The sequence below is a fragment of the Jiangella gansuensis DSM 44835 genome (assembly GCF_000515395.1).
GTDB classification, from domain to species: domain Bacteria; phylum Actinomycetota; class Actinomycetes; order Jiangellales; family Jiangellaceae; genus Jiangella; species Jiangella gansuensis.
Window position 1 is genome coordinate 2,226,277 of record NZ_KI911782.1, and the last position, 56,330, is coordinate 2,282,606.

The following is a 56,330-nucleotide window of genomic DNA, read 5'->3' on the forward strand; positions in this document are numbered from 1 at the left end:
AGATCGTCGGGCGGCGGCTCGCCGGCGGCCGGCCGGTGCTGGGCATCTGTGTGGGCATGCAGGTGCTGTTCGACAAGGGCGTGGAACACGGCGTGACGACGGCCGGAATCGGCGAGTGGCCGGGCACCGTCGAGCGCCTGCACGCCACCCCGCTGCCGCACATGGGGTGGAACACCGTCGACGTGCCGGCCGGTTCGGCGTTGTTCGACGGCATCGAGAACGAGCGCTTCTATTTCGTGCATTCCTACGGCGTACGACGCTGGGAGCTACCCCCACCGGAGCGGATCAAGCCCCCGGTGGTCGTCTGGTCCGAACACGACGGCGACCGTTTCGTCGCCGCCGTCGAGAACGGGCCCCTCGCGGCAACGCAGTTCCACCCGGAGAAGTCCGGTGACGGCGGACTGCGGCTGCTGGAAAACTGGGTGAGAGGGTTGTGACCGTGACCAACTGGGACTCGCAGGCCTACGACCGCGACTTCGCGTTCGTGGCCGCGTACGGTGCTGAGCTGCTGGACTGGCTGGACCCACAGCCCGGCGAGTCCATCCTCGACCTCGGCTGCGGGACCGGTGAGCTGACCGCACGGCTCATCGATGCCGGAGCCCGGGTCATCGGCATCGACGCCGACCCGGCCATGATCGAGGCGGCCCGCGAGCGGCTGGGCGACGCCGCGGAGCTGCGGGTCGCCGACGCGCACGACTTCACCGTCGACGAGCCGGTCGACGGTGTCGTGTCCAACGCCGCGCTGCACTGGATGCCGGCGCAGGTCGAGGTGCTCGGCTGCGTCTCCGACGCGTTGCGCGTCGGCGGCCGGTTCGTCGCCGAGATGGGCGCCACCGGCAACGTCGCCTCGATCACCGCCGCGGTGGACCGGGCCTGCCGTGAGGCCGGCCTGCCGGACCGGGCGTGGCCGTGGTTCTTCTCCTCGCCGGCCGAGTACGCGGCGATGCTGGAGGACGCCGGTCTGGAGATCCGTCAGCTCGACTTCTACGACCGGCCGACGAAGCTGACCGGCCCGGACGGGCTGGCGAAGTGGCTGGGGATGTTCGCCGCCCACGCCGTCGAGGGCCTCCCGCCGGAGGTCGTCCGCCGGGCCGAGGACATCGCCCGGCCCACGCTGTGGCACGACGACGCCTGGTGGGCCGACTACCGCCGCCTCCGGTTCCGGGCCGTCAAGCTCTGACCGCCGCGCGGGAAATGATCACGTTGCGTATGGGTCCTCCCGCTTCCCCATGCGTGCTTGCCTGGGGGAGCGGGAAAAGTCCTGGTGAAGGGGAGTCATGACCACGTTGGAGCTGCTGCCTGCCGTTGACGTCGCCGACGGGCAGGCGGTCCGGCTCGTCCAGGGCGAGGCCGGTACGGAGACCACGTACGGCGAGCCGCTGGCCGCCGCGCTGGCCTGGCAGGAGGCGGGCGCCCCGTGGGTGCACCTGGTCGACCTGGACGCGGCGTTCGGCCGCGGGTCGAACCGGGACCTGCTCGCCGAGGTCGTCGGCCGCCTGGACGTCGACGTCGAGCTGTCAGGTGGCATCCGCGACGACGAGTCGCTGGCCGCCGCGCTGGCGACCGGGTGCCGCCGGGTCAACCTCGGCACCGCCGCGCTGGAAGATCCCGAATGGACGGCGTCGGCGATCGCCCGCCACGGCGACCGCGTCGCCGTCGGGCTGGACGTGCGCGGCACCACGCTGGCGGCTCGCGGCTGGACCCGCGACGGCGGCGACCTGTGGGAGGTGCTGGAGCGGCTGGACCGCGACGGCTGCGCCCGGTACGTGGTCACCGACGTCACGAAGGACGGCACGCTGCGCGGACCCAACCTCGACCTGCTCCGCCAGGTCTGCGAGCGCACCGACAAGCCGGTGGTGGCCAGCGGCGGGGTGTCCGGGCTCGACGACATCGCGGCGCTGCGGTCGCTGGTGCCGCTGGGCGTCGAGGGCGCCATCGTCGGCAAGGCGCTCTACGCGGGCAACTTCACCCTGGAGGAGGCACTGAAGGTGGCCGGGGGCCCGCTGTGAGCGTGGCGGTCCGTGTCATCCCGTGCCTGGACGTCGACGCCGGCCGGGTCGTCAAGGGCGTGCGCTTCGCCGACCTGCGCGACGCCGGCGACCCGGTCGAACTGGCCGCCGCGTACGGGGCCGAGGGCGCCGACGAGCTGGTCTTCCTCGACATCACCGCGTCCAGCGACGACCGCTCCACCACGTACGACATCGTCGCCCGCACCGCCGAGCAGGTGTTCATCCCGCTCACGGTCGGCGGCGGGGTCCGCACCGTCGACGACGTCGACCGGCTGCTGCGGGCGGGCGCGGACAAGGTGGGCGTGAACACCGCGGCCGTGGCGCGGCCGGAGCTGGTCGCCGAGATCGCCGACCGGTTCGGCAACCAGGTCCTGGTGTTGTCGGTCGACGCGCGCCGCGGCGGCGGCACTGAGTCCGGGTTCGAGGTGACGACGCACGGCGGGCGGCGCGGCACCGGCATCGACGCGGTCGCCTGGGCCGCGAAGGCCGCCGAGCTGGGCGCCGGCGAGATCCTGCTGAACTCGATGGACGCCGACGGCACCAAGGACGGCTACGACATCGAGATGCTGGCCGCGGTGCGCGCCGCCGTCGGTGTCCCGGTGATCGCCAGCGGGGGAGCGGGCGAGCTGGCGCACTTCGCACCGGCGGTCGAGGCCGGCGCCGACGCCGTGCTGGCCGCCAGTGTCTTCCACTTCGGTGACCTGAGCATCGCGGACGTGAAGGGCGCCATCACCGCGGCCGGTCACCCCGTCAGGTGACGATCCGGTTCACGACCTTTCCTTGATCATGGCGGGTTTTCTGCTGCCCTAGCCGTACGAACCCCGCCGTGATCATGGACGGACCGGATTGGCGTAGGCGGAATCCGGCGCCGGGAAACCGGGTTCAGGGGTGTCGGTGGCGGTTGGTACCGTACGAAGCCGGGCACCCCACGGTTGGCGACCTGCGTTCAGCATGTCCTGCGACAGCCGTGGCCGCGACGTGACGCAAGAGAGCGAGTGATGTGAGGGACGAGCGGCAGGCGACGCTGCGCGAGGGGGTCCGCATCCTCGTCCGGGCTCTGCGAGACGAGCCGGTCCTACTCGGTGTCGCGGTCGCCGGCAGCGCCGTGTACGGCATCGCCACGGTGGCGGCGGCCGAGGTCATCGGGCGGGTCACCGACCGGGTGGTGGTGCCGGCGTTCCGCGACGGTGAGACCACGACCGGTGCACTGGCCCTGGCCGCGCTCGCGATCATGGTGACGGCCCTGGTCAAGGCCGGCGGCATCGTGGTGCGGCGGTACTTCGCCGGCCTCGGGCAGTACTCGCTGAACGCGCGCTACCGGCGCCGGGTCACCCGCCAGTACCTCCGGCTGCCGTTGTCGTGGCATCACCGGCACTCCACCGGCAAGCTGCTGTCCAACGCGAACGCCGACGTCGAGGCGACGTTCTGGCCCATCGCGCCGCTGCCGTTCGCGCTGGGTGTCGTGGTCATGCTGGTGTTCGCGCTGGTGTCCATGTTCCTGGCCGACCCGCTGCTGGCGCTGGTGGGCGCGCTGGTGTTCCCGGCCATCCTGCTGCTCAACTTCGTCTACCAGCGGCGCCTGTCGCCGCTGGCCACCCGGGCACAGGCGCTGCGGGCGGAGCTGTCCGGGGTGGCGCACGAGTCCTTCGACGGCGCGCTCGTGGTCAAGGCCATGGGCCGCGAGGCCGACGAGACGGCCCGCTTCGCCAAGGTCGCCGGGCAGCTGCGCGACGCCAACGCGTCGGTGGGACGGGTGCGCGGCGCGTTCGACCCGATGCTGGAGGCGCTGCCCAACCTCGGGGTGCTCGCGGTGCTGGTCATCGGGTCGGCGCGGGTGGCGGACGGCACGCTCGAGGCGGGCGCCCTGGTCCAGGTCGCCTACCTGCTGACCATCACGGCGTTCCCGATCCGGGCCATCGGCTTCGTGCTCGGCGAGCTGCCCCGTGCCACCGTCGGCTGGCGCCGCGTCTCCGCGGTGCTCGACGCCACCGGGGCGCTCCCGCACGGCACCGGCCGGCTGCCGGCGCACGGCAACGCGGCCCACCTCGGTGTCCAGGACGTCACGTACTCCTACGTCGAGGGCACGCCGGTGCTCGACGGCATCCACCTCGACGTCGAGCCCGGCCGCACCGTCGCCGTCGTCGGATCCACCGGCTCCGGCAAGTCGACGCTGGCCAGCCTGCTGGTCCGGCTGGTCGACCCGGGAACCGGCGCCATCCTGCTCGACGGCACCGACCTGCGCCAGCTGGAGCCCGGCTCCGTCGCCGGCGCGGTGTCGCTGGTCTTCCAGCAGCCGTTCATCTTCGAGGACACCGTGCGCGACAACGTCACGCTGGGTCTCGACATCGGCGACGACGACGTCTGGGCCGCGCTTCGGCTGGCCCAGGGCGCCACCTTCGTCCGCGAGCTCGAGGGCGGCCTCGACGCCCGCATCGGCGAGCGCGGCGCCACCCTGTCGGGCGGTCAGCGGCAACGCCTCGCGCTGGCCCGGGCGCTGGCGCGCCGGCCGCGGCTGCTCGTCCTCGACGACGCCACCAGTGCCGTCGACCCGGAGGTGGAGCGGCGCATCCTGGCCGGGCTGCGCGACGCGGCGCTACCGTCCACCGTCGTCGTCGTGGCCTACCGGCGGGCCACCATCGCGCTGGCCGACGAGGTCGTCTACGTCGAGGACGGCCGGGTGTCCGCCCGCGGCACGCACACCGACCTGCTCACCACCTCGCCCGGGTACCGCGACCTCATCACCGCCTACGAGCGCGATGCCGCCGAACGAGCCATGGACCGCACGGAGGACGCGTCGTGAGCACAACATCGCGCCTCGGTGACGTCCGCGTCTCCTCCGCGTGGCAGACGCTGCGGCGGGGCATCGCGCTGTCGCCGGAGATCACCCGCGGCCTCACCCTGACGCTGCTGCTGGCCGCCGTCGCCACGGCCGGGCGGGTCCTGGTGCCGATCACCGTCCAGCAGACCGTGGACCGCGGCCTCAACGCTCCCGGCGGGGCCGACCTCGGGTACGTGCGCCTGATGGTCGCGCTGGCCGCCGTCGGCGTGCTGATCACGGTCGTGGCGGCCTACTTCATGAACCGGCGCGTGTTCAAAGCCAGCGAGGCCGGTCTGGCGACGCTGCGCACGAAGGCGTTCCGGCACGTGCACGACCTCTCGGTGCTGACCCAGGACACCGAGCGGCGCGGATCGCTGGTGTCGCGGGTCACCAGCGACGTCGACACCATCTCCCAGTTCGTCCAGTGGGGCGGGCTCATCATGCTGGTCAGCATCGGCCAGCTGATGATCGCCACGGTCCTCATGGCGTTCTACTCCTGGCAGCTGACGCTGCTGGTGTGGGTCTGCTTCCTCCCGCTGTTCCTGGCGTTGCGGACGTTCCAGCGGATGCTGTCCGCGGCGTTCATGACGGTGCGCGAGCGCGTCGGTTCGATGCTGGGCTCCATCTCCGAGTCGGTGGTCGGGGCGCAGGCGGTGCGCGCCTACGCCGTCGAGGCACGCACCCAGCAGCGCATCGACGACGCCGTCGAATCGCACCGGAAGTCGGCCGCCCGGGCGCAGCGCCTGGCGGCGACGGCGTTCTCCACCGGCGAGGTGGTGGCCGGGCTGGCCAACGCCGCCATCGTCGTCGTCGGCGTGCTGCTGGGCGTGGCGGGCGACATCACCCTGGGCCGGCTGCTGGCGTTCCTGTTCCTTGTCACCCTGTTCGTGGCGCCGGTGCAGGTGGGCACCGAGGTGCTCAGTGAGGCACAGAACGCCATCGCCGGGTGGCGGCGGGTGCTGGGCATCCTCGACACCCCGGCCGACGTCGTCGACCCCGGCCCGGACGGCGTGGCCCTACCGCGTGGGCCGGTCGACGTCCGGTTCGAGAACGTCTCCTACGCCTACCCGAACGGCCCGACCGTGCTGCACGACGTCGACGTCGCCATCGCCCGGCACACCAGGGTGGCCGTGGTCGGCGAGACCGGCTCGGGCAAGACGACGTTCGCGAAGCTGCTCACCCGGTTGATGGACCCGGTCGGCGGCCGGGTGCTCGTCGACGGCACCGACCTGCGCGACGTGCGCTTCTCGTCGCTGCGCGAGCGGGTGGTCATGGTGCCGCAGGAGGGCTTCCTGTTCGACGACACGCTGGCGGCCAACCTGCGCTACGGGCGGCCCGGAGCCACCGACGACGACCTGTGGCTCGCCATCACCGAACTGGGGCTGGCCGACTGGGCGCAGACGCTGCCGGCCGGCCTGGACACCCAGGTCGGGCAGCGCGGCGAGTCGTTGTCGGCGGGAGAGCGGCAGCTGGTCGCGCTGGCCCGGGCCTACCTGGCCGACCCCGACCTGCTGGTGCTCGACGAAGCCACCAGCGCCGTCGACCCCGCCACCGAGGTGCGGCTGGCCCGTGCCCTGGAGGGCATCTCGCGCGGCCGGACGTCGGTCACCATCGCGCACCGGCTGTCCACCGCCGAGGCCGCCGACGAGGTGTTCGTCTTCGACAAGGGCCGCCTGGTGGAGGCCGGCCCGCACGCCGAGCTGGTGCAGAAGGGCGGCGTCTACGCCGCCCTGCACACTGCCTGGATCAGTCAGTCCCGGTGAACGACACAGGCGCCGCAACCACCGTAGGGGTTGCGGCGCCTGGGTCGATCACGCGGTGAGGGTCAGCGGTTGGCGCCCTCGAGGGTGCCCGTCACCGGGCCCTCCGGGTCGAGCACCGTGCAGACCAGCTCGCGGTCGCCCTGCGCCCACGAGTCCTCGGTCGGCTCGAGCCACTGGATCTCCAGGACGGACTCGTCGTAGGTGAGACCGACGAAGGTCTCGAACTCGGCCACGCACTCGGTGGCCACCTGCTCCTCGAACGCGTCGGAGCCGGGGAACTCGCCGTCCGGGACCTCGAAGACCGCGAAGACCTCCTGGTCGTGCTCCTCCTCGCACGGAATGACCGTCAGCTCGCTGATCTGCTCTTCGGCGTTGAAGTTGCTGATGCAGTCGCCGAGGCCGACATCGAACACGTCCTGGGTCTCGCCCCCGGCGCCCTCGTCCTCGGTCGGCTCCTCCGAGCCGCCCTCGGTCTCCTCACCGCCGGACGTCTCCGTGGCCGTGGCGTCGTCGCCGCCGGCGTTGTCGTCGGAATCGTCCCCACATGCGCTCAGGCTGAGCGCGGTCACCGCTGCGAGCGCCGCGACGGTGGTGCGAATCGTGAGCTTCACGATCATTGTCTCCCTTGGAAATGAACCCACCGCTGTCCGGCGGTGTGGTGCGTACCGCTGCTGAGCGGCGTCTTACCGACCGCGCATCCGGCACCTGTCGGTACCCGTGGATGGCGGAGCTGGGGGTGGAGCACGGGATCAGCGCCCGGCCCCTTCGAGCGAGCCGGTGACCGGCCCGGCGGGGTCGTATACGAGGCAGACCAGTTCACGGTCGCCCTGCTCCCACGATTCCTCGGTGGGCTGCAGCCAGGTGTAGTCGAGCTCGGACTCCGCGTAGGGCAGGCCGACGAACGTCTCGAACTCGGTGACGCAGACCTCGCCGGCCTCGGCCCGGAAGGCGTCTTCGTCGGGGAAGTCGCCGTCCGGCAGCTCGGTGGCGGCGTAGGCCTGCTGCCCGTGCTCGTCGTCGCAGGGGGTCAGCGACACCTCCGTGACCTGCCCGGAGTCGTCGAAATCACCCAGGCAGTCGCCGACGCGCACCTCGAAGACATCGGCGCCCTCGGCGGCCTCGGTGACGTTGCCGGCCTCGTCGCGCTGGGGCCCGTCGTCGGAACACGCCCCGAGCAGAACCGTCGCGGCCACCGCGAAGGTCGCCGCCGCGACGCGGACGGTGCGAGCCACGAGACCTGCTCCTCACTGACGAATCTGTGCCTGGGGCGCCCTGATGTACCCAACCACGGCACCCTAGTAGGTCACCCGGACGTCCACGATGCGAACCGCCGATCCTGGCCTCCGGCACGGCGGCGGCCCGGCGTCGGCGACAATGGGTGGATGCCCGGTCTGGATCCCACCGTAGCCGCGCGGCTCACCCTCACCGACGACGGCCTGCTACCCGCCGTCGTCCAGCAGTACGACAGCGGCGAGGTTCTCATGCTCGCCTGGATGGATACAGAGGCGCTGCACCGCACCCTCACCACCGGCCGGGCCACGTACTTCAGCCGCAGTCGCCAGCAGTACTGGGTGAAGGGCGAGACGTCCGGAAACCGGCAGTGGGTGCGCGAGGTGCGCCTGGACTGCGACGGCGACACCCTCCTGCTCCGCGTCGACCAGGAGGGCCCGGCCTGCCACACCGGCACCCGGACCTGTTTCGACGACGGCCGGCTCGACGCCGTCGTGGGATCGCCGGCATGACGCCGCAGCTGCCGGAGGGGCAGGCGACACCGGACCTCGACGCGTTCCGGGTGCTGGCCAAGGAGCGCCGGGTCATCCCGGTGGTGCGCCGGCTGCTGGCCGACGGCGAGACCCCGGTCGGCGTCTATCGCAAGCTCGCCGCCGACCGCCCCGGCACGTTCCTGCTGGAGTCGGCCGAGCACGGCGGGGTCTGGTCGCGGTACTCGTTCGTGGGCGCGCAGTCCGCCGCGGTGCTGTCCGAGCGCGACGGCGAGGCGGTCTGGCACGGTACGCCGCCGGTGGGCCTGCCGTCCGGCGGCGACCCCTGGGACGCGCTGCGCGGCACTCTCGCGGTACTGCGCAGCGCACGGCTGCCCGGCCTGCCGCCACTCACCGGCGGGCTGGTCGGGTACGTCGCGTACGACGCCGTCCGCCGGCTGGAGCGGTTGCCCGGGAGCACCGTCGACGACCTTCACGTGCCGGACCTGGCGTTCCTGCTCGCTACCGACCTCGCGGTCCTCGACCACGACGACGGCACCATCCTGCTGGTCGCCAACGCCGTCAACTGGGACGACAGCGACGAACGGGTCGACGAGGCGTGGGCCGACGCGGTCGCCCGGCTGGACCGGATGACCGCCGAGCTGGCCCGGCCGACGCCGTCGTCGGTGGCGTCGTACGACCCCACGGCCCCGCCGCGGCACGAGAGCCGCACCGAGAAGGGCGACTTCCTCGCCGCGGTCGAGAAGGCCAAGGAGGAGATCCGCGCCGGCGAGGCCTTCCAGGTCGTCGTGTCGCAGCGGTTCCAGACCCGCACCCACGCCGACCCGCTGGACGTCTACCGGGTGCTGCGCCGCGACAACCCCAGCCCGTACATGTACCTGGTGCGGCTGCCCGGCCCCGACGGCGACGACGATGGCGCCTTCTCCGTCGTCGGGTCGAGTCCGGAAGCGCTGGTCAAGGTCCACGGCGACCGCGTCATGACGCACCCCATCGCCGGGACCCGCTGGCGCGGTGAGACCCCCGAGGCCGACGCCGCGCTGGCCGACGAACTGCTGGCGGACCCGAAGGAGCGGGCCGAGCACCTGATGCTGGTCGACCTCTCCCGTAACGACCTCGGCCGCGTCTGCACGCCCGGCACCGTCGAGGTGGTCGACTTCATGACGGTGCGCCGCTACAGCCACGTCATGCACATCGAGTCCACCGTCGTCGGCCGGCTGCGGCCGGACCGCGAGGCGCTGGACGTGCTGGCCGCCTGCTTCCCGGCCGGGACGCTGTCCGGCGCGCCGAAGGTCCGGGCGATGGAGATCATCGACGACCTCGAGCCCACCCGGCGCGGTGTCTACGGCGGGGTCGTCGGCTACCTCGACTTCGCCGGAGACCTCGACGTCGCCATCGCCATCCGCACCGCGCTGATCCGCGACGGCATCGCCTACGTGCAGGCCGGCGGCGGCATCGTCGCCGACTCCGACCCCGAGGCGGAATGGACGGAGTCGCGCAACAAGGCGGCCGCCGCACTGCGGGCCATCGCCGTCGCCGAGACCATGCGGCCGGTGGATTCCCGGCCCCGGCCGTGAACGCATCCCGGCGCGAGTACCTGCTGACATTGGCGCTGCTGGCGGCCGGCGGGTTGCTCGGTCTCGCCGCCTCCTCCCGGCCGTGGGGCTCCGCGCGCCAGCCGTCGTCGCTGTCGACCACCGTGACCACCGTGTCGGGCAGCGACCTGCTGCCCTACGCGCCGGCGGTCTCGCTGGTGGCCGTCGCCGCGGTCGTGGCGGTGCCGGCGGTGCGGCGGATCGGGCGGCAAATCGTCGGCGCGGTGCTGGCCGTCCTGGGCGTGACGCTCGTGGTGTCGGCTCTTCTGGCGGTCCTCGACCTGGCCGACCGCATCGAGACCTGGATGGGCGACTCGCCGGGTACTGCCGGGCCGGTCACCGACGTGACGACCTCCCCGGCCTGGGGGATCGCGGTTCTGGTGGCCGGAGTCATGGTGCTGACGGCGGGCGTGCTGACGGCGGTGCGGGGGCCCGGCTGGCCGGGTATGGGCGCGAAATACGAGCGCCCGGCGCGCCGTGACACCGCCGACGGTGAGGGCGGCGCGTCCAGCCGCGACACCTGGGACGCCCTCGACCGCGGCGACGACCCCACCTAGCCACCATCCCGACCCGCGTTGGCGACGGGGCGACGCGCCGGCGGCGGCGATCCGGCAGAATGGGTCCTGGCAGCGAACGGACGTAAGGAGACGACGCGGAATGGCGCACAACGAGCACGGCCACACCCCAGCCGCCTGGACCACGGTCATCCTGATCCTGGCCGGCTTCGTGGTCGGGGCCATCGCGGTCATCCTGTTGAACTGGCCACTGTTCTGGTTCGGCGGCGTCGGGCTCGTGGTCGTCGGCGGCATCGTGGGCAAGGTCATGCAGATGATGGGCCTCGGGCAGCGCGACCCGCAGGCCACCCGGCGGCCCGCCGCGGCCGAGGAGACCAGCGGGTAGGCCATGGCCAGCCACCCCGGCAGAGCACAGACGGACCGGGCCGCCACAGGCCCGCCGTCCGTCGCTGCCGCCGGGGTGACGCTCGACCTCGCGAGCCGCGAGGCGGTTCTGCCCGACGGCCGCCAGGTCGTGCTCACGCCGCTGGAAGCGGCCGTCCTGGCGCACCTGCTGAAGCGGCCGGGCCGGGTATGCAGTCGCGACGAGCTGATGTGTCAGGCGCTGGGCTACCCGGTGCCGATCGGGTCGCGGACGGTGGACGTCCACATCGCGTCGCTGCGCGGCAAGCTCGGCGACGTCGTGCGTCTCCGGTCGGTCCGCGGCGTCGGATACACGCTCGAACCGGTCACGACGACGTGACGGGAGGCGTGTCCGGGTGACAACATCGGGGGCACGTCGAAGCGCGCGAGAGCGCGTGGCTAGTCTGGTGCGGCCGGGTCGACCGATCCGGCGCAGGGCGTCGGCGAGGGGCGGAGATGAGCGTTCTCGAAGAGATCATCGAGGGTGTGCGCGCTGACCTCGCCGAGCGGGAGACTCAAGTTCCCCTCGACGAGCTCAAGGCCATGGCGGCCAAGCAGCCGCCAGCTCGTGATCCGCTGCCCTTGCTCCGTTCTCCCGGCGTATCGGTCATCGCGGAAGTGAAACGGTCGAGCCCGTCCCGGGGTTCCCTGGCCGAGATCTCCGATCCCGCCGCCCTCGCCGGCGACTACGAGTCCGGTGGCGCCGCCGCCATCAGCGTGCTCACCGAGCAGCGCCGATTCGGCGGCACGCTCGACGACCTGCGGGCCGTGCGGGCCGCCGTCGACGCCCCGGTGCTGCGCAAGGACTTCATCGTCACCAGCTACCAGCTGTGGGAGGCGCGTGCCTACGGTGCCGACCTCGCGCTGCTCATCGTCGCCGCGTTGGAGCAGATCGCGCTGGTCAGCCTGGTCGAGCGGGCCGAGTCGATCGGTCTGACGCCGCTGGTCGAGGCGCACACCGCCGACGAGGTGCGCCGTGCCGCCGACGCCGGTGCGAAGCTCATCGGCATCAACGCGCGCGACCTCAAGACCCTCGAGGTCGACACCACGACGTTCGAGCGGCTGGCACCCGTGGTGCCCGACGGGGTCGTGAAGATCGCCGAGTCCGGGGTCAAGGCACCGCGCGACGTCATCGAACTCGCCCGCACCGGCGCCGACGCCGTGCTGGTCGGCGAGTCGCTGGTCACCGGCAGGGACCCGCGGGCCGCCGTCGCCGACCTGGTCGCCGCCGGCGCCCACCCGGCGCTGAACCGCGGTACCCGGCAGAACTGACGCGGCCCGCTGGCCCCTGGTCTGCAATAGCCGCCGGCCCCGCGGGCGGGCCGAACCCAGCCGCGTCAGGCCAGGCCACGCTCGCGCAGGCCCTCGGTCACCCGGGCGTCGGTCGACACCACCGGCGACTCCGTGGCCACCCACGGGTCGCCGCCGAAGTACGTCGCGAAGATCTTCTCCGCGGTCCGGGTCGCCAGCGCCTGCGACGTCAGCGTCGGGTTCGGGCCGCCCAGCGAGTTCGCCAGCGCCGAGTTGTCGGCCACGAACAGCCGCTTGACCCAGCGCGCCTCCGCGTTCGCGTCCAGCACCGAGTCGGCCTCGGACGTGCCCATCCGCATCGACGACTGCACGTGCAGCAGCAGCGGCGGCCAGTCGACCCGGACCACCTTCGTGGCGCCGGCCGCGCGCAGCGTCTCGGCGGCCCGAGCCGTGACCCACTCCCGGTTGCGCAGGGTCCGCGCCGACCGGGATCGCTGGTGGAAGCGGACCTTCGGCACCGGTCCGTGCTCGTCGGCCGGCAGCGCCGACAGCGTGACGCGGTTCTGCGCCTCGACGTCGTCGTCAGTGATCACCAGGATGTTGAGCAGCCGGTCGACGCCGTTCATCAGGGCGTCCTTGAGCTCCGGGCCGATCATCCGGCCGGCCGCGCCGTCCCAGGGGCCGGTGGGGCCGCGGCCGTTGCCGTAGTGGCCACGGATGCCGCTGTCGGAGAAGACGGCGGCGAACTGCTGCAGGCCCGGGGTCAGCCCGACGTTCTCCATGCCGCCGCGGCCGGGGAAGTCCGCCCGGGCCGCGGACGCCGCGCCCCGGCTGGACCCGGTGTCCTCGTCGAACAGGCCGATGACCCAGTCGAAGAAGTGGTCGGTGTAGCCGCGGCCGACCCAGTCGTTGGGGTTGGGCAGCCCGCTGTTCAGCCACAGCCGCGGGCTCTCGGTGCAGCCGGCGGCCAGGACGACGACGCGGGCGTCCTCCCGGTGGGTCTCACCCGTCGCGCCCACGCGCCACGTCACTCCGGAGGCCTCGACGGTGCCGCCGCGGTCGGACGTGTGGATGCGGGTGACGACGGCGTCGGCGATCAGCTCGGCGGCCCGGCCACCCGGAGCCCAGGCGTTCGCGGTGAGGGCCATCGGCACGTAGCTGTTGTCGGTGGAGCGCTTGGCGGCCAAGTTTCGCGGGGCGCCGGCCGGCTTGGAGCAGCCCTGCATGCAGTAGCCGCAGAACGTGCAGCCGGTGGCCTCGGGAAAGCGCAGCCGCGGGTCGTCGCGGCCGGTGACCTTGCCGGCCCACCCGCCGGGCTGCAGGATCGCGTTCTGCTGCGGCCGGAAGGAGTCCTCCGTCGTCGTCTTCGACGTCTGGACCGGCAGCCCGACGCCTTCGCAGCCGCGGAAGAACACCTGCTCCTTGGTGCCCATGGCGGCGGTCTGCACCGGCAGCGTCGCCTCCACCCACTCGAAGTACGGCACCAGCTCCTCGTACGTGAACGGGAACAGGTGCGCGGTGTCGTAGGCGTCGCGGTCCGGTCCGTCGTAGCCGCTGAACACGCCCGGGTAGGCGCGCGGGCAGTTGCCGAAGTAGTGCTGGGTGGTGCCGCCGACGCCGGACAGCTGCCAGATGAACGAGTTCTGCGGAGTCTCCCGGTACCAGGCCGGCGCGCCGCGGTCGGCAGGGCCGAACCGGAGGAACCCGGTCAGCGGGTTGTTGGCGTCGTTCTCGTAGTGGGTCCACTCGCGCTGCGGGTCGGCGTGCCGTGGCCCGGCCTCCAGCACCAGCACGTCCAGGCCGCGGGCGGCCAGCTCCTTGGCGACGACGGGCCCGCCGCCGCCCGCGCCGATCACGATGACGTCGCGCATCAGGCGTCCACCTCGGTCCGGTCCTGGTAGTAGCCGATGAGGTCGGCCCAGCCGTCGACGACGCCGTCGGGCTGGTAGCCGGACAGCTCCCAGCCGACCGGCCGCGCCGTGAGAGTGCGCGACGCCGGGTCGTAGGCGCCCCACTCGTTGTACGAACCGAACGCGGAGAACTCCAGCAGCGCACCGGCCAGGAACCGCAGCAGCCCGGAGATCGAGCTCTTCAGCGGCTCCGGCAGCTGGCCGTCCAACAGTGCCACCAGGTCGGCGTCGGGGCCCTCCAGCAGTTCGAACGCCCGGCACTTCTCCTCGAGGCTGAGCCGGGCGAACGGGGACAGGAACGGCCCGGACACCGCCAGCGGGTTCACCTGGGTCGCCAGCACGTTCAGCAGCAGCGCCACCACCAGCGACAACGGCAGCGTCTCGTCGTTCTCGAGCAGTTCCAGCAGGACCCGGTCCAGCGTCCACACCGGTCCGAACAGCGGCGGCAGCAGTCCCGGCGGCAACGGCAGCCCGACGTCGTCGACGGCGGTGGCCAGCGCCGCCGCCAGCGGGGTCGCGAGCTGGTCGGGGAACGGAACGAACCCGTCCAGGGCCTCGATCATGAAGTCGGTGCCATGCGCCTCGATCGCGCCCGGCTCGTCACGCGGCGTGCCCTGGGCGGCCGAGTACGCGTCCGGGCCGGGGCAGACCATGACCACCAGGCCGTTCAACGTGTCGCGGGACAACTCGGCGAGGACCGGCCGCAGCAACTGGAGCAGCGGAGAGAGGCCGAGGTCGGCGATGCCCGACGCTGAGGCCGGGGTCGTCCGCGGCAGCACCGTGCCGAGGATGCCGCCCGACGCCGCGACCGCGCCGAGCACCCCCATCCGGGCGAGGAAAGCGCGACGTCCGAGGTCGCGGCTGGGGACGGACATAGGCGGCTGCCTCTTTCGAGTCGACGGTGACGAGAGGACTGTTACGCGTGAGTAACATGAGATCCGGGGAAATTAACGACGGCGTTGACCCAGCGTCAAGCGATTCGGCGAATCCGGGCGCGATTCCTGCGCGGGCGGGCGGCTGCGATACCGTCACGGTGACGGCGCATGGGCGCTTCCGTCACGTCAGCCATCCCTGCACGACATCGAGGAGCTTCTCGGGTGGACACCACACCCGGCGGCGGGCATGTCCTGGCCGCTGACCGTCCTGGCCGCTTCGGACCGTACGGGGGGCGGTACGTCCCCGAGGCCCTGGTCGCGGCGCTGGACGAGCTGGACCGTGAGTACACGGCCGCCGCTCAGGATCCGACTTTCACCGCCGAGCTCGACCATCTGCTCACCACGTACAGCGGCCGCCCCACGCCGCTCACCGAGGCGAAGCGGTTCAGTGCGGAGGCCGCGGCCGGCGCGCGCGTCCTGCTCAAGCGCGAGGACCTCAACCACACCGGATCCCACAAGATCAACAACGTGCTGGGGCAGGCGCTGCTGACCAAGCGCATCGGCAAGCAGCGGGTCATCGCCGAGACCGGCGCCGGCCAGCACGGCGTCGCCACCGCCACCGCCGCGGCGCTGATGGGCCTGGAGTGCGTCATCTACATGGGCGAGGAGGACACTCGGCGGCAGGCGCTCAACGTCGCCCGGATGCAACTGCTCGGCGCCACGGTCGTGCCGGTGAGCACCGGCTCGCGCACCCTCAAGGACGCCATCAACGAGGCGCTGCGCGACTGGGTCACCAACGTCGAGACCACCAACTACGTGTTCGGCACAGTCGCCGGCCCGCACCCGTTCCCGACGCTCGTGCGCGACCTGCAGCGCATCATCGGTGTCGAAGCGCGCCAGCAGGTCCTCGACCTCACCGGCCGGCTGCCCGACGCCGTCGCCGCCTGTGTTGGAGGTGGCTCCAACGCCATCGGCATCTTCCACGCGTTCATCGACGACGCCGACGTCGCCCTCTACGGCTTCGAGGCCGGCGGCGACGGCGTCGCGACCGGCCGGCACGCGGCCACCATCACCGCCGGCAGCCCGGGCGTGCTGCACGGGGCGCGCTCGTACCTGCTGCAGGACGACATGGGGCAGACCATCGAGTCGCACTCCATCTCCGCCGGCCTGGACTATCCGGGCGTCGGGCCGGAGCACTCGTGGCTCAAGGACGCCGGCCGCGCCGTCTACGAGCCGGTCGACGACGCCGAAGCGATGGAGGCGTTCCGGCTGCTGTGCCGGACCGAGGGGATCATCCCGGCCATCGAGAGCTCGCACGCGCTGGCCGGTGCCCGCCGGCTGGGGGAGCGGCTGGGGCCGGACGCCGTCATCGTCGTGAATCTCTCCGGCCGCGGCGACAAGGACGTCGACACCGCCGCGAAGTGGTTCGGCATCATGGACGAGGCCGGCGACGTCGCGACGGTGGCCAGCCGCGAGGCGTCAGGAGGGGAACCAGCATGACCACGTCGGTCGCCTTCGAGAAGGCACGCGCCGAAGGCCGGGCCGCGCTGGTCGGTTACCTGCCGGCCGGTTACCCGAGCGTTGAAGGGTCCATCGCGGCGCTCAAGGCGATGATCCAGGCCGGCGTCGACGTCGTCGAGGTCGGACTGCCCTACAGCGACCCGCTCATCGATGGGCCGGTCATCCAGACTGCGGTCGACAGCGCGCTGCGGGCCGGCACCACGACGACAGACGTGCTGCGGGTGGTCGAGGCGGTCGCCGCCACCGGCGCGCCGGCCGTCGTCATGTCGTACTGGAACCCGCTGGACCGCTACGGCGCGGCGGCGTTCGCCCGCGACCTCGCCGCGGCCGGTGGCGCCGGCGTCATCACCCCGGACCTCACCCCGGACGCCGACGACACCTGGATCCCGGCCGCCCGCGAGCACGGCCTCGACACCGTGTTCCTGGTGGCGCCGTCGTCCACCGACGCCCGCATCGCCATGACCACGGCCGCCTGCCGCGGCTTCGTCTACGCCACCTCCGTCATGGGCGTCACCGGCACCCGCGACCAGGTCGGCGATGCCGCCGCCGCGCTGGTGTCACGCACCAAGGCGGCCACCGACCTGCCGGTCGCGGTCGGGCTGGGCGTGTCGAACGCCGGCCAGGCCGCCGAGATCGCCGGGTTCGCCGACGGTGTCGTCGCCGGGTCCGCGTTCGTGCGGCGGCTGCTCGAGGCGCCCGACGACGCCGCCGGTGTCGCGGCGGTGGCGGAGCTGGCCGGCGAACTCGCCGAGGGAGTGCGTCGGCGGTGAACCCCGTGGTGCCCGGCGGTCGTTGATGGCCAGCAAGAAGGAACAGGCGCGGGAGCGCGCCGCGCGACTGCGCGCGGAGGCGGAGGAGCGGGCCCGGCTCGAGCGGCGCCGGGAACGCATCCTGCGCTTCGGCATCTCCGCGGTGGTACTGGTGGCCGTGGTCGGCCTGGTGGTGTTCCTGGTCCGCGACGACGGCCCCGAAGGCACCGGCGCCGTCCCGTCCGGTGCCACCGCCGCCGGCGTCATGGTCGGCGACGAGAACGCGCCCGTCACCGTCGACTACTGGTTCGACTTCCAATGCCCGTTCTGCGGCGAGTTCGAGGCCGAGAACGGACCGGTGCTCGAGGACGTCGTAGCCGACGGCACCGCGCGCGTCGCGTACCACCCGGCAGCGTTCCTCGGCGACGAGTCCGACCGCGCCACCAACGCGTTCGGCTGCGCCGTCGACGCCGGCCGGCCGGTCGGGTACCTGACCGAGCTGTTCGCGAACCAGCCACCGGAGAACTCCGGCGGCTACACCGAGGACGACCTGGTCGCGGCCGGCGAGGCCGTCGGCCTGGACGATCCGGAGTTCGAGTCCTGTGTCCGCGACGGCACCTACGCCGACTGGGGCGAGCAGGTGCTGGAGGAGTTCCGCGATGCCGGACACGAGTCCACCCCGACCGTCCTGATCAGCGGCGATGAGCTGGAGGACCCGGCCGGCCTGAGCGCCGACGAGTTCCGCGCCGCGATCCAGGAGGCTACGCCTACGTCACAGTAGGAATGCGGAACTCCTGCAGGGTTCAAAGAAGTTGTACCGTCGTCCCTTTCCCGTGATCCGATCCGTCTCGAAGGAAGCCCACCGATGAGCAGCAAGAAGGCCGAGGCACGCGAACGCATCAAGGCGATGCGCGAGGAGCAGGCCCGCCAGGAACGCCGTCGTGAGCGGATGATGCGCTACGGCGTGGCCGTGGCCGTCGTGGCCGCCGTCGCGATCATCGCGGTGGCGGTAGCGTTCAGTCGAGGCGGGGACGACGGCCCGGTGGCCGTTCCGGCGGCGGCGGGTGCCGGGAGCGGCCTCGAGGTGGCCGACGACGCGCAGGGCATCCTGGTCGGCCAGCCGGACGCGCCGGTCACCATCGACTACTGGATGGACTTCCTCTGCCCGCACTGCGCGGACTTCGAAGCCGCCAACGGCACGGTCATCGAGGAGATGGTCTCCTCCGGCCAGGCGAACATCGCCTACCACCCGCTGACCTACACCGGCGGCGTGTACTCCAGCCGGGCCAACAACGCGTTCGCCTGCGCCGCCGACGAGGACATGGCCGACGAGTTCATCAGCGCCGCCTTCGCCTCCCAGGGCACCCAGTGGTCCACCGGCTCCCTGGTCGACCTCGGCGAGCAGGTCGGCATCGGCGGCGACTACGAGTCGTGCGTTCGCGACGACACCTACGACGACTGGTCCAGCAACGTCGAGGCCGGTGCCCGCGACTTCGAGGTGACCGGCACCCCGACGGTGTTCGTCAACGGCGAGCTCCTGGACTCCACGTCGTGGACCCCGGAGGGCCTGCAGGCGGCGGTGACGGCTGCCGCCACCGGCGGCACGGCCGAGACCCCGGCGCCGACCGACGGCGCCACCGCACCGGCGGGCGAGACGCCGGCCCCGGGCGAGACCCCGGCGCCCGACGCGACCGAGTAAGGCCCGGCAGACCGCCATGGCCCACCGGTTCGCACCATCCGATACGGTTCGCCTGTGATCACGACGGCCGTGCTGCCCGCGTCCATCCCGAGCCCCGCCGACGGCTCCTGGAACATCGGCGGGTTCGAGCTGCGGGCGTACGCGCTGTGCATCATGGCCGGCATCGTGCTGGCCATCTGGCTGGGCAACCGGCGCTGGCTCGCGCGCGGCGGCGAACCGGGCGTCGTCGCCGACATCGCGGTCTGGGCGGTGCCCTTCGGCATCGTCGGCGCCCGGCTGTACCACGTCATCACCGACAACCACCTGTACTTCCGCGAGGGCCGCGACCCCTGGCAGGCGCTGAAGATCTGGGAAGGCGGGCTGGGTATCTGGGGCGGCGTCGCGCTCGGCGGCCTGGGTGTCTGGATCGCCTGCCGCCGCCGCGGCGTGCCGTTCGCCGCCATGGCCGACGCCCTCGCCCCCGGCATCCTGCTCGCCCAGGCCGTCGGCCGGTGGGGCAACTGGTTCAACCAGGAACTGTTCGGCAAGCCCACCGACCTCCCGTGGGGCCTCGAGATCGACCCGGCCCACCGGCCGGCCGGCTACGCCGACGTCGAGACCTTCCACCCCACGTTCCTGTACGAGTCGCTGTGGGCGGTGGCGGTCGCGCTTCTGCTGATGTGGGCCGACAAGCGGTTCCGGCTGGGTCACGGCCGGGTGTTCGCCCTGTACGTGGCCGGCTACACACTCGGACGCGGGTTCTGGGAGTACCTGCGGATCGACCCGGCCAACGAGATCTTCGGCGTCCGCATCAACCTGTGGGTCACCGTGGTCATCTTCCTGGCCGCTGTCGCGTTCTTCATCTGGTCGTCGCGCCGGCACCCCGGACGTGAGGACCCCGAGGAACTGCGCGGCTTCTACGACCAGTACGACCCGTTCGCCGACGGCGACGATGCGAAGGGCAGGAGCGGGGACGACGACGCCGCCTTCAGCCTCCCCGACGACGATGACGGCGACGGCGTGAAGTCCCGCGACTCGACCTCCGAGGACGCGAAGCCCGAGGACGTGAACGCCGCCGCCGCGAAGCCGGGCGAGGACGCGAAAGCCGAGCCCGTGAACGCCGAGGACGCGAAGCCCGAGGACGCGAAGCCCGAGGACGCGAAGCCCGAGGACACCGCGCGCACGAGCGCGGCGAAGAAGGTCGTGCCGACAGCGTCCACGACGACCACGCCGGCCACCTCCGCCAGTACCGACACGCCCGACCCGGACCCGGCCGAGGCGACGAAGGCCGCCAGCCCGGCAGCCAAGACGACCGCCGCCAAGGCGACGCCGGCCAAGAAGGCGACCACGGCCAAGAAGGCGACCACGGCCAAGAAGGCGACCACGGCCAAGAAGGCGACCACGGCCAAGAAGGCGACCACGGCCAAGAAGTCGGCCACGGCCAAGAAGTCGGCCACGGCCAAGAAGGCGACCACGGCCGATGAGGGCAGCACGGACGGCACACCGTCCCGGGACGACCGGGGCTGACCGACCCGGCGTCGGGGTGGACTCACCCTCCTGGCTCTGGGTAACGTCCTGGGTCTGGGTAACGCCGAAGCGCCGATCCGGGCCGAGAATCGACACCCACGGCCAGGACGTTACGCAGGCTCACGAAGCAAACCCGGCCCACGAAGCCGACCGGGCCTTCGAGGCCGGGATCGTCAGCGTCCGAACGACGCCCGCCCGCCACCCAGACCTCGCAGCACACGAAGCTCGGGACCGGGTGCGGGAATGATCCACACAGATGCGACTCGCAGCGTTGCGAACACGTTACCGGCGTCGCACGATGCGTGGATGTCAACGTATGTGTGACGGTCCGACAGACCGTGCGCCTCACGATCTACGGCCGGTGCGGGCCGATGGCGAAGAAACCGGTGATCAACGGCGTTCATCGATGGGTCAACGAAGCCCCGGCCGGATTTATCATGGAGAGACGCGACAACACGTACTGCTCGAAGTGTTGTAATCTCCACGAAACTCAAAGCACGGGCCATCGTCGTCCCTGCCCCGCCGCCAGTCTCGACGACGGGAGTGCCATGCGCCTCATGCCTGACCCCGAGGGCCTGTACGACCCGCGGTTCGAACACGACGCCTGTGGTGTCGCCTTCGTGGCGACGCTCGACGGCGTTCCCAGCCGCGCGATCGTCGACCACGGGTTGACCGCTCTGAGCAACCTCGATCACCGCGGCGCCTCGGGCGCCGAGCCGGATTCTGGCGATGGCGCCGGCATCCTGCTGCAGGTGCCGGACGCGTTCTTCCGCGCCGTCGCCGGTGTCGAGCTGCCGGAGCCCGGTCACTACGCCACCGGCCTGGCCTTCGTGCCCGACGACGACGTTCTGGCGGCCGAGATCACCGCGGCCACCAACCGCATCGCGGCCGAGGAGGGTCTGTCGGTCCTGGGGTGGCGCGAGGTGCCCACCACGCCGAGCCTGCTGGGTGCCACGGCGCGTTCGACGCTGCCGCGCATCCGCCAGCTGTTCGTGTCCTCCGCCGAGGCCGGCGCGATCAGCGGCATCGACCTGGACCGGAAGGCGTTCGCGCTGCGCAAGCGGCTCGAGCGCACCACCGAGGCGTACTTCCCGAGCCTGTCGTCACGCACCATCGTCTACAAGGGCATGCTCACGACGGGTCAGCTGGAGCCGTTCTTCCCGGACCTGTCGGACGACCGCCTGGCGTCGGCCATCGCCGTCGTGCACTCGCGGTTCTCCACCAACACGTTCCCGAGCTGGCCGCTGGCGCACCCGTACCGGTTCGTCGCACACAACGGCGAGATCAACACCGTGCAGGGCAACCGCAACTGGATGCGGGCCCGTGAGTCGCAGCTGGCCAGTGAGGTCATCGGTGGCGACCTCGCTCGCCTGTACCCGGTGGTCGCGCCCGACGGCAGCGACTCCGCCAGTTTCGACGAGGTGCTGGAGCTGCTGCACCTCGGTGGGCGGAGCCTGCCGCACGCGGTGCGCATGATGATCCCGGAGGCGTGGGAGAACCATCAGGGCATCTCCGCGGCCCGGCGCGACTTCTTCGAGTTCCACAGCACCATCATGGAACCGTGGGACGGCCCGGCGGCGGTCGTCTTCACCGACGGCAGCCTGGTCGGTGCGGTGCTCGACCGCAACGGCCTGCGTCCGGGCCGGTACTGGATCACCGACGACGGCCTGGTGGTGCTCGCGTCCGAGGCCGGGGTCCTCGACATCGAGCCGGAGAAGGTCGTGCGCAAGGGCCGGCTCGAGCCGGGGCGGATGTTCCTGGTCGATGTCGCCGGGCACCGGGTCATGGACGACGACGAGGTCATGGACGACCTCGCCGCCGAGCACCCCTACGGTGAGTGGCTGCACGCCGGTCTCATCCGGCTCGACGACCTGCCCGAGCGCGAGCACGTCGTGCACACGCACGCCAGCGTCACCCGGCGGCAGCAGACCTTCGGCTACACCGAGGAGGAGCTGCGGCTGCTGCTCGCGCCGATGGCGAAGACCGGTGCCGAGCCGATCGGCTCCATGGGCACCGACACCCCCATCGCGGCGCTGTCCACCCGGCCGCGGCTGTTGTTCGACTACTTCTCACAGCTGTTCGCGCAGGTCACGAACCCGCCGCTGGACGCCATCCGCGAGGAGCTGGTGACGTCGCTGGCCGGCACCATCGGCCCGGAGGGCAACCTGCTCGACCCGGGTCCGGCGTCGTGCCGGCAGTTGGTGCTGCCGTTCCCGGTCATCGACAACGACCAGCTCGCCAAGATCATCCACGTCAACCGCGACGGCAACCTGCCCGGGTACGCCACCCACGTGGTGCGCGGCCTGTACGACGTGGCGGGCGGGGGAGCGGCACTGGCGCGGCGGTTGGACGAGATCTGCATCGAGGTGTCGAAGGCCATCGAGTCCGGCGCGCGCATCGTGGTGCTGTCCGACCGCAACTCCGACACCACGCTGGCGCCGATCCCGTCGCTGCTGCTGACGTCGGCGGTGCACCACCACCTCATCCGGGAGAAGAACCGCACCAAGGTCGGCCTGGTCATCGAGGCCGGTGACGTGCGCGAGGTGCACCATGTCGCGCTGCTCATCGGGTACGGCGCGGGTGCGGTCAACCCGTACCTGGCCATGGAGAGCGTCGAGGACCTCGTCCGGCAGGGAACGCTGCTGCCGGGTGTGACGCCGGAGAAGGCCGTCGCCAACCTCATCAAGGCCCTCGGCAAGGGCGTGCTCAAGGTCATGAGCAAGATGGGTGTCTCGACGGTGGCCTCGTACACCGGCGCGCAGATCTTCGAGGCGCTCGGGCTGTCGTCGGACGTCGTCGACCGCTACTTCACCGGCACCACCTCGCGGCTGGGAGGCGTCGGGCTCGACGTCCTGGCCGAGGAGGTCCGCCGCCGGCACGTGCAGGCCTATCCGCGCGGCGGCACGGCCACCCGGCACCGCCGGCTGGAGATCGGCGGCGAGTACCAGTGGCGCCGCGAGGGCGAGCCGCATCTGTTCGACCCCGAGGCCGTGTTCCGCCTGCAGCACTCCACCCGGGCCGGCCGCTACGACGTGTTCAAGCAGTACACGCAGCGCGTCGACGAGCAGTCCCGGCGGCTGATGACGCTGCGCGGCCTGTTCGCCTTCAGGACCGGCGAGCGTCCGCCCGTCCCACTGGACGAGGTCGAGCCGGTGTCGTCCATCGTGCGCAGGTTCTCCACCGGCGCCATGTCGTACGGCTCCATCAGCAAGGAGGCGCACGAGACCCTCGCCATCGCCATGAACCGGCTCGGCGGGAAGTCGAACACCGGCGAAGGCGGCGAGGACGCCGACCGGCTGTACGACCCGGAGCGGCGCAGCGCGATCAAGCAGGTGGCCAGTGGCCGGTTCGGGGTGACGTCGGACTACCTGTCCAACGCCGACGACATCCAGATCAAGATGGCGCAGGGCGCGAAGCCCGGTGAGGGCGGCCAGCTGCCGGGGCACAAGGTGTACCCGTGGGTGGCGCGTACTCGGCACTCCACCCCGGGTGTCGGTCTCATCTCGCCGCCGCCGCACCACGACATCTACTCGATCGAGGACCTCAAGCAGCTCATCCACGACCTCAAGAACGCCAACCCGGCCGCACGCATCCACGTGAAGCTGGTGGCCGAGGTCGGCGTCGGCACGGTCGCGGCGGGTGTCTCGAAGGCGCATGCCGACGTGGTGCTCATCTCCGGCCACGACGGCGGCACCGGCGCGGCGCCGCTGACCAGCCTCAAGCACGCCGGCGGCCCGTGGGAGCTGGGCCTGGCCGAGACCCAGCAGACGCTGCTGCTCAACGGCCTGCGCGACCGTATCGTCGTGCAGACCGACGGCCAGCTCAAGACCGGCCGCGACGTCGTCGTCGCCGCCCTGCTGGGTGCCGAGGAGTACGGGTTCGCGACGGCGCCGCTGGTGGTGTCCGGCTGCATCATGATGCGTGTGTGCCACCTCGACACCTGCCCGGTCGGCGTGGCCACCCAGAACCCGGAGCTGCGCAAGAAGTTCACGGGCCGGCCGGAGTTCGTGGTCAACTTCTTCGAGTACGTCGCCGAGGAGGTGCGCGAGTACCTCGCGCAGCTGGGTTTCCGTAGCCTCGACGAGGCCATCGGGCACGCCGAGATGCTCGACACCACGGCCGCGGTCGACCACTGGAAGGCCGCCGGCCTGGATCTCTCGCCCATCCTGCACGTGCCGCAGCTGCCCGCCGACGCCGCCCGCCGGCAGGTGGTCAGCCAGGACCACGGCCTGGAGAAGGCGCTGGACAACCAGCTCATCGCGCTGGCCACGGACGCCCTCGACCACGGCGAGCCGGTCCGCATCCAGCTGGAGGTACGCAACGTCAACCGCACCGTCGGCACCATGCTCGGCCACGAGGTCACCAAGCGCACCGGCGGTGCCGGCCTGCCCGACGACACCATCGACGTGACGCTGACCGGCTCGGCCGGGCAGTCGTTCGGCGCGTTCCTGCCGCCCGGCGTGACGCTGCGGCTGGAGGGCGACGTCAACGACTACCTGGCCAAGGGGCTCTCGGGCGGGCGGGTCGTGGTGCGTCCGGACCGCTCGGCCCGGTTCGTCGCGGAGGAGAACATCATCGCCGGCAACGTCGCCGCCTACGGCGCCACCGGTGGTGAGCTGTTCGTCCGCGGCGTCGTCGGCGAGCGGTTCTGTGTCCGCAACTCCGGTGTCACCGCGGTCGTCGAGGGCGTCGGCGACCACGCCTGCGAGTACATGACCGGTGGCGTCGCGGTGATCCTCGGCCGTACCGGCCGCAACATCGCCGCCGGCATGTCCGGCGGCACGGCCTACGTGCTCGACCTCGACACCAGCCTGGTGAACCCGGAGATGGTGGACGTCGACGTGCCCGATGCCGAGCAGCTCCAGCAGCTGCGGGGGATCATCGAGAAGTACCGCAACGAGACCGGCTCGGCCGTGGCCGAGGCGCTGCTGGCCGAATGGGCCGTCAACCAGGCCCGCTTCACCCTGATCATGCCCAAGGACTACAAGCGAGTGCTCGCCGCCAAGGCCGCCGCCGAGCGCGATGGACGCGACGTCGACGTCGCGATCATGGAGGCGGCGAATGGCTGACCCACGAGGCTTCCTGAAGACCCCGCGCCAGGGCGCGCAGGCGCGGCCGGTCGACGTGCGGCTCAAGGACTGGAAAGAGGTCTACCCGGAACCGGGTATCGGCCGGGCCTTGTTGCCCATCATCACCGAGCAGGCCGGCCGCTGCATGGACTGCGGCATCCCGTTCTGCCACCAGGGCTGCCCGCTGGGCAACCTCATCCCGGAGTGGAACGACCTGGTCTGGCGTGACGACTGGAAGGTGGCAGCGGAGCGGCTGCACGCCACGAACAACTTCCCGGAGTTCACCGGCCGGCTCTGCCCGGCGCCGTGCGAGGCCGCGTGTGTCGTGGCCATTGCCGACGACGCCGTCACCATCAAGAACGTCGAGGTCGCCATCATCGACAAGGCCTTCGACGAGGGCTGGGTGGTGCCGGCACCGCCGGAGCGGCTGACCGACCGCACGGTCGCGGTCGTCGGGTCCGGGCCGGCCGGCCTGGCCGTGGCCCAGCAGCTGACCCGGGCCGGTCACACGGTGGCCGTCTACGAGCGGGCCGACCGAGCCGGGGGCCTGCTGCGTTACGGCATCCCCGAGTTCAAGATGGAGAAGCGGCACCTGGATCGCCGGCTGGACCAGATGCGGGCCGAGGGCACCATCTTCCGCACCGGGGTGGACGTCGGCGGTGCCATCACCGGCCAGGAGCTGCGCTCCCGCTACGACGCCGTCGTGCTGGCCACCGGCGCGACGGCGTGGCGCGACCTGCCCGTCCCGGGGCGCGAGCTCGACGGTGTCCATCAGGCCATGGAGTACCTGCCGCAGGCCAACCGCAGCTCGCTCGGCGAGACGGTGCCCGGCCAGATCACCGCGACCGGCAAGCACGTCGTCATCATCGGCGGCGGCGACACCGGCGCAGACTGCCTTGGCACCGCGCACCGGCAGGGCGCCGCGTCGGTCACCCAGCTGGAGATCATGCCGGAGCCGCCCGGTACCCGGCACGCGTCGACGCCGTGGCCGACCTGGCCGCTGATGCTGCGTACGTCCAGCGCCCACGAAGAGGGCGGCGAGCGGGTCTACGCGGTCTCCACCCAGGAGTTCGTCGGTGTCGACGGCCGGGTGCGCGCCCTGCGGCTGGTCGAGGTGCGGCGCGCCGAGTCCGGCGGGTTCGAGCCGGTCCCCGGTTCCGAGCGCGAGCTGCCGGCCGACCTGGTGCTGCTGGCCATGGGCTTCGTCGGCCCGGAGCGTTCGGCCCTCATCGAGCAGCTGGGCGTCGACCTTGACGGGCGTGGCAACATCGTGCGTGACGATTCCTACGAGACCACCGTGCCCGGCGTGTTCGTGGCCGGGGACGCCGGTCGCGGTCAGTCGCTGATCGTGTGGGCCATCGCGGAGGGCCGCGCCGCTGCCGCCGCGGTCGACCGCAAGCTCACCGGCGTCGACCGACTGCCGGCTCCGGTCTCGCCCACCGACCGTCCGCTCGCGGTGTGACGGTCCAGAGAGATAGTGTTGGCGGACGTGCGTAGAGCGAAGATAGTTTGCACCCTTGGTCCAGCGACCGACTCCCCGGAGCGGCTGCGGGAACTGATCGACGTCGGCATGGACGTCGCCCGGTTCAACCTCAGCCACGGCAGCCATGCCGAACACGAGGAGCGATATCTGCGAGTGCGCAAGGCGGCCACCGAGGCCGAGCGCAACGTGGGTGTCCTGGTCGACCTGCAGGGTCCCAAGATCCGCCTGGGCACGTTCGCCGAGGGGTCCGTCGAGATCGAGGTCGGCCAGACGTTCGTCATCACCGTCGACGACGTCGACGGCACGTCCGAGCGGGCCTCCACCACCTACAAGGGCCTGCCGGGCGACGTGACCCCCGGTGACACCGTGCTGGTCGACGACGGCCGGCTCATGCTGGAGGTCACCGACGTCACCGAAACCGACGTCGTCACGAAGGTGGTCATCGGCGGCCGGGTCTCCAACCACAAGGGCCTCAACCTGCCCGGCACGGCTGTCAGCGTCCCGGCGATGTCGGAGAAGGACATCGAGGACCTGCGCTGGGGTCTGCGCATCGGCGCGGACATGATCGCGTTGTCGTTCGTGCGCTCGGCCTCCGACGTCGAGGACGTCCACCGCATCATGGCCGAGGAGGGCGTGCGGCTCCCGGTCATCGCGAAGGTGGAGAAGCCGCAGGCGGTCGAGAACCTCGCCGAGATCGTCGACGCGTTCGACGGCGTCATGGTCGCCCGCGGCGACCTCGGCGTCGAGCTGCCGCTGTGGGACGTCCCGCTGGTACAGAAGCGCGCCGTCGAGCTGTGCCGGCGCCGCGCCAAGCCGGTCATCGTGGCCACCCAGATGCTCGACTCGATGATCACCAACCCGCGGCCGACGCGTGCGGAGACCTCCGACGTCGCCAACGCGGTACTCGACGGCGCCGACGCGGTCATGCTCTCGGGCGAGACCAGTGTCGGTGCGTATCCGATCGAGACGGTCACCACCATGGCCCGCATCGTCGAGGCCGTCGAGGACCACGGCCTGGAGCGGATCCCGCCGCTGGGCACCCAGCCGCGCACCAAGGGCGGCGCCATCACCAAGGCCGCGGTCGAGACCGGCAGCCTGCTGGGCGCCAAGTACCTGGTGGCGTTCACCCAGAGCGGCGACTCCGCGCGCCGGATGGCCCGGCTGCGTCCCGGCATCCCGCTGCTGGCGTTCAGCCCGCTGACCGCTACTCGGCACCAGCTGGCGCTGTCGTGGGGCATCGAGGCGTTCACCGCCGACCACGTCGACCACACCGACGAAATGGTCAAGCAGGTCGACCGGATGCTGCTGGAGCAGGAGCGCTGCCGCCGCGGCGACCTGGTGGTCATCGTGGCCGGCTCGCCGCCCGGGATCCCCGGTTCCACCAACGCGATGCGCGTGCACCGCATCGGCGACGCGGTCGGCAAGGTGGCTCCGGCCTACCACTGACCCCGCCCCAAATGATCACGTGGCGTTGGGGTGCTCCTGCTTCACCAGGAATGCTTGCCTGGTGAAGCAGGAGAACGCCTGCTGACGGCCCCGCCGGGGCGTCGCTCAGGCGTTGGCCGGCTGCAGCACCTCGTCGAGCATGCCGTCCTTGGCCGACTCCACGATCACTCGCAGCTGCGCGAGGCTGATCTGGATGCGCTGGCCGAAGTCGTCGGTGATGACGACGCGGCGCTCGGGCGGCGCGTTGAGGTTGAGGAAGAGCTCCGGGCAGCCGCAGTCGCAGTTGCCGCAGAACGTGACGATGTGCTGGAGAGATGTCGTGCGCTCCATGGGCGGCCTCGATTCTCCCGGTCGACAGGTGCAGTGCCCCCCGGCCTTCGGCAATCTAACCCGAACCGGCCGGTCACCGACAGTCTTGTCCGGTGCGCCTGCCGGGAGTAGAATCCGCAGGTCAGGGCGCGAAAGGTGCCGTGTTTCGGGCGGGCTTGCGGCGCTCGGTGCCGCCGCCGTCGGGAGCCGGTGTGCCGCTGTCGGTGGGCGCGGCTACGGTAGGTGCGGTGAGGGTCGCCACGTGGAACGTCAACTCGGTCAAGCAACGCCTGCCCCGCCTGCTGCCGTGGCTGGACCAGCGCCGTCCCGATGTCGTGTGCCTGCAGGAGACCAAGCTCGCCGACGACCTCTTCGCCGGCCTGCTCGGCGCTGAGCTCGAGGAGCGCGGCTATCAGGTCGCCGCCCACGGCGAGGCACGCTGGAACGGGGTGGCCATCCTGTCGCGGGTGGGGCTCGACGACGTCGTCTCCGGCCTGCCGGGTGGTCCCGGCTTCCCGCACCCGGAGGCGCGCGCGGTCTCGGCCACCTGCGGTGGCGTGCGGGTGCACTCGGTGTACGTGCCCAACGGCCGCGAGCCGGGCTCCGAGCACTACCACTACAAGCTGACCTGGCTGGCGGCGCTGCGGGCCGAGGTCGAGGCCGGCCCGGACGCGGTCATGGTGTGCGGCGACATGAACATCGCACCCACGGACGCCGACGTCTTCGACCCCGACGCCTACATCGGCCAGACCCACGTCACGCCACCGGAGCGCGAGGCGCTGGCCGAACTGCAGTCGGCCGGCCTGCACGACGTCGTGCGCGACCGTTGGCCCGCCGAGCGGGTGTTCACCTACTGGGACTACCGGGCCGGCATGTTCCACAAGGACCTCGGCATGCGCATCGACCTCGTGCTGGCCGGCACTCCGGTGGCCGAGCGGGTCGCGGCGGCCTGGGTCGACCGCCACGCCCGCAAGGGCACCGGGCCCAGCGACCACGCACCCGTCATCGTCGACCTCGACGAGGCACCAGACGGCGATATCGGCCCGGTCGTGCCGCCGCCGTCCGCGGCCGCGCCGCGCCGTGGGTCGGTGAGGCTACCGCAGGCCCGCTGACGGCGCCTACGCGGCACCAGGCGTTCTCCCGCTCCACCAGGCCTACCTGCCTGTAGGAGCGAGCAAAAGCCTGGCGCGGCCCGCGATCCAGTCGGTGAGGCCGCGCCGCTAGGCTGGTCGCGATGACGACGCAGCGTGATCCACTGGCCGTGCGGGGCGTCGGGCTGGGGTTGGCCGCCGTCGGCCGGCCGGGGTATCTGACCGTCGGGCACGGCCGCGACTTCGCGGACGGCGCGAGTGTCGACGACCTTCGCCGGCGCACGCACGACCTGCTCGACGCCGCCTGGGCGGCGGGGGTGCGCTACGTCGACGCGGCCCGGTCGTACGGGCTGGCCGAGCGGTTCCTGGGGGAGTGGCTGACCGCGCATCCGGGGCGGCGCGCGGAGCTGACCATCGGCTCCAAATGGGGCTACACGTACACCGCGGACTGGCGCGTCGATGCCGACGTGCACGAGGTCAAGGACCATTCCATCGCCACCTTCGAGCGGCAGTGGCAGGAGACGCTGGACGCGCTCGGCGGCCCGCCGGACGTCTACCTGGTGCACAGCCTGACCGCCGACAGCCCTGCCCTCGATGACTCCGAGCTGCTGCGGCGGCTGGCCGTGCTGGCCGCCGACGGCGTGCGGGTGGGGTTCTCCGCCAGCGGGCCGGAGCAGGCGGCCGTGCTGGACCGAGCGCTCGCCCTGACGGCGGCCGGCGCCGCGCCGTTCCGCGCGGTCCAGGCCACCTGGAACGTGCTCGAACCGTCGGCCGGTGCGGCGCTGGCCCGCGTCCACGAGGCCGGGTGGTTCGTCGTCGTCAAGGAGACCGTCGCCAACGGCCGGCTCACCGACCGCGGCGACGTCACCCGGCTCCAGGACGCCGCCCGCACCGCCGGGCTCGCGACCGACGCGCTGGCGCTGGCCGCCGTCCTGCACCAGCCGTTCGTCGACGTCGCGCTCAGCGGTGCCGCCACCGTCGACCAGCTGCACAGCAACCTCGGCGCCCGGGACGTCGCCACCGCGGTGGAGCTGCCGGCCGGTCTGGCCGAGGAGCCGCGGAGCTACTGGGCGTCCCGGTCCGGGCTCACCTGGACCTGATCTCGTCAGCTCTCATACGACGGGGCGGTCAGGTCGGCGATGAGTGCCTCGACGCGGCCGCGGATGTCGTCGCGGATGGCGCGGACCGCGTCGATGCCCTGGCCGGCGGGGTCGTCGAGTTTCCAGTCCTCGTAGCGCTTGCCGGGGTAGAAGGGGCAGGCGTCGCCGCAGCCCATGGTGATGACGACGTCGGAGTCCTGGACGGCTTGGTCGGTGAGGATCTTCGGCCGTTCGGCAGTGATGTCGATGCCGACTTCGGCCATCGCTTCGACGGCAACCGGGTTGACCTGGTCGGCGGGTTCGGATCCGGCCGAGCGGACCTCGACGCTGCCGCCGGACAGGTGGTTGAGGAACGCGGCGGCCATCTGCGAGCGGCCGGCGTTGTGGACACAGACGAACAGGACGCTGGGCTGGTCGGTCACGGACTACTCCTCGCGGGGTGTGGTCGGACGTGCGCCGCCACGGCCGATGCTGGGGGGAAGGAACCGTCGGACTGTCCACAACGATACGCAGGTCAAGGCGGCTGCGGCGCCGCGGCCGGCAACGGCGACGGGCTGGGGCTCGGCCCGCGGACCACCGAGGCCTAGGTGCCGGGGTCGTCCCCCGCCCGGGGTCTGCTCAGGTCAGATCGCTGAAGCGTTCGGTGTTCTCGATGAGCCCGGAGGCGATGAGAGTGTCGCCGGGATCCACGACGGTGTCGGCGGTCGCGTAAGTGAAGCCCTGGCCCGGCTTCTTCACCGCGACGACCGTCACGCCGTACTTGCTGCGGATCGCGGAGTCGCCGAGGCGCTTACCGACTGCTTCGCGGGGCGGGGAGGTCTTGACCATGGCGAAGCCGTCGTCGAACTCGATGTAGTCGAGCATCCGGCCGTGTACGAGGTGCGCCACCCGTACACCCATGTCGTGCTCGGGCCGGACGACATGGTGAACGCCGATCTGGCTGAGGATCCTCGCGTGGGAATGGCTGATCGCCTTCGCCCAGATGGTGGGGATGCCCATTTCGACCAGCACGGACGCGGTGAGGATGCTCGCCTCCAGGTCGCTGCCGATGCCGACCACCGCGCGTTCGCACTCGTGCACCGACAGCTGGCGCATGGCGTCGTCGTTGGTCGTGTCGGCGGCGACGACGTGGGTGAGGCGGCCGGCCGCCGACTGCACCCGCTCCGGGTCCTTGTCGATGCCGAGGACCTCGGTGTGGCCGTCGCGCATCAACTCCAGCGCCAGCGACTTGCCGAACCGGCCCAGGCCCGCCACGACGACCGTTCTCGGTGACCGCACCTGACCGCTCGCCCGCCTAGCCAATGATCGGTCTCCCTTCCGGCTGCTCGTACAGCCGTTCGTGCTGCCGCAACGCCAACGCGCTGGCCAGCGTGATCGGCCCGAGACGGCCGACGAACATCAGTATGACGAGAACGAGCTGACCCGCCGCGGGAAGCTCGGCTGTGATGCCGGTGGAGAGCCCGACTGTCGCGAAGGCGGAGATGGCCTCGAACAGCACCGTGTTCAGGACGAGGTCGGTCATCGCGAGCAGGATCAGAGTCGAGATGGTCACCGCGGCGACGGCGAGCAGCGCCACCGTCAACGCCTGCCGCTGCGCCCGGGATCCCACCCGGCGGTCGAACACGTTGACCGACCGCTCGCCGCGGATCTCGGCGTAGATGACAAACAGCAACAGGAAGAACGTGGCCACTTTGATGCCGCCCGCGGTACCGGCGCTGCCACCGCCGATGAACATGAGGACGCCGGAGCCGAGCCAGGTGACATCGCTCATCTGTGCGACGTCCAGGCTGTTGAATCCCGCGGTCCGCAGCATCGTGGAGTGGAAGAACGCGGCCAGCCAGCGCTCGCCGCCGCCCAGCGCCCCGAGCGTGGCGTCGTTCCCCCATTCGCTGGCCAGCACGAACGCGGTGCCGCTGACCAGCAGGAGGACCGTTCCCCACACCGTGATCTTCGTGTGGAGGCTCCACTGGCGTGGCCGCCGGAACTGCCGGCGCAGCTCCAGGAGCACGGGGAAGCCGATCCCACCGCAGATCACCGTGATGGCGATGGGCAGGCAGAACCACGGGTCGGAGACGAACCGCATCAGGCTGTCGCTGTAGAGCGAGAAGCCGGCGTTGTTGAACGCCGACACGGCGTGGAAGACACTCTCGTACGCGGCTTGCCCGGGCGGGACGTCGTACGCCGTCACCAGCCGTAGCCACAACAGCACCGCGACGGTGACCTCGAACGCCACGCTGATCTTGGCGACGCCGACGATGATGCCGCGCACGTCGCCGAGGCCCAGGCTCCTGGTTTCCGTGGCCGCCGCGAGCCGCGATCGTAGCCGCATCCGCCGCGAGATCAGCATGACCAGCAGCGTGGCCATCGTCATGATGCCGAACCCGCCCACCTGGATGAGGCAGAGGATCACGATCTCACCGAAGGTGCTCCAGTGCGCCGCGGTGTCGACGACGACCAGCCCGGTCACGCAGACCGCTGAGGTGGACGTGAACAGCGCCTCCACCAGCGTCGCCGAACCCTGGCCTTCGCGCGCCCAGGGCAGCGCCAGCAGTCCCGTCCCGACCATGATCACGGCTGCGAAGCCCAGCACGACGATCTGGGCGGGAGTCCAGCCATGAGTCATGCGACCCCGCATGCCGTGGCCACGCCACCTCGCCGCCGGACCTCCGCTACGCACGATTCTCGAACCTATCGCCGCGGCGCCGGCTCCGGCCGGAATCGCGGCCGGCGCAGGCGTCAAGAAACCGTCAAGATTCTCGGCTCCGGGTCGGCGGACACCTCGTCCCGCGTCCGTCACAGCGCTGTGACCAGCTGGTTCGCCCTCCGGCCGGCTGGCCCGGGACATATCGGCGCATGCTTGCGCCCGGCGTTGAACGACTGTTTAATGGCTGATGTGCGCGACATACCCACGGACCGCGACACTCGGCCCCCCGCAGTAGACACGGTCGAGCGGATTCGTGACGCCGCGATCATGCGCTTCGGGCGGGACGGGTTCGGTGTGGGGCTTCGTGCTATCGCGGCGGATGCCGGGGTGACCGCCGGCCTGGTGGTACACCACTTCGGCTCCAAGGACGGCCTGCGGCGAGCGTGCGACGATCATGTCCTGGCCTTCATCCGGGCGGAGAAGACGAAGGCCGCCACGTCCGGTACGGCCAGCATGCTCCTGGCCCAGCTGGCCGAGATCGACCGGTTCGCGCCGATGCTGCGCTACCTGCTGCGCAGCCTGCAGTCCGGCGGGACGATGGCGGCGGAGCTGGTCGAGCACATGATGGCCGACGCGCAGGAGTACCTGGCCGCTGGAGTCGAGGCAGGGGTGTTCAGGCCGAGCCGCGACCCTGAAGCACGGACCCGCTACCTGGCCTACCAGAACATCGGCGGCATGCTGCTGTGGGCCTCGATGCACCTGGACGAGTACCAGGAGGATTTCGCGGCCGCGTTCCGCCACTACCTCGAAGAACTCACCCTGCCCGCTCTCGAGCTGTTCAGCCACGGCCTGTTCGTCGACCGTTCCATGCTGGACAACTACCTCATGTACGTGCCGGACCCGCCGTCGGACGGCGACGCCGCACCACCGGCGACCTGACAGCGCGCACGCCCGCTCACGGGCACCGACATCCGGTACGCACTCATTCCCGGGCACGGCCCGGTCTTCATCGAACGAGGTACGGCGATGACCCCTGCCATCCAGATCCAGAACCTGCGCAAGTCCTTCGGCGCCGTCACGGCGCTCGACGGTCTCGACATGACCGTCGAAACCGGCACTGTCCACGGGTTCCTCGGCCCCAACGGCGCCGGCAAGTCCACCACCATCCGCGTCCTGCTCGGCCTGCTGCGCCCGGACTCCGGCAGCGTCAGCCTCCTCGGCGGCGACCCGTGGACGGACGCCGTCGCCCTGCACCACCGGCTGGCCTACGTCCCCGGCGACGTCGAACTGTGGCCCAACCTCACCGGTGGCGAGGCCATCGACCTACTCGGCCGGCTGCGCGGGGGACTCGACGCCGCACGCCGTCGCGACCTGATCGAGCGCTTCGACCTGGACCCGTCGAAGAAGGCACGCACGTACTCGAAGGGCAACCGGCAGAAGGCCGCGATCGTCGCGGCGCTCGCCTCCGACGTCGAACTGCTCATCCTCGACGAGCCGACGGCCGGGTTGGACCCGTTGATGGAGACGGTGTTCCAGGAGTTCATCCGCGAGGCCAAGGCCGACGGCCGCACGGTCCTGTTGTCGAGCCACATCCTCGCCCAGGTCGAGAAGCTCGGCGATACGATCAGCATCATCCGTCGGGGCCAGGTCGTCCAGACCGGAACGCTCGCCCAGATGCGTCACCTCACCCGTACCACCATCGAGGCGGACACCGAACGTCCCGCGGGGGCCCTGGCCGAAGCCCCAGGCGTGCACAACTTCCACAGCGGCGACGGGCGCGCCCGGTTCGACGTGGACAGTGAACACCTCGACGCCACGATCCGGCGGCTCGGCGAGCTCGGCGTGCGCAGCCTCACCAGCCACCCGCCGACGCTGGAAGAGCTCATGCTGCGTCACTACGGCGACGAACTCACCGCCAACGGTTCCGCCGGCGCGGCGAGCGCGGCGGGGGGTCCGCGATGAGCGCCGCGACCCTGCCCGCGCAGAGGCAGGCCGCCGGCCAGCACACCCTGGCAGGTACCGCCACGCTGGTCCGGTTCATCCTGCGGCGCGACCGTGTCCGGCTGCCGGTGTGGATCGGCGCCCTGACGCTGTTCGGGGTCGGCTCCATCGGCAGCTTCGAGCAGACGTATCCCACGGAGGCGGACCGGCAGACCGCGGCGGACCTGACCAGCCTGCCGGCCGTCACCGCGATGGTGGGCCGCATCTACAGTCGCGACGACTACACGTACGGCGTGATGGCCGGGCACCAGATGTCCGTCTTCATGGCCCTGTTCCTGGGTTTGATGAGCATTCTGCTGTTCGTGCGGCACACCCGCGCGGAGGAGGAAGCCGGCCGGGCCGAGCTGATCCGCTCCAGTGTCCTGGGCCGGCACGCACAGACCACCGCCGCGTTCATCGTCGTCGGCGCAGCGAACATCGCCACCGGCCTGCTCATCGCCCTCGGGCTGGCGAGCTCCGGCGCCGACGGGGTCACCACCTCCGGCTCGCTCCTGTTCGGCGCGGGCCTGGCCGCCGCCGGCCTGGCCTTCACCGCCGTGGCGGCGGTGACCAGCCAGGTCACCGAGTATGCCCGCGGGGCATCCGGAATGGCGCTGGCGGTTCTGGGCGGGACCTACGTCGTGCGCGCGGTCGGTGACGTCGCCGAGTGCGGCCTGTCGTGGGCGTCGCCGCTGTACTGGGTGCAGGCGACCCGGTCATACGCCGCCGACCAGCGCTGGTGGCCGCTCCTGCTCCTCATCGCACTGGCGGTGATGCTCGCCGCGGTCGCGTACGCGCTGAGTACCCGCCGCGACGTCGGCGCCGGGCTCCGTCCCGCCCGGCTCGGCTCGCCCACCGCGTCGCCGGCGCTGAGCAGCCCGCTCGGGCTCGCGTTCAGGCTGCAGCGTGCCGGCCTCGTCGCCTGGTCCATCGGCCTGCTCATCCTCGCGATCACATACGGCTCTCTGGTCGACAGCATCCAGGACATGTTCGACCAGATCTCCTCCATGGAGGACATGATCCGCGACGTCGCCGGCGCGACTCTCATCGAGTCCTGGCTGGTCACCGTGCTCAGCCTCACCGGCATGATCGCGTCCGTCCAGGCCGTCCTGGCGGTGTTGCGGCTGCGGTCGGAGGAGACCTCCGGGCGTGCCGAGCCGCTCCTGGCCACCGCCGTGTCCCGGCCACGTTGGGCGGCCAGCCACCTCGCCATGGCTTTCGGAGGCAGCACGGTGATCATGGTGCTGGTGGGCCTGGGCTTCGGTGTGTCGACGGCGATCGCGACCGACGACGCGGCCTGGCTCGCTCAGATGCTCGCCGCCGCACTCGTCCAGCTCCCCGCGATCTGGGTGGCCGCCGGTTTCGCTGCCGCAGTGGTCGGCCTGGCCCCCCGGCTCAGCCCGCTGGCCTGGCTCATTCCGGCGTACGCAATCGCGGTGATCTACATCGGGCAGATCCTGCAGTTCCCCGGCTGGACCAGGAACCTGTCGCCGTTCGGGCACGTGCCTGAACTCCCGGCCGCGGACTTCGAACTCACCTCGACTATCGTGCTCCTGGCCATCGCGGCCGCGTTCACCTGGGCGGGGCTGGCCGGCCTGCGGCGGCGGGACGTCCCGGTGGCCTGACCGTCGCCGGACGCCGGCTCCGGTTCGACGCCGACACCATCAGGACTTCCGGGAGCGCACGCTGAGAGGGCGGCCTGACTATGGGTACGGGGGTCCAGAAGCCAATGGGGTGACCAGCCATGGTCCTTGACGCACGGAGCCGCATCCTCGCGACCAGCTACGACCTGTTCGCCCAGCGCGGCGTGCGCGCGGTCGGGGTCGACGAGGTCATCGCGCGGTCGGCCGTGGCGAAGTCGACGTTCTACCGCCATTTCCCGTCGAAGAACGCGCTGGTAATGGCATTCCTCGCCCGGCGGGAGCAGCAGTGGACGTTGGCGTTCATCGCAGCGGGGTCGGAGCGGCGCGGCTCCACCCCCGAGGCACAGCTGCTGGCGATCTTCGACGTGTTCGACGAATGGTTCGCCAGCGAAGCCTTCGACGGCTGTTCGTTCATCAACATCCTGCTGGAGATGGGCCCGGACCATGAGCTGGGGCTGGCGAGCATCGACTACCTCGCCAACATCCGCGAGATCGTGCGGGAACGGGCCGCGCGGGCCGGGCTCCGCGACCCCGAGAGCTTCTCCCGGTCGTGGCACATCCTGATGAAGGGCTCCATCGTCGCGGCGGCCGAAGGTGATATCCGGGCTGCACAGCGCGCGAAGGCGATGGCCCGCAGCCTCATCGACCAGTTCCGCTGAGTGGCCGTTCAGCCTGAACGACGCGCCGGCGTCGCTCAGGCGGAACGGCGCGAGACGCCGAGCTGGCCGAGCAGGGTGAGGACGCGGCGTTCGATCTCGTCGCGGATGGGGCGGACGGCGGCCAGGTCCTGCCCGGCGGGGTCGTCGAGGGCCCAGTCCTCGTACCGCTTGCCGGGGAAGACGGGGCAGGCGTCGCCGCAGCCCATGGTGACGACGACGTCGGCGGCGCGGACGACCTCGTCGGTCCAGGGCTTGGGATACTCACCGGAGATGTCGATGCCGCGTTCTGCCATGGCGGCGACTGCGGTGGAGTTGACCTGGTCGCCGGGCTCGGAACCACCTGACCACGCGAGAGCGTTGTCGCCGGCGTGGTGCTGGAAGAAGCCGAGCGCCATTTGGGAGCGGCCGGCGTTGTGCACGCACAGGAACAGCACCGTGGGGCGGCCGTCGTGTAGCGACCCCTCCACCCGGGCGAGCGCGGTGAGCCGCTGCCTGGCGAACCTTTCGGCCAGCAGCGGGAGGAAGTTCACGACGGAGGCGCGGCCGGCGAACTGGTCGTAGGAGGTGTGCAGGAACCGCTCGATCGTCTCCGGCCCGAAGGTGCCGTCGAACTCGCCGGCCAGTCGCGCGGCGGCCGTGGTGAGCGCGTGCTGCTGGTCCAGGGTGATGGGCGCCCGCTGGTAGGTGTGGGCCATGACGGTGCTCCTGTCAGGAGGCGGCGAGCCGCGGGGCGAGGCTGCCGACGCGGTTGGTGAGGGTGGCGACGGTCGTGTCGAAAGCGTCGTCGGTGCCGGCGGCGACGGGGTCGGGGACGGACCAGTGCAGGCCGCCGACCTCACCGAGCTCCTCGTGGGCGCGATCGCAGACGGTGATCACGAGGTCGTCGTCGGTGGTGACGTCGCGGAGCCGGCGAGGACGGTTCGCACGCAGCGGGATGCCGTGGCGCCGTGCGGCGGCGAGGGCGCCGGGGTCGACCCGCTCGGCGGGATGCGTGCCCGCGGAGGTGACGGGTATGGCGCTGGCGCGCCGCCAGAGCGCCACCGCTAGCTGCGAGCGCGCGGAGTTGGCGGTGCAGACGAAGACCACCCGGTGGGCGTGGCCGACCGCGCCGGGCACGAGCCCGTCCAGGGCGCCCGGCGTGAGCCGGAGGTAGCTGCGGCGGCGGTCGGCCTCCGAGCGACTGCGAGCCAGCAAGCCGGCGGACTCCAGCGTCCGGAGGTGGTGGGCCAGCAGGTTCGAGGGCATGCCCAGGCGGGCTTGCAGTTCGCTGGGGGAGAGGTCGCCGAGGCTGAGCAGGTCGGTGATGTACAGGCGCGCCGGGTCGGACAGGGCCGCATGCTTCGCGGCCCGCGTCTCCAGGGTAGTTCGCTCAGCGTTCATTGTCTCAATCTTGACTGAGCTATCTGGCTCGGTCAAGATGGCGCCGTGACAGTGATCGAATCGACGCCGGCTGCCTGGCGTCGCCTGCTCGCCGAGTTCCTCGGTACTGGCCTCCTGGTGGCGGTGGTGGTCGGGTCCGGTATCGCGGCCCAGCGGCTGTCGCCGGACGACGTCGGGCTGCAGTTGCTGGAGAACAGCACGGCCACGGTGCTGGGGCTGACGGTGCTGATCCTGCTGTTCGGGCCGGTGTCCGGCGCACACTTCAACCCGGTGGTGACGGCGGCCGACTGGTGGCTGGGCCGCCGCTCCGGCACCGGGCTGCCGGCGGTGGAGGCGGCCGGCTATGTGGTGGCACAGTGCGCCGGCGGAATCTGCGGTGCGGTGCTGGCCAACGTCATGTACTCGGTCGACACGGCCATGGCGTCGACCGAACGTAGCGGGACCGGGCTGCTGGTCGGAGAGGTGGTCGCGACCGCCGGCCTGGTGTTGCTGATCTTCGCGCTGGCCCGGACCGGCCGCGGCGCATTCGCTGCCCCCGCGGTCGGCGCCTACATCGGGGCGGCCTACTGGTTCACCAGCTCCACGTCGTTCGCCAACCCGGCGGTCACGGCCGGGCGGATGTTCACCGACACGTTCGCCGGCATCGCGCCGTCCTCGGCCCCGGCGTTCATCGGTGCCCAACTGGCCGGTGCCGCCGTCGCCGTCCTGCTCGTCCTCGTGCTGTACCCCGGCGCCGGCCGCGCGGCTGACGCCGTCGTCGTCCCGCATCCCGAGCCCACGCAAGTCCGAGCCTGAGAGGCATCCTCGTGCACATCGTCGCCGTCGGCGGCAGCGACGCGGGCATCTCCGCCGCGCTGCGCGCCCGCGAGCTGGACCCGTCCGCCGAGGTGACCGTCGTGGTCGCCGACACCTACCCGAACTTCTCCATCTGCGGCATCCCGTATTACATCTCCGGTGAGGTCGGGCACTGGTCGAACCTGGCCCACCGCACCCACGCCGACCTCGAGGCCACCGGTATGAGGCTGCGGCTGGACGCCGTGGCCACCGCGATCGACGTCGACGGACGGCGGCTCGCCGTGCGTGCGAGCGACGGCGGCGAGACGGCGCTGGAGTACGACGAACTGATCGTCGGCACCGGCGCCCTGCCGGTGCTCCCGCCGATCGCCGGCCTGGACACTCTCGGCGCGGCCGACGGCGTGCACGTGCTGCACTCCATGGACGACACGTTCGCCCTGGAACAGAGCCTGGACCGCATCGTGCCGTCGACGGCGCTGATCGTGGGTGCCGGCTACGTCGGGCTGGAGATGGCCGAGGGCCTGACCGCGCGCGGCATCGCCGTCACCCAGGTCGAGATGCTGCCCGAGGTGCTGCCCACGGTCGACCCCGAACTCGGTGCACTGGTCCATGCCGAGCTGGACCGCCATGGTGTGGCTGTACACACGCAGGCGACGGTGACCGGCATCGCCCGCGCCGAATCGGGGCCCGCCCGGCTGCACGTCGTCGGCGCCGGCCCGGACGCCGAGCCGCTCGCCTGGGACGTCGACCTGGTGCTCGTCGTGGTCGGGGTGCGGCCGAACACCGACCTGCTGGTCGCGGCCGGCGCGCGGTCCGGGCCGCGCGGCGCCGTCGTCGTCGACGACACCATGGCCACCGGGCTGCCCCACGTGTGGGCCGCGGGCGACTGCGTCGTCACCCACCACCGCCAGCTCGGCGTCACGTACCTGCCGCTGGGCACGACGGCGCACAAGCAGGGCCGGGTCGCCGGCGAGAACGCCGTCGGCGGCCGGGCCCGGTTCGCCGGCAGCGTCGGCACCCAGGTCGTCAAGGTGTTCGACCTCGTCGCGGCCCGGACCGGGCTACGCGAGCACGAGGCCGCCGCGGCCGGGTTCGTCCCCGTCAGCAGCACCGCGACGCCGGACGACCACAAGGCCTACTACCCGGGCGCCCAGCGCATCACCATCCGCATCACAGGCGACCGCGACACCGGCCAGCTGCTCGGCGCCCAGCTCGTCGGAGCACGCGGCACCGAGACCGCCAAACGCGTCGACACCTTCGCGACGGCGTTGTTCCACGGCATGACAGTCGAGGCGGTCAGCGACCTCGACCTCTCCTACACGCCGCCGCTCGGTTCCCCTTGGGACGCGGTTCAGATCGCCACTCAGGCCTGGGTCCGCGAACACCACCTGCCCCGGCAGGTGCGAGCGCTGTCGCCCGGCTGACGCCTCCGCCATGCGGGCGGCGGAGGCTCACCGGCACACCCGAGTCGTATGCTCGGTGGCGTGAGCGAGGTCGTGACGGCGGGGGAGCGCAGGTCGCTGCCGCTGGTGGCCGACGATCTGGTGGAGCTGAGCGACGCCACGCTGGAGTTCCTCAAGGCGCTGGCCAGTCCGGCCCGGCAGAAGATCCTGCTGTTGTTCGCTCGTGGTGCGGAGCTTTCGGTGGGTGAGGTGGCGGAGCTGGCCGGGATCGGTCAGTCCACGGCGTCGGAGCAGCTCAAACTCCTGCGCCGCGGCGGCATCGTCACCTCCCGTCGCGACGGCAAGGCCGTCTACTACCGGGCCGACAAGACCGGCATGGCGCGGGCCCTCGCGGACCTGCAGGCCTACCTCGAAGTCTGCTGCTGAGGCGCCGTGCGCCTGGTGCTGATCGAGAAGCGTCGAGGGCGAGACGACGACCGCTACACCTGGCAGCGGTTCGAGCTGAGCGAGAGCTTCAACGAGCGCTGGTGGAACGAACCCCGGCTGCTCGACGCCGGTGCGACCTACTTCGAGGTCCGCCTGGATGGTGTCGAGGTCGCGCGCGTCGAGCTCGACGATCAGGCCGACTTCGCCCACGACTTCGGTGCGCCCCGCCTCGGCGCTGCCGCACTCGAGATCCAGTTCATCGAAGTCGCACCCGCGCACCGTGGCAAAGGCATCGGAACCGAGGTGGTCGCGCGCGTCGCGGCCAGCAACCCGGGTCGGCGGCTCCTGGCGCTCAGCGAGCACGCCGACGAGTTCTGGTCGTCTCTGGGCTGGCAGCGCTATGGGCACCCAGAAGGTCATCAGCGACGGCGGCCCCTCTACCTCCAGCCGGCCTAGTGCTCCACCGGCCCCAGTGACAGAGCGTCGCGGATGGCGGCCAGGCGCTCCGGGACCACGCGGTAGTAGATCCAGGTGCCACGCCGGTCGCCGGTGACCAGGCCGGCGTCGCGCAGCAGTTTCAGGTGATGGCTCGTCGTGGCCGCCGTCTTGCCGATGCCGGCCGAGACGTCGCAGGCGCAGACCTCGTCGGCGTTGAGCAGCATCGACAGGATCTTCACCCGGGCCGGGTCGGCCAGCGCCTTGAACATGCCGGCCAGCGACGTGGCGTCGTCGTCACCCATGGCCGACGTCGGAGTGCAGCAGGTGTTCAGTACCGGGAGGGCACGTGCGGGCGCCGGTGCGCCGAGGTTCATGGCTGCGGTGGTCATGGTGGCTCCAGGCTAGCCGGGAGAGTGGCTTGTTTCCACAGTTCTCGAAACTTGTTTTGACATCCTTCGAATCAGTGGTTAGATGAACATCGAAACAAGGTCGGATTGTTCCGGCCACGCGAAGACTGCCGAGGAGCCGTCATGCACCCGTCCCTGCCCGAGGCGATGGCCGCCGAGCGCCGGCGCGAACTGATGGCCGCGGCCGCTCACCAGCGTCTCGTCGCCCAGGCCATCTGCTGCCGTCCGAGCACCGTGGCATGTGCCGCGACGCGGGTTCGCGGCGCCTGGGCCGCGCTGACCGCGCGCCGCGGCACTGTCTGCTGCGCGACCGCCTGACCGCCCACCCTGGTCGGCCGGGTGCCGAGCCCAGAAGGGAGGTGACCACCATGGACTGCTGCGAGGACCAGATCACGGACAGCTGCGACACCGGTTGCTGCTGACCGCTGCCGGGGAAACGGCGGCGAACGAACCAACGGCGCCGCCGTTTTCCGTCTCGCCAGGCCCGGACCGCCGGTTCGACCTGTGCGGAGCCTACGTCTTCGCGGCAGGTGACCACCGGCGGTGGCGTGCCAGCGCCCAGGCGAGGCACCCGAAGGCGGCAGTCGAGGTCAGCGCCCGGATGGCGTTCCACCGGTTCCACCGGTCCTCGAACCGCTCTCGCACGGCGGCGACATCGGGGAGGGCGCCGGGGTCACCGGCGGCGTCGAGGGTGTCGTTGAGCGGGATACTGACGCCGCGGGTGATCACGAGGGTCGCGACGTAGAGCAGGAGCGCGGCCGCCGTCCATGCCAAGCCCGGACCCGATCGCCGCCTCAGCTCCGAGGCGGCTGCGAGGCCGGTGAGGACGAGGGCTCCCACGACGATGGTCGCGAACCACGGATTCACGATCGCCACGTTGATGCGCTGCATCGCCTCCACGAACACCTCGTCGCGGGTATCACCGAGACCGGGCATCACCGCGTAGGAGAAGGCCTGGAACAGCCCGGCTGCCAGTCCCATCGTCACGGTGGCGGCCAGTAGCACTGCGGTCCGGAGCGCGCTCATCGCGCCGGCTCGCCGGGCGGTCGAATGTTGCGGTCGTGCCCCCGGGCCGCCGTCGCGTCATTCATGTACCCAGTGAAGAGCAGGGGAGTGAGACGAACCATGCCGCAGAGACTCATCCGCATACTGGATCGTCTAAAGTCTGGTCATGGACGGGCTCACTGGCATCCTCGACGCCCCCCGGGCGCGCGGGGCCTTCACGTTGCGGGTCTCCATGAGCCCGCCGTGGGCGGTCCGAATCCAGGACGAAGCGAAACTCGCCCTGGTCGCCGTGGTGCGAGGTGAAGTGTTCGCGATGCCCGATCAGGGCGAGCCGATCCTGCTGCGACCGGGTGACGTCGCGGTCATGCGCGGGCCCGATCCCTACACGCTGGCCGATCAGCCCGACACGAGCGCACAGGTCGTGGTCCAGCCGGGCAATCGGTGCACCTCGCCGGACGGGCGGGATCTCGCCGACGTGATGGGCCTCGGTACCCGCAGCTGGGGCAACGATCCCGACGGACCGGCCGTCATGCTCGTCGGCACCTATGAACGCACCCCGGCCATCGGCCGCGCCCTTCTGGGCGCGCTGCCGGCCATGATGGTGCTGCGGCACGACGCTTGGGACACCCCGCTCATCGGGTTGCTCGGTGCCGAGATCGCCCAAGACACCCCGGGGCAGGAGGTCATTCTCGACCGCCTGCTCGACCTCGTCCTCATCAGCGCCCTGCGCGCCTGGCTCTCTCACCCCGGCGCCGACCGGCCGCGCTGGTACTTGGCGGATGCGGACCCCGTCGTGGGCCCGGCCCTGCGGCACATCCACCATGAGCCCGCCCGCCCCTGGACCGTCCAGGCTCTCGCCCACGCCGTCGGCGTCTCCCGGGCCACCCTGGCGCGCCGGTTCGCGGAACTCGTCGGCCAGCCGCCCATGGAGTTCCTGACACACTGGCGCCTCGCCCTCGCGGCCGATCTCCTGCAGGAACCGGACGTCACCCTGAGCGCTGTGGCCCGGCAGGTCGGCTACAGCAGCCCGTTCGCCCTGAGTGCCGCCTTCAAGCGGGTACACGGCACCAGCCCGCGCGCACGGAAGCCCGCCGTCCCCGTCTGATCCCGCCGCCGTGCTGGCCGGGGCGGAGCGCGGTCAGGCGACCGCGAAGGCTCCGATGATCACGGAGACGACGACGATTCCCACGACGTGGTAGCCGCCGGTGATCGCGCCGAAGAGGAACGGCCGTGCTGGCACCGCGGCGACAGCCCAGCCCACCTCCCCATGATCATCAAGAGTTGACCCGGTCATAACCGGGTGAAGTCTGGACGATCACGGGGAGCTCTACAGGTCAGAAGGAGTAGCCCGGGTGGGACTCGAACCCACAGACACCGCATTTTGAGTGCGGCGGCTTTGCCAATTTGCCTACCGGGCCGCGTTCGGCGGCGACAGGGACCCTAGCCTACCGTCATCGGAAACATGTGCCGAGTAGGCTTCCCGGGTGACCGAATCGCCAACGCCAACCGCGCCCGCCCGACGTGTCCTCGTGGCCGAGGACGAGTCGTTGATCCGCCTGGATCTCATCGAGATGCTGGGTGAGGAGGGCTACGAGGTGGTGGGTGAGGCCGCCGACGGCGCCAGCGCCGTCCGGTTGGCCGAGGAGCACCGCCCCGACCTCGTCGTCATGGACGTCAAGATGCCGGTACTCGACGGTATCTCGGCGGCCGCTCGGATCGTCGAGCAGCGGATCGCGCCGGTACTCATCCTGACCGCATTCTCCCAGCGTGATCTCGTGGAGCGCGCCCGCGACGCCGGGGCCATGGCCTACCTGGTCAAGCCCTTCAGCAAGGCGGACCTGGTGCCCGCCATCGAGATGGCGCTCTCCCGGCACGAGGAGATCACCCAGCTCGAGAACGAGGTCCACGACCTCGCCGACCGCCTCGAGACGCGCAAGCTCGTCGACCGGGCCAAGGGCATTCTGCAGACCAAGTACGGCCTGACCGAGCCCGACGCGTTCCGGTGGATCCAGAAGGCCGCCATGGACAAGCGCACGTCCATGCGTGAGGTCGCCCGGGTCGTGCTCTCCGAGGCCGAGGCCGGGTCGAGCGACTGATCATGCGCATGGTGCGTCGTAGCGCGGGGTGGGCCGCGCTGACGGCGTCGGCCACGCTGCTGGCGTCCTGCGGCATGGTGAGCGCGCTCGGCGACGACGACGCCGGCGAGCAGACAGCCACCGTCGCCGTCCTGGTCCCGGAGTCGGGCTGGCAGCAGGCCGACGGCGCCGGCGTCCTGGCCGCGGTGGAGGCCGCGGTAGCGGAGCGGGCCGGCGACATCGGCGGCTGGACGGTCGACGTCGTCGCCGTCGATGAGAGCGACGACCGCGAGGAGCTCACCACCGCGATCGAGGAACTCGCCGGCGGCGACCTGGTCGCGGTGATCGGCGGGCTGACCACCGGTGCCGTGCGCGCCGTGCAGCCGGTCCTCGACAGCGCCGAGGTGGTGTTCGTGTCGCCGGCCGACACCGACCCGGTGCACACCCGCGGGGCGAACCCGAGCGCGCCGCTTCGGCCCTACCGTTCCTACTTCCGGACCGCGGTCGGCGACGAGCCTCCGGCGGCGGCGCTCGGCCGCTATGCCGTCGGCGCGCTGGGAACGAAGTCGGTCGCCGTCGTCGACGGGGGAGACCCGGCCGAGGTGACGGCGTTCACCAAGGCCGTGGAGGCCGCCGACGGCGAGGTGGTCGCACGCGGCACGGCCGCCCAGATCGATGCCGTGGTGGCCGCAGCGGAGGAGGGCGGGGCGGGAGCCGTCTTCGTCGCCGGCACCCCGGAGGCGGCGACACGAACCGCGCGGGCCGTGCGTGCGGCCGGCCTGGACGCCGCCCTCCTAGGCGCAGCGGCTTTCGACCCGGCGAACGCCTCCGACGACGACACGAACGGGTCGGACGACAACACCGGCGTGCCGGACGGTCTCCGCGACGGCGCCATCACCGCCACCGCGGCGGACCTGCAGGCGACGGCCGATGCGCCACTGCCGTCGAACGCGTCCACCGGTACCGACCCGGGTGAGTTCGGGGCGGCGGCCTACGACGCCGGCACCGTGGTCGGGATCGTCCTCGATCGGTGCCTGCCGCCGGCCAGTTCGGCGTCGTCGGCGCGGCGCGGCTGCGTCGGTGAAATGGCCCAACTCGACTTCGCCGGCGTGACCGGTGAGGTGGCGTTCGACGATTTCGGCGACCGGGTCGACGGCACCGTGACGTTCAGCGTCCTGCGCGACGGCCGGTGGCGGCCGGTTCACCGCGACGACTGACGCCGCCGGACAGGGGCCTGACCGCTCGGAAACGGCAGGTGAGCAGGGCGCGACAACCGGGCGTCGGTTCTCTGTCGCCCGTTGACTCATGCCGCGCCGTGCGACCACTCTCAACGCAGTCACGCCGACGAGAGAGGTTGACCATGCCCGAACTCAGCCGCCGAACCGTCCTCCGCTCCGGTACCGTGGCCGCGGCGGCGAGCGCGGTCGGCGCCGCCGCGGCCATGGCCCCGTCCACCGCGTTCGCGGCTGACCCGGCGCACGCTGCTGCCGCGCCGGCCCCGCAGCGGCCCCGGCGCGGCACGATACGAGTGCTGACCTGGAACATCTACCGCGGTGGCACTGGCGTCTCCCCGGAGAATCTGCCGCTGCTGCTGGATCAGCTGGTGGCGTTGCGCCCGGACGTCTATCTGGCGGTGGAGACCTATGGAGCCGGCGACCGGATCCGTCGTGAACTGTCCCGACGAGCAGGCAACGGACAGTACACCGGCATCAAGATCACGGACCGTCCGGCCGGCGACGACAACCTGTGGATCTTCACACACCTGCCCGTGGACCGAGTACATCCGCGGCCGGCCGGCGGCACTCACGTCACGGACTTCAACCTCGGCGGCGTCCGGCTGCGGCTGCCCAACCGGCGCCAGTTGGACGCCTTCGTGCTCTGGTGCAACTACACCAACCCGTGGGACGGCTACCTGATCGACGAGAACGCGGCTGCCATCCGCGCCGGCCTGACGCCGCGCCACTCGCAGGCGGACGTCGTCGCCGCCGGGAGCCGGCAGACCGCGCATGTGGAGGAGGTCGTGCGATACCACCTGCCGGCGATGGTCGGCGACGATCAGGTGCCGCTCGTGATCGGGGGCGACTTCAACACTCTACCGGCGGCCGACTGGACCGCCGCGAATGCCGGCAAGCCGAACCACTTCGGCATGAGCTACGGCCTCACCGCAACCCGCGTGCTGACCGACGCCGGATTCGTCGACACATTCCGTGCGGCCCACCCGGACGCTGCCGTCGAGGGCCGCACCTGGAGTCCGCTGCCCACCGAGCGGCTCATCACGCCGCAGCGCATCGACATGATCTTCGCCAAGGGCGACGTGACCGTGCGCGGCGGTGACGTGGTCGACACCCAACTGTCGAACCACCAGTCGGGCACCTTCTACTCCGACCACGCGGCGGTCTGGACCGACCTGAGCATCCGCTGACCGCGCTCGCCACGCACACTGCGATGACACCGCACTTCCTAGGTCACAGTGTCCTAACAAGATGATCCTGGTTGGCCACGACCACTACGTTTAGGTCATTGCACGGCATAAGTTTCGGGAATCATCGCATCCAACCGGCACCTCATCCTGGTGGCCGGCTCGGCGAAGGAGAATTCTCATGACCCGCACATCGCGACTGTGGCGGTCGTTGGCCGTCGCCGGGGTGGCCTCGCTTGTGCTGGCCGCCTGCGGCGGCGACGACGACGAGCCTTCGGACGGTGGGACCGCCGGCGGCGACGCTCCGGCCAGCGACGAGCCGTTGCGGCTCGGCACGCTCCTGCCGCAGACCGGTAACCTCGCATTCCTCGGTCCGCCGGAGTTCGCCGGCGTCGACCTCGCCATCGAAGAGATCAACGCCGCCGGTGGCGTCCTCGGCCACGACGTCGAGGTGACGCACACCGACTCCAGCGACGCCAGCAACTCCGCCGTCACCCAGCAGTCGACGGACTCCCTGCTCAACGAAGGTGTGGCCGCCATCATCGGCGCCGCCTCGTCGGGTGTGTCGTTCACGGTGCTCGACCGCATCGTGCAGGACGAGACCATCATGTTCTCGCCGGCCAACACCTCGCCGGACTTCACCACCTACGAGGACGACGGTCTCTACTTCCGGACCGCGCCGTCCGACGTGCTGCAGGGCCAGGTGCTCGGCGACACGATCCTCGGCGACGGGCACGCGAACGTCGCGATCATGAACCTCGACGACGCGTACGGCAACGGCCTGGCCCAGTACCTCACCGAGACCATCGAGAGCGGCGGTGGCACCATCGCCACGCAGGTCGTCTACGACCCGCAGGCGTCGAACTACACCTCCGAGGTCAGCCAGGTCGCCGCGGCCCAGCCCGACGCCATCGCGCTGATCGGGTTCGAGGAGACGGTCACCATCATCCCGGAGCTCGTCACGCAGGGCATCGGCCCGCAGACGGTGCCGGTGTACTTCGTCGACGGCAACACCTCCAACTGGGGTGACCAGCTGCCGGCCGGCCTGCTCGAAGGCAACAAGGGCACGCAGCCGGGCGCCGAGATCGGCGAGGAGTTCCGCGAGCGCCTGCTCGAGGTCGACCCCGAGCTCGTCGACTTCAACTACAGCGCGGAGTCGTACGACGCGGCCATGCTGCTGGCGCTGGCCGCCCTGCAGGCTGGTTCGGTCGAGAGCCGCGACATCGCCGACAACCTCGTCGACGTGTCCCGCGAGGGCACCGAGTGCACCACGTTCGAGGAGTGCGCCGGGCTGATCGAGGACGGTGAGGACATCGACTACAACGGTGTCTCCGGCCCGATCGAGTTCACCGACGCCGGCGACCCGGAGACGGCCACCATCGGCGTCTTCCAGTACGGTCCCGACAACAACACCACGCCCGTCGAGTACGTCGAGCGGACCATGACCACGGAGTGACCGTGTTCTGACGCGCATCAGCTGAGAGCCCCGCCGGGCCGGACCCGGCGGGGCTCTCGCACGTTGCGCACGTCCTTGGCCCATGAACATCGGCCATCGACCCGCCAGTGCGGGGCCGATGGCCGATGATCAACGGGTCGGAGCCGGCTGGGCCCGTCAGGCGCGGGCGAGTGAGCCCAGGTAGAGCTCGATGACCTTGGGGTCGTTGATGAGCTCGCGGCCGGTGCCGGTGTACGCGTTGCGGCCCTGGTCGAGCACGTAGCCGCGGTGGCAGATCTGCAGGCAGCGGCGGGCGTTCTGCTCGACCATGACCACGGACACGCCGGCCTTGTTGATCTCGCGGGTGCGGATGAACACCTCGTCCTGCAGGACGGGGGAGAGGCCCGCGGACGGCTCGTCCAGCAGGATGACGCTCGGGTCGGCCATCAGGGCGCGGCCCATGGCGACCATCTGCCGCTCGCCGCCGGACAGCGACCCCGCCCGCTGCTTGCGGCGGTCGCCCAGGGCGGGGAAGAGGTCGGTGACGAACGCGAACCGCTCGGGGAACCGCTTCGGCGCCTGGTAGAGACCCATCTCCAGGTTCTCCTCGACCGTCAGGCCGGGGAACACGTTGTTGGTCTGCGGCACGAAGCTGACGCCGCGGGAGACGAGCTCGTTGGCCGGCTTGTTGGTGATGTCCTCACCGTGCAGCTGGACCGTGCCCTGACGGACCTTCACCAGCCCGAAGAGCGCCTTGAGCAGCGTGGACTTGCCGGCCCCGTTGGGGCCGATGATGCCGACGATCTCGCCCGGCTTGCAGTAGAGATCGCAGCCGGTGAGGATGTTGACACCCTCGACATACGAGGCGACGATCTCGTCGGCACGCAGCACCGCGCCCTCGGCGCCTTCGATGTGGGCCGAGCGGTCGTCGGCCTGTCCCGTGGTGTCTCTCATCGTCCGCCCTTGTCGTCGCCCGTCGTCGCTGTGGGTGTGGTGTCACCCGTCGCCGCCGGCGTCTCGCCGCCGGCCGTGGCCGCCGGCTGGCCGAGCTCCGCCGTGACCTCCGCCTCCAGCGAGCCGGTCTCGAACTCCTGCTCCAGCTCGGCCAGGGACTGGTCGTGGTGGGCGCCGAGGTAGGCGTCGATGACCTTGTGGTTGGACATGACGGAGTCCGGCGGGCCCTCGGCCAGGACCTTGCCCTGGCCCATGACGATGACCCAGTCGGCGATGTCGCGGACCATGTCCATGTCGTGCTCGACGAACAGCACCGTCATGCCCTGCTCTCGCAGGTCCTTCACGTGTTCGAGCAGCGACTGGGTGAGCGCGGGGTTGACCCCGGCCATGGGCTCGTCGAGCATCACCAGCTCCGGCTCGACCATCAGGGCGCGGGCCATTTCCAGCAGCTTGCGCTGACCGCCGGAGAGCGAGCCGGCGAAGTCGTCGCGCTTGGTGTCGAGCTTGAACCGCCGCAGCAGCTCCTCGGCGCGCTCGGTGATGTCCTCCTCCTGGCCGCGCCACAGGGCCGGGATCATGGCCCGCCAGAAGCTCTCGCCGCGCTGCCCGGTGGCGCCCAGCCGCATGTTCTCGATGACCGTGAGCTTGGACAGTGCTTTGGTCAGCTGGAACGTGCGGACCATGCCGGCGCGGGCCACCCGGTACGGGGGCATGCCGTGCAGTGACCGGCCGTTGAACGACCACGAGCCGTGATTGGCCCGGTCGAAGCCGGTCAACAGGTTGAAGAACGTCGTCTTGCCGGCGCCGTTGGGCCCGATCAGCGCGGTGATGGACCCGCGTTGGACTTCGACGTGCTCGACGTCGACGGCCAGCAGACCGCCGAACTGACGTTTGACGTCGTCGGCCACCAGGATGGGATCGGCCTTCTTGGCTCCGGGCTCGTGCGGCACGCCGGCGAAGGCGGCCAGCGCCTCTTCGCGCCGAGCCGTCACGGCTCCCACAGTGTCATCGGGCATCGAGCGCGATCTCCCTCCGGTCGCCGAGGATGCCTTGCGGGCGGAACACGAGCAACAGCACCAAGACGACACCGGTCAACATGAATCGTACGGCGCCGGTGTCGTTTTGCGTCATCAGCCAGGTGGGGATGTAGTCGTTGCTGATGCCTGCCCGCAGCGTCAGGTCGATGAACTGGAAGGCGAACCAGACGATCGCCGCACCCAGCACCGGTCCGAACACCGTCGCCGCGCCACCGAGGATCAGGATGGCGTAGGCGAAGAAGGTGAAGTTGGTGGCGTACACGTCCGGTTGCATGGCGCCCTGGAACATCGAGTAGACGATGCCGGCGAGCGCGCCGATCACGCCACCCAGGACCAGCGACTGCATCTTGTACGAGTACACGTTCTTGCCGAGGCTGCGCACGGCGTCCTCGTCCTCGCGGATGGCCTTGAGCACCCGGCCCCACGGGCTGCGCATGAGCAGCCACACGACGAGGGTGCACAGCGCCACCAGGCCCCAGCCGACGGTCATCACCCACAGGATGCGCTCGCGGAACTCGAACGGACCGAGCTCGAACGGCTCCGTGTACGGGTTGAGGTCGTAGAACGTGGTGCTGAAGCCGGTGATGCCGTCGGAACCGCCGAACACGTCGCGCCCCCACGCCGACCGGCCGACCAGTCGCACGATCTCCGACGCGGCGATGGTCACGATGGCCAGGTAGTCCGCGCGCAGCCGCAGTGTCGGCACGCCCAGCAGCAGTGCGAGCACGATGGCCGCGACGATGGAGACGGCGATGCCCAGCCAGAACGACTGGTTGTAGGTGGTGACGAGGACGGCGACGCCGTACCCGCCGACCGCGGCGAACGCCGCCTGGCCGAAGTTGAGCAGCCCGGTGTAGCCGAACTGCACGTTGATGCCGATGGCGGCGAGCGCGAAGACGATCGCCTGGACGCCGATCAGCTCGCGGATCGACAGCTCGAAGATGGAACCCCAGTCCATGGTCGTTGCTCCCTTCGCCTCAGCCGATCCGCTCTCGCCGGCCCAGGATGCCCTGGGGCCGCACGAGCAGGATCAGGATGAGCACGACCAGCACACCGGCCGTCTTGAGTTCCGATGGGACGACGTACGCGGAGACCTCGATGAAGATGCCGACGATCAGCGCGCCGATCATCGCGCCCCATGCCGTGCCGAGGCCGCCCAGGATCGTCGCGGCGAACACCAGCAGCAGGATGCGCATGCCCATGAGATAGTCGACGCCCTGGATCATGCCGAAGAAGACGCCGGCGAGCCCGGCGAGGGCGGTGCCGGTGGTCCACACCACGGTGATGACCCGGTCGACGTTGATGCCCGACGCCGCGGCCAGCGCGGGGTTGTCCGCGACCGCCCGGGTGGCCTTGCCGAGGCGGGTGCGGGTGAGCGCGAGCGCCACCGCCGCCAGCAGCACCACACAGATGCCCATGATGACCAGGTCGCGAACGGTGATGCTGACCGGACCGACGGAGATCGGGCTCTGGTAGGTGTATTGGTCGTACGTCTCGCGGCCGCCGCCGATGATGAACTGCGTCAAGTACCTCAGGAACAGCGACACGCCGATCGAGATGATCATGAGCGCGATCAGCCCGGTCGGCTTCTTGCGTAGCGGTCTCCAGAACCCGCGATCCTGACCCCAGCCGAACACGGCGCTGAGCAGCGTGGCCAGGATGGCCGCGAACAGGACCGGGACGCCGGCCTGGTTCAGCAGCAGGGCCGCCACCGCGCCGAAGACGATGAGCTCGCCGTGCGCGAAGTTGGTCAACCCGGTGGTGCCGAAGACCAGCGACAGGCCCAGCCCGGCCAGCCCGAGGATCAACCCGAACCGCAGTCCGCTGATGAACAGCTGCAACAGCTGGTTGTTGCCGGAGGTGACGACGACGTCCTCACCGGCCTCGGACTCCGCGCTGCCGGACTCGGCGCCGGTGCCCGGACCTTCGGGCTCCCCCTCGGTGGGCGCGGACGTCTCACCTGGTGAGGGTTCCGTTCCCGGACCCTCGGGGGTGCCGACGCGAAACAGGATCACCTTGCGCTGCTGCGGATTGACGGTGGTCTCGAGCGTGTCGCGCACGACACCCGGCGCGGTGGACGGCAGCGTCGCGCTGTCCAGCACGACGGTGTATTCGCCCGGGCCGGGCACCGGGACCTCCCAGGTGCCGTCGGCCGCTGTCTGCGCCGTGCCGATCTCTTCGCCGTCGGCCGAGGTGACCGTGATGGTGACCCCGGCGACCGGCGCGTCCTGGTGCTCCAGGGTGCCGTGGATCGTCTCGCCGGTGCCCTGGGCACTGACCGCTGGTGCGGCGGCCAGGACGGTGGCCAGGACAGCGAGAAGCGCCCCCAGATATCTGGTCAGCTTCTGCACGTGTGGTGTACCTCCAGCTCCAGGGCCGCTGACCGCAGACGTGTGTGTCGTGCACGCTCCGGATCGACGGTCGACCGTCAGACGTCCGATGCCGGAGCATAACTCTCTTCCGGGACGTCTTTCCCCCTACAACTGCCCCGTTCCCGGACCGATACCAGTTGGTAACGTTCGGCCATTGTCGCCGGTCAGGACCTAATTGCCGCGACAATGCTGACGAGCACCGGGGCGATCACGAGCGCCGGCAGCAGGTCGCCGACGGGGAGCGGCTTCATGCGCAGCAGCCGCAGCGCCACCCCGACGAGCAACAGCCCGCCCGTGGCGGTGATCGCGGCCACGTAGGCGTCACCGAGCAGACTCCCGGCGATCACCCCGACGACGGTGAGCGTTCCCTGGACGACGGCGACCGCGAGCGCTGACGCCATGACGCCCCACCCCAGCGACGCCGCGAACGCGACCGCGGCGAACCCGTCCATGGTGGCCTTCAGCGCCAGTTGGTCGTAGCCGAGGCCCATGCCGTCGGACAACGAGCCCAGGATCGTCAGCGGACCCACACAGAACAGTAAGGACGTGGTGACGAAGCCCTCGACGAAGCGGCGTCGCGCCTCGCCGCCGCCGTCGCGGGACAGCCGCCGTTGCAGCCCGGAACCGACGCCTTCCAGCCGGGCCTCGACCCGCAGCAGCGACCCGGCGATGCCGCCGATGAGCAGCGCGCCCAGCACGATGAGCACCGTCGCGGAGTCGCCCACCTGCGCGGCGAACCCGGAGTCCAGCACGGCGGCCGCCGACGTGGCCGCGATCAGCAGCGTGACCAGCCCCAGAGCGTCGGTGACCACGTCACGCGTGCGCTGCGGCAGCCGGTGGCCGACGAGCAGCCCGACGGAGGAACCGGCGACGACCGTGACGACGTTCAGGACCGTTCCGAAACCGGGGAACATGTGCTCCTCAGCGCTTCGCGTCGCTGGGCACCAGGAAGCAGGTGAGCCGCGCCGTGCACACGCGCCGGCCGGTGTCGTCGGTGATGACGATCTCGTAGCTCGCCGAGCCGCGGCCGAGGTGGGCGGGAGTGGCCACGGCCGTGACATGGCCCTCGCGGACGCCGCGGTGGTGCGTGGCGTTGATGTCGACGCCGACGGCGTAGCGGTCCGGTTGGGCGTATAAGGTGGCAGCGACCGAGCCGACACTTTCGGCCAGCACACACGACGCGCCACCGTGCAACAGCCCGAACGGCTGGGTGTTGCCCTCGACCGGCATCCGCGCCACTACGCGCTCCGGGCCGGCCTCGAGGTACTCGATGCCCAGGGTCGCGTCCAGTGGCGCCTTCGGCAGGTTCGCCAGGTCGAGCCGGCCACCGTCGTCCGCAGTGGCGTCACGCGCCTGTTCGGTCATGGCTGCTGACGATATCGCGGCGAGGCTCGTGGCCGCGGCACGGCTGACCGGGCCGACCCCTGAGACAATGTCGGACCCGGCGACTAGTGTTGCCGCGTGGTCGAAGCTGCTAATCCCTCCCGCCTCTTGCTCCTCGACGGTCACTCGCTGGCCTACCGGGCGTTCTACGCGCTGAAAGACGCGAACCTGGTCACCACCACCGGTCAGCACACCGAGGGCGTGTACGGCTTCACGTCCATGCTCATCAACGTGCTGCGCGACGAGCAGCCCACGCACGTAGCCGTGGCGTTCGACGTGTCGCGCAAGACGTTCCGCAGCGAGACGTTCCCCGAGTACAAGGCCAACCGCAGCAAGTCGCCGGAGGAGTTCAGCGGCCAGCTCGACCTGGTCAAGGAAGTGCTGACGGCGCTGCGCATCCCGTACGTGCAGAAGGAGGGGTTCGAGGCCGACGACGTCATCGCCACGCTGGCCACGATGGCCGAGCGCGACGGCATCGACGTCTCCATCTGCACCGGCGACCGTGACGCCTTCCAGCTCGTCAGCGACCGCGTCACCGTTCTCTACCCCCGCCGCGGCGTGTCCGACCTGTCCCGCATGACCCCGGAGGCGGTGCGGGAGAAGTACGGCCTGACGCCGGCGCAGTATCCCGATTTCGCGGCGCTGCGCGGCGACCCCTCGGACAACCTGCCCAACATCCCCAGCGTGGGGGAGAAGACGGCCGTCAAGTGGGTCGTCGAGTTCGGCTCGCTGGACCAGCTGGTGGCCCGCGCCGACGAGGTCAAGGGCAAGGCCGGCGACGCGTTGCGTGCCCATCTCGGCCAGGTCATGACCAACCGGGAGCTCACCGAGCTGGTTCGCGACGTGCCGCTGGACGTCCATCTGGACGAGCTGGCCCGGCAGACGTGGGATCGCGAAGAGGTGCACCAACTCTTCGACACCCTGCAGTTCCGCGTGCTGCGCGACCGGCTGTACGAGTACCTGGAGCCCGGCGGCCAGCCCGAGGCCGACGAGGGCTTCGACATCGACGCGGTCCACCTGCAGCCCGGTGAGGTGGCCGGCTGGCT

The 56,330-nt window shown here is 71.1% G+C and carries 56 protein-coding genes and 1 tRNA gene (2 of these 57 only partly in view); 37 read left to right on the forward strand and 20 right to left on the reverse strand.

The annotated features are described in order from the left end of the window. The 6 genes from hisH to JIAGA_RS29020 all read left to right on the forward strand — a co-directional run. Positions 1-437: the 3' portion of an imidazole glycerol phosphate synthase subunit HisH gene (hisH, locus tag JIAGA_RS0110725; protein ID WP_026875657.1), read on the forward strand. Its footprint begins 199 nt before the window's first position; 437 of the gene's 636 nt are visible here — the last part of the coding sequence; its start codon lies off the left edge, out of view; it ends in the stop codon at positions 435-437. A 2-nt stretch (positions 438-439) separates the two neighbouring features. Then, complete coding sequence (locus tag JIAGA_RS0110730; RefSeq protein ID WP_157552981.1) at positions 440-1,180, forward strand: class I SAM-dependent methyltransferase; 741 nt, start codon at positions 440-442, stop codon at positions 1,178-1,180. 97 nt (positions 1,181-1,277) lie between these two features. Beyond that, entirely contained in the window at positions 1,278-2,009 is a 732-nt protein-coding gene (gene priA / locus JIAGA_RS0110735; RefSeq protein ID WP_026875659.1) for a bifunctional 1-(5-phosphoribosyl)-5-((5-phosphoribosylamino)methylideneamino)imidazole-4-carboxamide isomerase/phosphoribosylanthranilate isomerase PriA, read from the forward strand. Beyond that, complete coding sequence (gene hisF / locus JIAGA_RS0110740; RefSeq protein WP_026875660.1) at positions 2,006-2,767, forward strand: imidazole glycerol phosphate synthase subunit HisF; 762 nt, start codon at positions 2,006-2,008, stop codon at positions 2,765-2,767. Before priA ends, hisF begins: the two co-directional genes overlap by 4 nt. Positions 2,768-3,009: 242 nt before the next feature. Further along, positions 3,010-4,809: an ABC transporter ATP-binding protein gene (locus JIAGA_RS0110745; RefSeq protein WP_026875661.1), complete on the forward strand. Its 1,800-nt coding sequence runs from the start codon at positions 3,010-3,012 to the stop codon at positions 4,807-4,809. Further along, entirely contained in the window at positions 4,806-6,590 is a 1,785-nt protein-coding gene (locus tag JIAGA_RS29020) for an ABC transporter ATP-binding protein (RefSeq protein ID WP_051425953.1), read from the forward strand. Before JIAGA_RS0110745 ends, JIAGA_RS29020 begins: the two co-directional genes overlap by 4 nt. Before the next feature lie 62 nt (positions 6,591-6,652). On the opposite strand, the gene JIAGA_RS33030 is transcribed toward JIAGA_RS29020, so the two are convergent. Both JIAGA_RS33030 and JIAGA_RS29030 read right to left on the reverse strand, forming a co-directional pair. Then, positions 6,653-7,201 (reverse strand): septum formation family protein, encoded by a 549-nt coding sequence (locus JIAGA_RS33030; RefSeq protein WP_169738855.1) that lies wholly within the window; start codon positions 7,199-7,201, stop codon positions 6,653-6,655. A gap of 138 nt (positions 7,202-7,339) precedes the next feature. Further along, complete coding sequence (locus JIAGA_RS29030) at positions 7,340-7,822, reverse strand: septum formation family protein (RefSeq protein ID WP_051425955.1); 483 nt, start codon at positions 7,820-7,822, stop codon at positions 7,340-7,342. A gap of 150 nt (positions 7,823-7,972) precedes the next feature. Here JIAGA_RS29030 and hisI point away from each other — a divergent pair, with 150 nt between their 5' ends. The 6 genes from hisI to trpC all read left to right on the forward strand — a co-directional run bounded on the left by hisI (position 7,973) and on the right by trpC (position 12,092). Further along, positions 7,973-8,332, forward strand: a complete 360-nt coding sequence (gene hisI / locus JIAGA_RS0110765; RefSeq protein ID WP_026875662.1) for a phosphoribosyl-AMP cyclohydrolase — start codon at positions 7,973-7,975, stop codon at positions 8,330-8,332. After that, the gene (locus JIAGA_RS29035) at positions 8,329-9,885 is read left to right on the forward strand and encodes an anthranilate synthase component I (RefSeq protein WP_035812402.1); all 1,557 of its coding nucleotides are present in this window, start codon (positions 8,329-8,331) and stop codon (positions 9,883-9,885) included. The genes hisI and JIAGA_RS29035 overlap by 4 nt, the downstream gene beginning before the upstream one ends. Next, positions 9,882-10,460: a Trp biosynthesis-associated membrane protein gene (locus tag JIAGA_RS29040; RefSeq protein WP_035812404.1), complete on the forward strand. Its 579-nt coding sequence runs from the start codon at positions 9,882-9,884 to the stop codon at positions 10,458-10,460. Before JIAGA_RS29035 ends, JIAGA_RS29040 begins: the two co-directional genes overlap by 4 nt. Positions 10,461-10,560: 100 nt before the next feature. Continuing rightward, the gene (locus JIAGA_RS0110780; protein ID WP_026875663.1) at positions 10,561-10,803 is read left to right on the forward strand and encodes an HGxxPAAW family protein; all 243 of its coding nucleotides are present in this window, start codon (positions 10,561-10,563) and stop codon (positions 10,801-10,803) included. Between the two features lie 3 nt (positions 10,804-10,806). After that, complete coding sequence (locus JIAGA_RS29045; protein WP_051425956.1) at positions 10,807-11,160, forward strand: winged helix-turn-helix domain-containing protein; 354 nt, start codon at positions 10,807-10,809, stop codon at positions 11,158-11,160. 116 nt (positions 11,161-11,276) lie between these two features. Then, on the forward strand, positions 11,277-12,092 hold the full coding sequence (gene trpC / locus JIAGA_RS0110790) for an indole-3-glycerol phosphate synthase TrpC (protein WP_026875664.1): 816 nt from the start codon (positions 11,277-11,279) through the stop codon (positions 12,090-12,092). Between the two features lie 65 nt (positions 12,093-12,157). On the opposite strand, the gene JIAGA_RS0110795 is transcribed toward trpC, so the two are convergent. Continuing rightward, positions 12,158-13,942 (reverse strand): GMC family oxidoreductase N-terminal domain-containing protein, encoded by a 1,785-nt coding sequence (locus JIAGA_RS0110795; protein ID WP_026875665.1) that lies wholly within the window; start codon positions 13,940-13,942, stop codon positions 12,158-12,160. Beyond that, positions 13,942-14,856, reverse strand: coding sequence for a hypothetical protein (locus JIAGA_RS0110800; RefSeq protein ID WP_026875666.1), 915 nt, complete (start codon positions 14,854-14,856; stop codon positions 13,942-13,944). Before JIAGA_RS0110800 ends, JIAGA_RS0110795 begins: the two co-directional genes overlap by 1 nt. Before the next feature lie 222 nt (positions 14,857-15,078). On the opposite strand from JIAGA_RS0110800, the gene trpB reads away from it, so the two are divergent. From trpB to pyk, 8 genes are all read left to right on the forward strand, one after another. After that, a complete protein-coding gene (trpB, locus tag JIAGA_RS29050; protein ID WP_245597157.1) occupies positions 15,079-16,356 on the forward strand; it encodes a tryptophan synthase subunit beta in 1,278 nt (425 codons plus the stop codon). Further along, entirely contained in the window at positions 16,353-17,147 is a 795-nt protein-coding gene (trpA, locus tag JIAGA_RS0110810; protein WP_026875667.1) for a tryptophan synthase subunit alpha, read from the forward strand. The genes trpB and trpA overlap by 4 nt, the downstream gene beginning before the upstream one ends. Before the next feature lie 25 nt (positions 17,148-17,172). Continuing rightward, a complete protein-coding gene (locus JIAGA_RS29055; RefSeq protein ID WP_157552985.1) occupies positions 17,173-17,907 on the forward strand; it encodes a DsbA family protein in 735 nt (244 codons plus the stop codon). A gap of 84 nt (positions 17,908-17,991) precedes the next feature. After that, positions 17,992-18,825, forward strand: a complete 834-nt coding sequence (locus JIAGA_RS29060) for a DsbA family protein (protein ID WP_051425958.1) — start codon at positions 17,992-17,994, stop codon at positions 18,823-18,825. A gap of 54 nt (positions 18,826-18,879) precedes the next feature. After that, positions 18,880-20,331 carry a prolipoprotein diacylglyceryl transferase gene (lgt, locus tag JIAGA_RS29065; protein WP_245597158.1) on the forward strand — a complete coding sequence of 484 codons (1,452 nt, stop codon included), beginning with the start codon at positions 18,880-18,882 and terminating at the stop codon, positions 20,329-20,331. Positions 20,332-20,879: 548 nt separating this feature from the next. After that, complete coding sequence (gltB, locus tag JIAGA_RS0110830) at positions 20,880-25,400, forward strand: glutamate synthase large subunit (protein WP_026875668.1); 4,521 nt, start codon at positions 20,880-20,882, stop codon at positions 25,398-25,400. Beyond that, positions 25,393-26,862 carry a glutamate synthase subunit beta gene (locus JIAGA_RS0110835; RefSeq protein WP_026875669.1) on the forward strand — a complete coding sequence of 490 codons (1,470 nt, stop codon included), beginning with the start codon at positions 25,393-25,395 and terminating at the stop codon, positions 26,860-26,862. Before gltB ends, JIAGA_RS0110835 begins: the two co-directional genes overlap by 8 nt. A gap of 27 nt (positions 26,863-26,889) precedes the next feature. Next, positions 26,890-28,329 carry a pyruvate kinase gene (gene pyk, locus JIAGA_RS0110840; RefSeq protein WP_026875670.1) on the forward strand — a complete coding sequence of 480 codons (1,440 nt, stop codon included), beginning with the start codon at positions 26,890-26,892 and terminating at the stop codon, positions 28,327-28,329. A gap of 105 nt (positions 28,330-28,434) precedes the next feature. Here pyk and JIAGA_RS0110845 read toward each other — a convergent pair whose 3' ends face one another. Next, positions 28,435-28,659, reverse strand: coding sequence for a P-loop NTPase family protein (locus JIAGA_RS0110845; protein ID WP_026875671.1), 225 nt, complete (start codon positions 28,657-28,659; stop codon positions 28,435-28,437). 227 nt (positions 28,660-28,886) lie between these two features. Between JIAGA_RS0110845 and JIAGA_RS0110850 the strand changes: the two genes are divergently transcribed. Then, complete coding sequence (locus JIAGA_RS0110850) at positions 28,887-29,750, forward strand: exodeoxyribonuclease III (RefSeq protein WP_026875672.1); 864 nt, start codon at positions 28,887-28,889, stop codon at positions 29,748-29,750. A 122-nt stretch (positions 29,751-29,872) separates the two neighbouring features. After that, on the forward strand, positions 29,873-30,829 hold the full coding sequence (locus tag JIAGA_RS0110855) for an aldo/keto reductase (protein ID WP_051425959.1): 957 nt from the start codon (positions 29,873-29,875) through the stop codon (positions 30,827-30,829). Positions 30,830-30,834: 5 nt separating this feature from the next. Here JIAGA_RS0110855 and JIAGA_RS0110860 read toward each other — a convergent pair whose 3' ends face one another. The 3 genes from JIAGA_RS0110860 to JIAGA_RS0110870 form a co-directional block, all read right to left on the reverse strand. After that, positions 30,835-31,251 (reverse strand): arsenate reductase ArsC, encoded by a 417-nt coding sequence (locus JIAGA_RS0110860; RefSeq protein ID WP_026875674.1) that lies wholly within the window; start codon positions 31,249-31,251, stop codon positions 30,835-30,837. 196 nt (positions 31,252-31,447) lie between these two features. Next, on the reverse strand, positions 31,448-32,083 hold the full coding sequence (locus tag JIAGA_RS0110865) for a potassium channel family protein (RefSeq protein ID WP_035812407.1): 636 nt from the start codon (positions 32,081-32,083) through the stop codon (positions 31,448-31,450). A 40-nt stretch (positions 32,084-32,123) separates the two neighbouring features. Beyond that, positions 32,124-33,452, reverse strand: a complete 1,329-nt coding sequence (locus JIAGA_RS0110870; RefSeq protein WP_026875676.1) for a TrkH family potassium uptake protein — start codon at positions 33,450-33,452, stop codon at positions 32,124-32,126. A 261-nt stretch (positions 33,453-33,713) separates the two neighbouring features. Here JIAGA_RS0110870 and JIAGA_RS0110875 point away from each other — a divergent pair, with 261 nt between their 5' ends. From JIAGA_RS0110875 to JIAGA_RS0110890, 4 genes are all read left to right on the forward strand, one after another. Further along, on the forward strand, positions 33,714-34,412 hold the full coding sequence (locus tag JIAGA_RS0110875) for a TetR/AcrR family transcriptional regulator (RefSeq protein ID WP_026875677.1): 699 nt from the start codon (positions 33,714-33,716) through the stop codon (positions 34,410-34,412). Positions 34,413-34,499: 87 nt separating this feature from the next. Next, positions 34,500-35,435 (forward strand): ABC transporter ATP-binding protein, encoded by a 936-nt coding sequence (locus JIAGA_RS0110880; protein WP_026875678.1) that lies wholly within the window; start codon positions 34,500-34,502, stop codon positions 35,433-35,435. Then, positions 35,432-37,078, forward strand: coding sequence for an ABC transporter permease (locus JIAGA_RS0110885; RefSeq protein ID WP_026875679.1), 1,647 nt, complete (start codon positions 35,432-35,434; stop codon positions 37,076-37,078). Before JIAGA_RS0110880 ends, JIAGA_RS0110885 begins: the two co-directional genes overlap by 4 nt. 119 nt (positions 37,079-37,197) lie before the next feature. Further along, positions 37,198-37,755, forward strand: a complete 558-nt coding sequence (locus JIAGA_RS0110890) for a TetR/AcrR family transcriptional regulator (protein ID WP_026875680.1) — start codon at positions 37,198-37,200, stop codon at positions 37,753-37,755. Positions 37,756-37,790: 35 nt separating this feature from the next. Here the strand turns inward: JIAGA_RS0110890 and JIAGA_RS0110895 are convergent, their stop codons facing one another. Beyond that, the gene (locus JIAGA_RS0110895; RefSeq protein WP_026875681.1) at positions 37,791-38,450 is read right to left on the reverse strand and encodes an arsenate reductase ArsC; all 660 of its coding nucleotides are present in this window, start codon (positions 38,448-38,450) and stop codon (positions 37,791-37,793) included. A gap of 13 nt (positions 38,451-38,463) precedes the next feature. Further along, on the reverse strand, positions 38,464-39,135 hold the full coding sequence (locus JIAGA_RS0110900; protein WP_026875682.1) for an arsenate reductase/protein-tyrosine-phosphatase family protein: 672 nt from the start codon (positions 39,133-39,135) through the stop codon (positions 38,464-38,466). Positions 39,136-39,180: 45 nt separating this feature from the next. On the opposite strand from JIAGA_RS0110900, the gene JIAGA_RS0110905 reads away from it, so the two are divergent. From JIAGA_RS0110905 to JIAGA_RS0110920, 4 genes are read left to right on the forward strand one after another with little or no spacing between them, the layout of a single operon-like run. Then, positions 39,181-39,930 (forward strand): aquaporin, encoded by a 750-nt coding sequence (locus JIAGA_RS0110905; protein ID WP_026875683.1) that lies wholly within the window; start codon positions 39,181-39,183, stop codon positions 39,928-39,930. An 11-nt stretch (positions 39,931-39,941) separates the two neighbouring features. Beyond that, positions 39,942-41,354 carry an FAD-dependent oxidoreductase gene (locus tag JIAGA_RS0110910; RefSeq protein WP_026875684.1) on the forward strand — a complete coding sequence of 471 codons (1,413 nt, stop codon included), beginning with the start codon at positions 39,942-39,944 and terminating at the stop codon, positions 41,352-41,354. Between the two features lie 60 nt (positions 41,355-41,414). Continuing rightward, on the forward strand, positions 41,415-41,759 hold the full coding sequence (locus JIAGA_RS0110915) for an ArsR/SmtB family transcription factor (protein ID WP_211239607.1): 345 nt from the start codon (positions 41,415-41,417) through the stop codon (positions 41,757-41,759). A 6-nt stretch (positions 41,760-41,765) separates the two neighbouring features. Beyond that, complete coding sequence (locus JIAGA_RS0110920; RefSeq protein ID WP_026875686.1) at positions 41,766-42,215, forward strand: GNAT family N-acetyltransferase; 450 nt, start codon at positions 41,766-41,768, stop codon at positions 42,213-42,215. Here the strand turns inward: JIAGA_RS0110920 and JIAGA_RS0110925 are convergent. Then, entirely contained in the window at positions 42,212-42,586 is a 375-nt protein-coding gene (locus tag JIAGA_RS0110925) for an ArsR/SmtB family transcription factor (RefSeq protein WP_245597161.1), read from the reverse strand. The genes JIAGA_RS0110920 and JIAGA_RS0110925 overlap by 4 nt on opposite strands. Positions 42,587-42,727: 141 nt before the next feature. Between JIAGA_RS0110925 and JIAGA_RS0110930 the strand changes: the two genes are divergently transcribed. Continuing rightward, positions 42,728-42,922 carry a hypothetical protein gene (locus tag JIAGA_RS0110930; protein WP_026875688.1) on the forward strand — a complete coding sequence of 65 codons (195 nt, stop codon included), beginning with the start codon at positions 42,728-42,730 and terminating at the stop codon, positions 42,920-42,922. 195 nt (positions 42,923-43,117) lie between these two features. Here the strand turns inward: JIAGA_RS0110930 and JIAGA_RS0110935 are convergent, their stop codons facing one another. Beyond that, a complete protein-coding gene (locus JIAGA_RS0110935; RefSeq protein WP_026875689.1) occupies positions 43,118-43,630 on the reverse strand; it encodes an anthrone oxygenase family protein in 513 nt (170 codons plus the stop codon). 145 nt (positions 43,631-43,775) lie between these two features. Here JIAGA_RS0110935 and JIAGA_RS0110940 point away from each other — a divergent pair, with 145 nt between their 5' ends. Further along, complete coding sequence (locus tag JIAGA_RS0110940; protein ID WP_026875690.1) at positions 43,776-44,714, forward strand: AraC family transcriptional regulator; 939 nt, start codon at positions 43,776-43,778, stop codon at positions 44,712-44,714. A 33-nt stretch (positions 44,715-44,747) separates the two neighbouring features. Here JIAGA_RS0110940 and JIAGA_RS35925 read toward each other — a convergent pair whose 3' ends face one another. Continuing rightward, entirely contained in the window at positions 44,748-44,870 is a 123-nt protein-coding gene (locus JIAGA_RS35925; protein WP_281172682.1) for a hypothetical protein, read from the reverse strand. 83 nt (positions 44,871-44,953) lie between these two features. Then, positions 44,954-45,027 (reverse strand) — tRNA-Leu (locus JIAGA_RS0110950). Between the two features lie 66 nt (positions 45,028-45,093). Between JIAGA_RS0110950 and JIAGA_RS29070 the strand changes: the two genes are divergently transcribed. The 4 genes from JIAGA_RS29070 to JIAGA_RS0110970 all read left to right on the forward strand — a co-directional run bounded on the left by JIAGA_RS29070 (position 45,094) and on the right by JIAGA_RS0110970 (position 49,559). After that, entirely contained in the window at positions 45,094-45,705 is a 612-nt protein-coding gene (locus JIAGA_RS29070; protein WP_035812409.1) for an ANTAR domain-containing response regulator, read from the forward strand. Positions 45,706-45,707: 2 nt separating this feature from the next. Then, entirely contained in the window at positions 45,708-46,901 is a 1,194-nt protein-coding gene (locus tag JIAGA_RS0110960; protein WP_026875691.1) for an ABC transporter substrate-binding protein, read from the forward strand. 143 nt (positions 46,902-47,044) lie between these two features. Next, a complete protein-coding gene (locus JIAGA_RS0110965; protein WP_035812411.1) occupies positions 47,045-48,106 on the forward strand; it encodes an endonuclease/exonuclease/phosphatase family protein in 1,062 nt (353 codons plus the stop codon). A 178-nt stretch (positions 48,107-48,284) separates the two neighbouring features. Beyond that, positions 48,285-49,559, forward strand: a complete 1,275-nt coding sequence (locus JIAGA_RS0110970) for an ABC transporter substrate-binding protein (RefSeq protein ID WP_026875693.1) — start codon at positions 48,285-48,287, stop codon at positions 49,557-49,559. Between the two features lie 156 nt (positions 49,560-49,715). On the opposite strand, the gene JIAGA_RS0110975 is transcribed toward JIAGA_RS0110970, so the two are convergent. The 6 genes from JIAGA_RS0110975 to JIAGA_RS29080 form a co-directional block, all read right to left on the reverse strand. Then, positions 49,716-50,492, reverse strand: a complete 777-nt coding sequence (locus tag JIAGA_RS0110975) for an ABC transporter ATP-binding protein (protein WP_026875694.1) — start codon at positions 50,490-50,492, stop codon at positions 49,716-49,718. Then, on the reverse strand, positions 50,489-51,508 hold the full coding sequence (locus JIAGA_RS29075; protein ID WP_084469615.1) for an ATP-binding cassette domain-containing protein: 1,020 nt from the start codon (positions 51,506-51,508) through the stop codon (positions 50,489-50,491). Before JIAGA_RS29075 ends, JIAGA_RS0110975 begins: the two co-directional genes overlap by 4 nt. Continuing rightward, positions 51,498-52,487 carry a branched-chain amino acid ABC transporter permease gene (locus JIAGA_RS0110985; protein WP_026875695.1) on the reverse strand — a complete coding sequence of 330 codons (990 nt, stop codon included), beginning with the start codon at positions 52,485-52,487 and terminating at the stop codon, positions 51,498-51,500. The genes JIAGA_RS29075 and JIAGA_RS0110985 overlap by 11 nt, the downstream gene beginning before the upstream one ends. 19 nt (positions 52,488-52,506) lie before the next feature. Beyond that, on the reverse strand, positions 52,507-53,880 hold the full coding sequence (locus tag JIAGA_RS0110990) for a branched-chain amino acid ABC transporter permease (protein ID WP_035812413.1): 1,374 nt from the start codon (positions 53,878-53,880) through the stop codon (positions 52,507-52,509). Positions 53,881-54,065: 185 nt separating this feature from the next. Next, positions 54,066-54,815: a DUF554 domain-containing protein gene (locus JIAGA_RS0110995; protein ID WP_026875697.1), complete on the reverse strand. Its 750-nt coding sequence runs from the start codon at positions 54,813-54,815 to the stop codon at positions 54,066-54,068. A 7-nt stretch (positions 54,816-54,822) separates the two neighbouring features. Beyond that, the gene (locus tag JIAGA_RS29080; RefSeq protein WP_051425962.1) at positions 54,823-55,266 is read right to left on the reverse strand and encodes a PaaI family thioesterase; all 444 of its coding nucleotides are present in this window, start codon (positions 55,264-55,266) and stop codon (positions 54,823-54,825) included. A gap of 96 nt (positions 55,267-55,362) precedes the next feature. On the opposite strand from JIAGA_RS29080, the gene polA reads away from it, so the two are divergent. Continuing rightward, a protein-coding gene (polA, locus tag JIAGA_RS0111005) for a DNA polymerase I (RefSeq protein ID WP_026875698.1) crosses the window boundary here: on the forward strand, positions 55,363-56,330 show its beginning. It continues 1,723 nt past the right edge of the window; the window shows 968 of its 2,691 coding nt (coding positions 1-968); the start codon lies at positions 55,363-55,365; its stop codon lies beyond the right edge, outside the window.

What these genes read in the sequence shown, in the direction of transcription:
- priA (WP_026875659.1), top strand. Translation starts at nt 1,278, where the DNA reads ATGACCACGTTGGAGCTGCTGCCTGCCGTTGACGTCGCCGACGGGCAG.
- hisI (WP_026875662.1), top strand. Translation starts at nt 7,973, where the DNA reads ATGCCCGGTCTGGATCCCACCGTAGCCGCGCGGCTCACCCTCACCGAC.
- JIAGA_RS29035 (WP_035812402.1), top strand. Translation starts at nt 8,329, where the DNA reads ATGACGCCGCAGCTGCCGGAGGGGCAGGCGACACCGGACCTCGACGCG.
- JIAGA_RS0110780 (WP_026875663.1), top strand. Translation starts at nt 10,561, where the DNA reads ATGGCGCACAACGAGCACGGCCACACCCCAGCCGCCTGGACCACGGTC.
- JIAGA_RS29045 (WP_051425956.1), top strand. Translation starts at nt 10,807, where the DNA reads ATGGCCAGCCACCCCGGCAGAGCACAGACGGACCGGGCCGCCACAGGC.
- trpC (WP_026875664.1), top strand. Translation starts at nt 11,277, where the DNA reads ATGAGCGTTCTCGAAGAGATCATCGAGGGTGTGCGCGCTGACCTCGCC.
- JIAGA_RS0110795 (WP_026875665.1), bottom strand. Translation starts at nt 13,942, where the DNA reads ATGCGCGACGTCATCGTGATCGGCGCGGGCGGCGGCGGGCCCGTCGTC.
- JIAGA_RS0110800 (WP_026875666.1), bottom strand. Translation starts at nt 14,856, where the DNA reads ATGTCCGTCCCCAGCCGCGACCTCGGACGTCGCGCTTTCCTCGCCCGG.
- trpA (WP_026875667.1), top strand. Translation starts at nt 16,353, where the DNA reads ATGACCACGTCGGTCGCCTTCGAGAAGGCACGCGCCGAAGGCCGGGCC.
- JIAGA_RS29055 (WP_157552985.1), top strand. Translation starts at nt 17,173, where the DNA reads ATGGCCAGCAAGAAGGAACAGGCGCGGGAGCGCGCCGCGCGACTGCGC.
- JIAGA_RS29060 (WP_051425958.1), top strand. Translation starts at nt 17,992, where the DNA reads ATGAGCAGCAAGAAGGCCGAGGCACGCGAACGCATCAAGGCGATGCGC.
- gltB (WP_026875668.1), top strand. Translation starts at nt 20,880, where the DNA reads ATGCGCCTCATGCCTGACCCCGAGGGCCTGTACGACCCGCGGTTCGAA.
- JIAGA_RS0110835 (WP_026875669.1), top strand. Translation starts at nt 25,393, where the DNA reads ATGGCTGACCCACGAGGCTTCCTGAAGACCCCGCGCCAGGGCGCGCAG.
- JIAGA_RS0110845 (WP_026875671.1), bottom strand. Translation starts at nt 28,659, where the DNA reads ATGGAGCGCACGACATCTCTCCAGCACATCGTCACGTTCTGCGGCAAC.
- JIAGA_RS0110855 (WP_051425959.1), top strand. Translation starts at nt 29,873, where the DNA reads ATGACGACGCAGCGTGATCCACTGGCCGTGCGGGGCGTCGGGCTGGGG.
- JIAGA_RS0110870 (WP_026875676.1), bottom strand. Translation starts at nt 33,452, where the DNA reads ATGACTCATGGCTGGACTCCCGCCCAGATCGTCGTGCTGGGCTTCGCA.
- JIAGA_RS0110875 (WP_026875677.1), top strand. Translation starts at nt 33,714, where the DNA reads ATGGCTGATGTGCGCGACATACCCACGGACCGCGACACTCGGCCCCCC.
- JIAGA_RS0110880 (WP_026875678.1), top strand. Translation starts at nt 34,500, where the DNA reads ATGACCCCTGCCATCCAGATCCAGAACCTGCGCAAGTCCTTCGGCGCC.
- JIAGA_RS0110885 (WP_026875679.1), top strand. Translation starts at nt 35,432, where the DNA reads ATGAGCGCCGCGACCCTGCCCGCGCAGAGGCAGGCCGCCGGCCAGCAC.
- JIAGA_RS0110890 (WP_026875680.1), top strand. Translation starts at nt 37,198, where the DNA reads ATGGTCCTTGACGCACGGAGCCGCATCCTCGCGACCAGCTACGACCTG.
- JIAGA_RS0110895 (WP_026875681.1), bottom strand. Translation starts at nt 38,450, where the DNA reads ATGGCCCACACCTACCAGCGGGCGCCCATCACCCTGGACCAGCAGCAC.
- JIAGA_RS0110900 (WP_026875682.1), bottom strand. Translation starts at nt 39,135, where the DNA reads ATGAACGCTGAGCGAACTACCCTGGAGACGCGGGCCGCGAAGCATGCG.
- JIAGA_RS0110925 (WP_245597161.1), bottom strand. Translation starts at nt 42,586, where the DNA reads ATGACCACCGCAGCCATGAACCTCGGCGCACCGGCGCCCGCACGTGCC.
- JIAGA_RS0110930 (WP_026875688.1), top strand. Translation starts at nt 42,728, where the DNA reads ATGCACCCGTCCCTGCCCGAGGCGATGGCCGCCGAGCGCCGGCGCGAA.
- JIAGA_RS0110935 (WP_026875689.1), bottom strand. Translation starts at nt 43,630, where the DNA reads ATGAGCGCGCTCCGGACCGCAGTGCTACTGGCCGCCACCGTGACGATG.
- JIAGA_RS0110940 (WP_026875690.1), top strand. Translation starts at nt 43,776, where the DNA reads ATGGACGGGCTCACTGGCATCCTCGACGCCCCCCGGGCGCGCGGGGCC.
- JIAGA_RS0110960 (WP_026875691.1), top strand. Translation starts at nt 45,708, where the DNA reads ATGCGCATGGTGCGTCGTAGCGCGGGGTGGGCCGCGCTGACGGCGTCG.
- JIAGA_RS0110965 (WP_035812411.1), top strand. Translation starts at nt 47,045, where the DNA reads ATGCCCGAACTCAGCCGCCGAACCGTCCTCCGCTCCGGTACCGTGGCC.
- JIAGA_RS0110970 (WP_026875693.1), top strand. Translation starts at nt 48,285, where the DNA reads ATGACCCGCACATCGCGACTGTGGCGGTCGTTGGCCGTCGCCGGGGTG.
- JIAGA_RS0110975 (WP_026875694.1), bottom strand. Translation starts at nt 50,492, where the DNA reads ATGAGAGACACCACGGGACAGGCCGACGACCGCTCGGCCCACATCGAA.
- JIAGA_RS29075 (WP_084469615.1), bottom strand. Translation starts at nt 51,508, where the DNA reads ATGCCCGATGACACTGTGGGAGCCGTGACGGCTCGGCGCGAAGAGGCG.
- JIAGA_RS0110985 (WP_026875695.1), bottom strand. Translation starts at nt 52,487, where the DNA reads ATGGACTGGGGTTCCATCTTCGAGCTGTCGATCCGCGAGCTGATCGGC.
- JIAGA_RS0110995 (WP_026875697.1), bottom strand. Translation starts at nt 54,815, where the DNA reads ATGTTCCCCGGTTTCGGAACGGTCCTGAACGTCGTCACGGTCGTCGCC.
- JIAGA_RS29080 (WP_051425962.1), bottom strand. Translation starts at nt 55,266, where the DNA reads ATGACCGAACAGGCGCGTGACGCCACTGCGGACGACGGTGGCCGGCTC.